At 43.4% G+C, this 47,215-nt stretch carries 34 protein-coding genes and 2 pseudogenes; 30 read left to right on the top strand and 6 right to left on the bottom strand.

The annotated features are described in order from the left end of the window. The 4 genes from J2Z65_RS11075 to J2Z65_RS11060 form a co-directional block, all read left to right on the top strand. The coding region (locus J2Z65_RS11075; protein WP_244999146.1) for a reverse transcriptase domain-containing protein at window positions 1–718 on the top strand (718 nt) is incomplete at its 5' end. A gap of 200 nt (window positions 719–918) precedes the next feature. Next, the gene (locus J2Z65_RS11070; protein WP_167065583.1) at window positions 919–1,605 is read left to right on the top strand and encodes a leucine-rich repeat domain-containing protein; all 687 of its coding nucleotides are present in this window, start codon (window positions 919–921) and stop codon (window positions 1,603–1,605) included. Between the two features lie 246 nt (window positions 1,606–1,851). Further along, window positions 1,852–2,658, top strand: coding sequence for a MerR family transcriptional regulator (locus tag J2Z65_RS11065; RefSeq protein ID WP_167065580.1), 807 nt, complete (start codon window positions 1,852–1,854; stop codon window positions 2,656–2,658). A 250-nt stretch (window positions 2,659–2,908) separates the two neighbouring features. Beyond that, complete coding sequence (locus J2Z65_RS11060) at window positions 2,909–3,496, top strand: stalk domain-containing protein (RefSeq protein ID WP_167065577.1); 588 nt, start codon at window positions 2,909–2,911, stop codon at window positions 3,494–3,496. Between the two features lie 451 nt (window positions 3,497–3,947). On the opposite strand, the gene J2Z65_RS11055 is transcribed toward J2Z65_RS11060, so the two are convergent. Then, window positions 3,948–5,213 (bottom strand): IS110 family RNA-guided transposase, encoded by a 1,266-nt coding sequence (locus J2Z65_RS11055; protein WP_167065574.1) that lies wholly within the window; start codon window positions 5,211–5,213, stop codon window positions 3,948–3,950. A 162-nt stretch (window positions 5,214–5,375) separates the two neighbouring features. Here J2Z65_RS11055 and J2Z65_RS11050 point away from each other — a divergent pair, with 162 nt between their 5' ends. Beyond that, on the top strand, window positions 5,376–5,705 hold the full coding sequence (locus tag J2Z65_RS11050) for a hypothetical protein (protein WP_167065571.1): 330 nt from the start codon (window positions 5,376–5,378) through the stop codon (window positions 5,703–5,705). A gap of 108 nt (window positions 5,706–5,813) precedes the next feature. Here J2Z65_RS11050 and J2Z65_RS11045 read toward each other — a convergent pair whose 3' ends face one another. The 3 genes and pseudogenes from J2Z65_RS11045 to J2Z65_RS11035 all read right to left on the bottom strand — a co-directional run. Then, window positions 5,814–6,536: an ATP-binding cassette domain-containing protein gene (locus tag J2Z65_RS11045; protein WP_167065568.1), complete on the bottom strand. Its 723-nt coding sequence runs from the start codon at window positions 6,534–6,536 to the stop codon at window positions 5,814–5,816. Further along, window positions 6,523–7,983 (bottom strand): ABC transporter permease subunit, encoded by a 1,461-nt coding sequence (locus tag J2Z65_RS11040; protein WP_167065565.1) that lies wholly within the window; start codon window positions 7,981–7,983, stop codon window positions 6,523–6,525. The genes J2Z65_RS11045 and J2Z65_RS11040 overlap by 14 nt, the downstream gene beginning before the upstream one ends. 185 nt (window positions 7,984–8,168) lie before the next feature. After that, window positions 8,169–8,637: pseudogene (locus tag J2Z65_RS11035) on the bottom strand (IS6 family transposase); the annotation flags it as partial. Window positions 8,638–9,100: 463 nt separating this feature from the next. Here J2Z65_RS11035 and J2Z65_RS11030 point away from each other — a divergent pair. From J2Z65_RS11030 to J2Z65_RS10915, 24 genes are all read left to right on the top strand, one after another. After that, window positions 9,101–10,867, top strand: coding sequence for a glycoside hydrolase family 35 protein (locus J2Z65_RS11030; RefSeq protein ID WP_167065562.1), 1,767 nt, complete (start codon window positions 9,101–9,103; stop codon window positions 10,865–10,867). 308 nt (window positions 10,868–11,175) lie between these two features. Further along, window positions 11,176–12,117 carry an ABC transporter permease gene (locus tag J2Z65_RS11025; RefSeq protein ID WP_167065559.1) on the top strand — a complete coding sequence of 314 codons (942 nt, stop codon included), beginning with the start codon at window positions 11,176–11,178 and terminating at the stop codon, window positions 12,115–12,117. Window positions 12,118–12,121: 4 nt separating this feature from the next. Further along, entirely contained in the window at window positions 12,122–13,015 is an 894-nt protein-coding gene (locus tag J2Z65_RS11020; RefSeq protein WP_167065556.1) for a carbohydrate ABC transporter permease, read from the top strand. Window positions 13,016–13,052: 37 nt separating this feature from the next. Continuing rightward, window positions 13,053–14,663, top strand: coding sequence for an extracellular solute-binding protein (locus J2Z65_RS11015; RefSeq protein ID WP_167065553.1), 1,611 nt, complete (start codon window positions 13,053–13,055; stop codon window positions 14,661–14,663). Between the two features lie 162 nt (window positions 14,664–14,825). After that, window positions 14,826–17,225, top strand: a complete 2,400-nt coding sequence (locus tag J2Z65_RS11010) for a glycoside hydrolase family 95 protein (RefSeq protein WP_167065550.1) — start codon at window positions 14,826–14,828, stop codon at window positions 17,223–17,225. A 150-nt stretch (window positions 17,226–17,375) separates the two neighbouring features. Further along, window positions 17,376–18,647 (top strand): Gfo/Idh/MocA family protein, encoded by a 1,272-nt coding sequence (locus tag J2Z65_RS11005; RefSeq protein WP_167065547.1) that lies wholly within the window; start codon window positions 17,376–17,378, stop codon window positions 18,645–18,647. Beyond that, a complete protein-coding gene (locus J2Z65_RS11000; RefSeq protein ID WP_167065543.1) occupies window positions 18,644–20,932 on the top strand; it encodes a family 43 glycosylhydrolase in 2,289 nt (762 codons plus the stop codon). The genes J2Z65_RS11005 and J2Z65_RS11000 overlap by 4 nt, the downstream gene beginning before the upstream one ends. Window positions 20,933–21,063: 131 nt before the next feature. Continuing rightward, on the top strand, window positions 21,064–24,249 hold the full coding sequence (locus tag J2Z65_RS10995; protein WP_167065540.1) for a discoidin domain-containing protein: 3,186 nt from the start codon (window positions 21,064–21,066) through the stop codon (window positions 24,247–24,249). A 176-nt stretch (window positions 24,250–24,425) separates the two neighbouring features. Beyond that, window positions 24,426–25,340 carry an ABC transporter permease gene (locus J2Z65_RS10990; RefSeq protein ID WP_167065661.1) on the top strand — a complete coding sequence of 305 codons (915 nt, stop codon included), beginning with the start codon at window positions 24,426–24,428 and terminating at the stop codon, window positions 25,338–25,340. A 25-nt stretch (window positions 25,341–25,365) separates the two neighbouring features. Then, window positions 25,366–26,259: a carbohydrate ABC transporter permease gene (locus J2Z65_RS10985; protein ID WP_167065537.1), complete on the top strand. Its 894-nt coding sequence runs from the start codon at window positions 25,366–25,368 to the stop codon at window positions 26,257–26,259. A 67-nt stretch (window positions 26,260–26,326) separates the two neighbouring features. Then, window positions 26,327–27,949, top strand: coding sequence for an extracellular solute-binding protein (locus tag J2Z65_RS10980; RefSeq protein WP_167065534.1), 1,623 nt, complete (start codon window positions 26,327–26,329; stop codon window positions 27,947–27,949). Window positions 27,950–28,027: 78 nt separating this feature from the next. Continuing rightward, complete coding sequence (locus J2Z65_RS10975; RefSeq protein WP_167065531.1) at window positions 28,028–29,602, top strand: response regulator; 1,575 nt, start codon at window positions 28,028–28,030, stop codon at window positions 29,600–29,602. Between the two features lie 10 nt (window positions 29,603–29,612). After that, entirely contained in the window at window positions 29,613–31,379 is a 1,767-nt protein-coding gene (locus tag J2Z65_RS10970) for a sensor histidine kinase (RefSeq protein ID WP_167065528.1), read from the top strand. Window positions 31,380–31,497: 118 nt separating this feature from the next. Next, the gene (locus J2Z65_RS10965) at window positions 31,498–32,130 is read left to right on the top strand and encodes a LysE family translocator (RefSeq protein WP_167065525.1); all 633 of its coding nucleotides are present in this window, start codon (window positions 31,498–31,500) and stop codon (window positions 32,128–32,130) included. 500 nt (window positions 32,131–32,630) lie between these two features. After that, window positions 32,631–34,382 (top strand): sensor histidine kinase, encoded by a 1,752-nt coding sequence (locus J2Z65_RS10960; protein WP_167065522.1) that lies wholly within the window; start codon window positions 32,631–32,633, stop codon window positions 34,380–34,382. Then, complete coding sequence (locus J2Z65_RS10955; protein ID WP_193581090.1) at window positions 34,382–36,007, top strand: response regulator transcription factor; 1,626 nt, start codon at window positions 34,382–34,384, stop codon at window positions 36,005–36,007. The genes J2Z65_RS10960 and J2Z65_RS10955 overlap by 1 nt, the downstream gene beginning before the upstream one ends. A 64-nt stretch (window positions 36,008–36,071) precedes the next feature. Further along, window positions 36,072–37,571 (top strand): ABC transporter substrate-binding protein, encoded by a 1,500-nt coding sequence (locus J2Z65_RS10950; RefSeq protein WP_167065519.1) that lies wholly within the window; start codon window positions 36,072–36,074, stop codon window positions 37,569–37,571. A 27-nt stretch (window positions 37,572–37,598) separates the two neighbouring features. Beyond that, window positions 37,599–38,384, top strand: a complete 786-nt coding sequence (locus J2Z65_RS10945; RefSeq protein ID WP_167065516.1) for a tyrosine-protein phosphatase — start codon at window positions 37,599–37,601, stop codon at window positions 38,382–38,384. A 192-nt stretch (window positions 38,385–38,576) separates the two neighbouring features. Beyond that, window positions 38,577–40,286, top strand: a complete 1,710-nt coding sequence (locus tag J2Z65_RS10940) for a glycoside hydrolase family 3 N-terminal domain-containing protein (protein WP_167065514.1) — start codon at window positions 38,577–38,579, stop codon at window positions 40,284–40,286. A 444-nt stretch (window positions 40,287–40,730) separates the two neighbouring features. Beyond that, window positions 40,731–41,678 carry an ABC transporter permease gene (locus J2Z65_RS10935; RefSeq protein WP_167065512.1) on the top strand — a complete coding sequence of 316 codons (948 nt, stop codon included), beginning with the start codon at window positions 40,731–40,733 and terminating at the stop codon, window positions 41,676–41,678. Window positions 41,679–41,693: 15 nt separating this feature from the next. Further along, complete coding sequence (locus J2Z65_RS10930; RefSeq protein WP_209855845.1) at window positions 41,694–42,581, top strand: carbohydrate ABC transporter permease; 888 nt, start codon at window positions 41,694–41,696, stop codon at window positions 42,579–42,581. 416 nt (window positions 42,582–42,997) lie between these two features. Then, the gene (locus J2Z65_RS10925) at window positions 42,998–43,441 is read left to right on the top strand and encodes a MarR family winged helix-turn-helix transcriptional regulator (protein WP_167065510.1); all 444 of its coding nucleotides are present in this window, start codon (window positions 42,998–43,000) and stop codon (window positions 43,439–43,441) included. A gap of 30 nt (window positions 43,442–43,471) precedes the next feature. Further along, window positions 43,472–44,077 carry a pentapeptide repeat-containing protein gene (locus J2Z65_RS10920; protein WP_167065508.1) on the top strand — a complete coding sequence of 202 codons (606 nt, stop codon included), beginning with the start codon at window positions 43,472–43,474 and terminating at the stop codon, window positions 44,075–44,077. A gap of 413 nt (window positions 44,078–44,490) precedes the next feature. After that, window positions 44,491–44,898, top strand: a complete 408-nt coding sequence (locus J2Z65_RS10915; RefSeq protein WP_193581088.1) for a hypothetical protein — start codon at window positions 44,491–44,493, stop codon at window positions 44,896–44,898. A 331-nt stretch (window positions 44,899–45,229) separates the two neighbouring features. Here J2Z65_RS10915 and J2Z65_RS10910 read toward each other — a convergent pair whose 3' ends face one another. After that, the gene (locus tag J2Z65_RS10910; protein ID WP_127455727.1) at window positions 45,230–45,331 is read right to left on the bottom strand and encodes a sporulation protein YjcZ; all 102 of its coding nucleotides are present in this window, start codon (window positions 45,329–45,331) and stop codon (window positions 45,230–45,232) included. Window positions 45,332–45,511: 180 nt separating this feature from the next. Next, window positions 45,512–46,028, bottom strand: a pseudogene (locus tag J2Z65_RS10905) (GbsR/MarR family transcriptional regulator). Between the two features lie 529 nt (window positions 46,029–46,557). Between J2Z65_RS10905 and J2Z65_RS10900 the strand changes: the two are divergent. Then, complete coding sequence (locus J2Z65_RS10900; RefSeq protein WP_338111784.1) at window positions 46,558–47,208, top strand: HAD family hydrolase; 651 nt, start codon at window positions 46,558–46,560, stop codon at window positions 47,206–47,208. Window positions 47,209–47,215: the final 7 nt, after the last annotated feature.

Raw genomic sequence — 47,215 nt, 5'->3', positions numbered from 1 at the left:
CCTCCAAATAACGAATCTATATTTCTATTATATTCTATTAATAGATATATTTGGGGTTAAATTAGCATTGATAACTGACTTTTTCGGAGGTCTCCAAGGCGGTGTTATTTCACCGTTACTTGCGAACATTTATCTAAACTACTTCGACCAAATGTGGGAGAAACATGGAAAAGGAGTAGGCGAACTAACAAGGTATGCGGACGACATGGTTGTCGTTTGCAAAACGAAGAAAGAAGCAGACCACGCCTACAAACTCATCCTCACGATTATGGAGCGTTTAGAACTCACCTTACACCCAACCAAAACACGCATAGTGGGCATGTGGACAGGAGACGAAGGATTCGAATTTCTAGGCATGCACCATCGGAAAACAAAAGCAGAAACATCCCAAAGCAGAGTATATTTCACCACACAACAGTGGCTAACGAAAAAGGCAGAAGAACGCATACGAGAAGTGGTAAAAGAAAGACTTGCACCACCAAGTTCGCGCTCACGATCGTTAGAGGAACAGGTAGAATGGCTCAATCCAAAAATTCAAGGATGGAAAAATTACTACTACACGAACTACAGCCAGCGGAGATTAGCGAAGCTGGACTGGTATATTATGCAGAGATTGACTCGATGGTACGCTAAGAAAAGACAACGCAGAAAATGGATGGGGTCATCTCAGGAAGTTAAGTATATTGCCAAACAAATTGGACTTAAAACGTTACTGTAATTCCGCATGCTCATGACTGACGAACATCGGAAAGCCGTATGAGGGAAAACCTCACGTACGGTTTGATGAGGAGGGGCTGATGATTTCAGCCCTTTACTCTAGTAACGGGCAGGATAGCGTGGTCATTTTGCGAATACCTTAAGGTATGGCGAATAATGGATTTTACGAAGATGAACTAGCCCAAGTGCGAGGTGCATAAAATGAAAAAAGCTGAGTTGATTAAACAAACACAGAGTGAATTTGATGCAATGTTATTAGACAAATCCATCGAAACTCTGAAGATATGGAATTGTAAAATTAAGGACTTTTCAAAACTAAACACTCTGACCAACCTACGGGAATTAGCGATTTTTTCATTTGAAACTGGAACATTAAATAATCTCAAGGAATTGAAAAACTTAGAGAAGCTTAGAATAATCCATCTGCCTCAAATTCATTCACTTGAAGAACTGACTAACTTGGAGAGTTTAACCGAATTATCACTCGAATCTTTACCTAGTTGGGATTCATCAGGAAAGACTTTAATTTTTGATAACTTGAATTCTTTAAGTTCACTGACAAATCTAAAGAAACTTGTATTAATGAAAGCTAAAGTGCTTAATCACGGATTATCTCCACTTGAAAAACTAAATAAATTAGAAGTCTTTGAGACTGACAATACATTTTCAGTTAGGGACTTTGCAAAATTGTCACTGAAATTACCGAAAGTAAAATGTGCATATTTTAAGGCATATCATTCAGTAAATTATTCAAAGTGTAAGAAGTGTGATTCATTTAAAGTGAAATTAACAGGAATAGAGAATAATAAAATGCTGTGCCCGATTTGTAATATAGATAAGTTAAAAAAATATGAAATTGAATTTGAGAAACTAAAGAATGAAGGATAGTTCGAGAAGCGACCCATTAAGTTAACGGGAGAACATATAACTAATAACTGAGCCGCGGTATTCGCGGTTCTTTTTGCTTTAATGATATATGTACTTGTCTAAAGTAAGGACAAAATAAGATACATACTTGTAAGCAGAAAGTAAAATGTAAGGGATGGGAATAAACGCGATGCGGAAAAAATATTAAAAAAGCTTGAGTACGACGCAACGTCATACTTTAAATTGATGGAGAAAGGAGGATGTCGCTTGAAGCAACGATATTACCATACGAACGAATTTGCCAAAAAAACATCCGTAACTGTACGTACGCTTCAATATTATGATAAGAAAGGTGTTATTTCCCCTTCGGAGCATACGCAAGCTGGATATCGATTGTACTCGAACGAGGATCTGGTCAAGATGCAACACATTCTGGCTCTGAAGTATCTCGGTTTCTCACTCAGCCAAATTAAGATCCTGATTCAAACGGGACCGAAGGAATTTTCTGCCGCTTTGCAAACACAAAAAGACATGCTGCTGGAAAAACGCGCGCAGCTCGATTCCATCCTACTCACAATCGAGGAAACGGAGAAGATGGAGAAGGGCGGCGTGGTCGACTATAACTCAATCGTGAAAATAATGGAGGTTATGCAGATGGAATTAAAACCGGAATGGGTCAATAAATATTTGAGCCCCGACGAACGAAAGATGATGCGCAATCTGGCTGTAAATTCATATTCGCAGGAAGCGCTGAAGAAGCTAGCGGGACAGGAGTTCGTCGAAGAATCGCATTTCCAATATACCCAGTTTCGAGATGAGCTCAAACGGCTTGTAGCAGCTAATGCCGATCCGGGTAGCCCGGAAGCTCAGAACCTAGCACGGTCCCTGACAGAACTAAACGCGCGCCGATCGCAGGGAGACCCAGAAATCATTAAAGGAATGGAAAAGGCTTGGCTTAGCTTCAACGCGATGCCCGGCAATATGAAGCCGCAGATATACACACTGTCCATGAAAGAGCGGGAATTCATCAAACAAGCGTGTATCATAATGTACAAGCCATCCGCCGAATATTGATAGCAACTGCAACCTAAGGACAGAATCTTTAGCCGACTAAACTAACGGATACGTTAGCGTAATCACTACATGATGGCATCTGGCAGTGAAGTGACCCATAATGTAAAACAACTTTATGCAGCCCTCTAAGGCATGATCTTGGTAATTTACCAGGCTTATGCCTTTTTTAGTGAGGCACTTTTTTATTCTATGGCAGCAACAAAACGGAAATTAAAACGTCTAATAAAGCAAAATATTTGAATGGGAGAATTTGTTAAATGAAAAAAATATCATAGGTGCTGTATTGGGAATCTCCATTTCTGCTTCAAGCATTGCTTTCGCTTCTGAATCGATTCAAGCTTTGTTATTCGCTGTTAAATTTCAGTTTAATGTGCAAGGTGTTGAAATAGGAGAGGAATATAAGGTGCTGAATTACGACGGACATGCGTATGTTCCGATTCGATTTGTAGCTGAAAATATTGGCGCTGCGATTGATTATGATACTGACAATGAAACAATTGTTATAAAAAATGGTCCATTAGATGTAATGGATCCAAATTACAAGGGGATCTCAGTAGGGAATCTCATATTAACGAGAGTTGGAGAGAATACAAAAGTAACTGGGCAATTGAAGATGGAAAATATGGCAAATGAAAAAAATATGGTAGGAGCGAATTTATCTTTTTACAATGAAAGAGATGAGAAAATTGGAGAAATCGCAATAACAAGACATGATTTCGGCAATGTAGCCAAAACTTTCGAAGCTATTGGTGTAGGTGATTTTAGAGCATATTCCGCTTTAAAACTGCATATTGGTACGGTGAATGGACGTATAACCGGGGGACCTATTAATAATTGAGTTCCGAAAGAAAATAATTTATGTTTATTTAGTCAGAGGCAAACAATTGAAACCTCCGGTACCGCGTTACGCTCCCTCGAAATGATTTAATTTCCTCACGCAAGCTCGTGTATTCGCAGGATTTCATCCCTTTAGATTCGGTAGAAATATGAAGAGAGTCGGTGTTGGCAATATTGAGCCGTTAGAAGGCGTGCGGGAATAGAGGTGGGGGAAGCCCCGCCCAATTAATTCCATATACTGTACGTATACTCCACATAGCCCTTAGGGATTTTCGCTCCCACGTCTCAACGGGTCATAAGCCCTATCATTCCTTCGTTACACCTATCTAAGGGGTGGAGGTCGGTTTTTCTAACGGAATGGGTCTGAGCCCTTTTGCGTAACGTATCCCGATACTCCGTACTTTCTTTCTCATCCTGCGAATATACCAACTTGCGTGAGTAGTGTGTTGTTTTTAAGCTGCTAGAACAAAGACTTTATCTGGCTTGTAGGCTTGATTGTTACGTGCCAGACCTACTAGTATCCGAGCTAATTTTCCACATAACTTCATAATTGATTTCATTCTTTTCAGCTTCTTGACCTGAACATTATGTTGATGCAAAGCCTTAAATTCTTTGTTCGTCATAACCATGCACATCGTGATTAGGTAGAGAAAGTGTCGCAGGCGTGGTCGTCCTCGTTTACTGAGCGTCATCTGGCCCTTCCATTTCCCAGAGCTTGCTTCGGTCAGATTAAGGCCTGCGTGGCGGAGTAGTGTGTTTCCGTGGATAAAACCGCTGAGATCACCCGACTCCCCTAAAACGCCAGCTAAAGCAATTGCACTTATGCCAGTAATGGCAAGGATTTTGCTTGTATAGGGAATTCGTTTAAGTACACTTTTGGCTTCATCTTCGATTCTCCGCAGCTGTGTGCTAGCTAAGTCATATTCCTCAAGAAGATGCTCAAGATGGAGTTTGTAAGCGTGTGTTGCTTGGGTTGAACCAACGGATCTTTTGGCAAGATCGATGAGCAACTTAGCTCTACGGGCACCTGAGTGTCGTTTCATGAACGTTTTCCATCCCGCGATCACATCGGTAGATTCTAATTTACATAGATCGGCGGGGAGAGGGAACAACCGAAGAGTCACCAATGCACCTTTGCAAGTTAAGATTTTAAAGACTTGTCTTAGTTCAGGAAACACAATGTCGACCCAGCGGTGGATTTGATTCACTGCGCTTACAAGGCGTTTAACAACGGTCTCTCGATTTGCCATAAGGACTCGCAGCTCTTCGTATTCTACGGTATGAAAACGGACAGGTGAATAGTAGCCGTCTTTCACCATGTCTGCGATGACAAGCGCATCCTTTTTGTCACTTTTAGATCGAGTATTGTCGCGGTTTTCTTTGTTCTTTTTGACGAGGTGAGGATTTACGAGTACAGCTTCAATTTCGGTATCTTTAAGCCAATGTGCAAGGCTAAGCCAGTAATGTCCTGTTGGCTCCATGCCGACGATAATTTGGTTTAGCTTGTACGAAGCTAGCAAGTCTTGGATCCAGCGATGAAGAGTGCGGAAGCCGACTTCATCATTACTAAATTCCAGTAGATGACCCAAAGCAATTCCACGGAAATTAACAGCTCTAGCAACGTGGAACTCCTGAGCGATATCTACACCGACAACAAGGTGATTAGCGGTAATGTTTTCAATGAGTTGATTTTGTTTATCTTGTGCTTTAAACTTCATAGTAGAGCGACCTCCTGATGTGGGATTTTAAGGGCTGTAGACCCGTTTCGTACTCCCATCGTACAGAGGCGCTCTTTTTTATTCAAATTCCAAATTATTCGTTCCACAGGAATTCTAACGGGATACGATAGCTTCAATAAAAAAGACACTGGAGTTGAATTTATGACTATCAGTAAAAAGGGGACAAGAAAGATTACTGTCGGGCAAGAATCGTACAGATGGGTAATCACTCCTTCAGCAAAGGGCATTCTCACCTTAACCGTTCAGCATAATGAAGTTAACGGCCAATTACTCAGGGTTAATATAGAATCAGACATTAATGAGTTCTGGGTGGAGTTTCCGTATGCTGAGACACTCAATAACAAAGTTGTAATGCCTGCTGAAGTGGCCATAATAATTCCTGAAGCAATTAATCAGGGATGGAAACCTAGGGAAAAAGGTGCCTTATTAAGCTTCAAACTGTCTGGAAGAAAGCTCGAATCGTTAAACTAAATGGATAGGTTTATGCAGGTACTCAAACAAAAGAGCCTCAGAGAACAGTGTCTCTGAGGCAAATCTTTTTACTCTACATAATATTTAGTATCTAAAGAAATACCTATCCTATAGAACTTTCGCCAAAAAATCTTTCGTGCGGGTGTTAGACGGGTTTCCAAACACTTGATCAGGAGTCCCTTCCTCCACGATCACACCTTTATCCATGAACACAATTCTGTCGCCTACTTCACGGGCAAATCCCATCTCATGGGTCACGATAATCATCGTCATGCCACCTTTAGCCAACTTCTTCATAACATCCAGCACCTCTCCTACCATTTCTGGATCAAGTGCCGAGGTCGGCTCGTCAAATAGCATCACATGCGGCTCCATCGCCAAGGCGCGTGCAATGGCAATCCGCTGCTTTTGTCCGCCGGAGAGTTGGGAAGGGTAGCAATCCTTCTTATCTGCCAGTCCAACAGTGTGCAGCAGCTTCAACGCAGTTTTCTCCGCTTCAACGGTTGACAGGCCTTTCACCTTGGTAGGTGCAAGGGTCAGATTTTGCATAATGGTCTTATGCGGAAACAAGTTGAAATGCTGGAACACCATGCCCATTTTCTCCCGGGTGGCGTTAATGTTGTGCCCACGGGCGGTAATGGACTCGTTTTCAAACAGGATTTCCCCGCCGCTGGGCTGCTCCAGAAGGTTGATGCAGCGCAGAAAGGTGCTTTTCCCCGAGCCACTCGGCCCGATGACAACGACGACCTCACCGCCTTCGATGCTGATATCTATTCCTTTGAGAACTTCTGCTTCTCCATATGATTTGCGTAAATCTTTAACGGTGATCACTAGCTCCCATCCTCCGTTCCCATGCGCCAAGCAGCTTGGACAGCGTGAAAGTCAATACAAAATAAATCGCGGCTGAAATAATGAGCGGGCTAAGTCCCTTGTACGTGATATTCTTCACGACTCCAGCCTGGTACATAATATCTGCCATTCCGATCACGGATATAATGGACGATTCTTTGATAATCGTAATAAACTCATTTCCGATCGCGGGAAGGACTGACTTAAACGCCTGCGGCAAAATAACATGACGCATCGCCAGCCACCTGCTCATTCCAAGCGAACGGGCTGCTTCCATCTGCCCGCGATCCACGCCTTGAATACCCGCACGGAAAATTTCCGCCAAATAAGCCGAACTGTTCAGGGACAGCGTGATAATACCTGACTGCAACGGGGTAAAGTTGATCCCCAGAGTGAGCGCCAGCCCATAGTGGATAATCAAAAGCTGCGCCAACATAGGTGTACCGCGCAAAATCTCAACATACGTTGTACTCAGCAAGGTTATCGCCCGGATACCTGACATTCGCAGCAGACTGATGGTCAAGCCAATAATGAAGCCAAACAAGACGCCAAGCGCAGACAACAGCAGTGTATAACCGAGGCCAAGCGCATAATAGCTGCGGTATTCCCAAAATATTGTAAATATATTTCCAGGTGATTGCGGCTTATCTACAGACAGCATACTCGCTTGTTTAACAATCTCTGTAATACGGTTCTCGCTCTTCAGATGGGCGATCGTCGAATTGACTTTTGTCAGCAGCTCTGTGTTGCCTTTGCGGATGCCGATAGCCGCTTGAACAGGTGCATCGTCCGGAACGGCTTCCGCAAGTGTAACCGCACTGTTCTGCAGGTAACCGACGGCAACGGTGTCTTCCAGAATGACGGCATTTATTCGTTTTGTCTGCAGCTGCAGAACAAGGTCCGGTATGCGGTCCAGAGATGTAATAACAGCCTCCGGAATGGACCGCGCAATCTCCTCTTGAACGGAGCCTTTTTGTGCGCCGATCTTTTCCCCCTTCATGCTGTCCATACTCTTATAGCGTTCTTTGTCTTCTGTACGAACCATTAATACCTGCTTGGATTGGTAATAGTTGTCGGAGAAGTCGATACTTTTCCTGCGTTCATCAGTTGGTGTCATGCCTGATATTACCAGATCAACCCGGCCGCTTTGCAAAGCGGGCAGCAAGGCGTCAAAGCTCATATCCTCAATAATAAGCTTTGCTCCCATGTCCTTGGCGATTTCATCAGCAATATCAATATCAAAGCCCACTATCTGATCTTTTCCATTTATCGTTTTATGAAATTCATAGGGCGCAAAGTCGGCGCTGGTACCCAGCACAAGGGTGTTCTCCGACTGGCTGCCTGCCCCATAAGCGGCCTGAACGGGAAAGCCAGTCAGCAGCACCAGCATCAACAATAAAAGCGCCGTATAACGGTAATGCTTTTTCACTCTACTTCTCTCCTAACTTGTAGTATGAACATGAACAACGTGTAATTATAAAGAAGTATGAATGATTATGCAACTGCCTGCTCGACTCGATGCGGACGATCACACACAGAGATTTCCATACCGTGCTTAGGGTAACCTAAAAAACGCTGTAAAAGGAACAACTTATTTTACTAATTGTACCAAGGAGATTGAACTCCGGCTTTCATCGCTGTTATTTTCTTTATGAACCGATGGTCTTGTTCGATAATGTTGTTGAGGTACTTTGTTTGTCTGATTATGGTTTCTTTCGACAGATCTTTCTCATCTTTTAACTGATCTATTGCAGCTGGGTATGAAGGGTTCTTATCTACCGTAATCACACGTGGGGATTGATTGTGTGGCGATGTCAATGCCTTCTTGAAAAAGCGTTTCGCCGCATGAATATCACGATTTTCAGACAACATGAAATCTATCGAGCTTCCCTCAGAATCGACTGCCCGATATAGATACTTCCACTTCCCTTTAACTTTGATGTAAGTTTCATCGACCTTATATGATTCGTTAGTCGGTGATCGTAGTATGAGAAATATTCAATCCTCGCTCTTTCATCATTTCTGCGACATCTCTATAACTCAAACAATATTTTAAATACCATCTAACGGTTAATAGGATCATATGAGCTTTTTTCACATGGGAGCAGTTGTCGTTGCAACTGCTTATTTTTGTGCGCACAGCATGGGCTACCATAGCCCAAAGATATTTCGATATTCGTCAAGGTTGGCGAACCGCATGCTAGCTAACCGCCCATATTACTTGATCTTTTGCCAGGCATACAATCATGATCGTTGCTGGAGTATACATTTCGTTGATTCAAGCAGTATTTTTCCAACCCTTTAGAAAGTAACATTAAGGTAAGGGAGGATGTAATACATGACGTTAAGGAATCAATCCAGAAAAAATTTTGAACTTCAATAAAAACTGGATATTTATTCGCGAGGACATCACTGGTGCCCAGCGACAATTTGGCACATTTGGTATAGAAAATACTCATTTTGGAGATTGAAGTTCCGGTCTATTTTCAGCGATGATAGGAATAGACAAGATTAATTACTAGCATTCTTATGCCGGAGGGATTAGCATGGCCATTTTACAAGCCGAAAACAAGCAGTTTCATTTAGACGGAAAACCATTTCAAATCATATCCGGGGCTATACATTATTTTCGGGTCGTGCCCGAGTATTGGGAAGACCGGTTGCTTAAACTGAAGGCTTGCGGGTTCAATACGGTAGAAACCTACGTAGCCTGGAATTTGCATGAGCCTAAGGAGAATGAATTCAACTTTGAAGGAATTGCGGACGTGGAACGTTTTATCAAGCTGGCCGGGGATATTGGGCTGCATGTGATCGTGCGTCCGAGCCCTTACATTTGTGCAGAGTGGGAGTTCGGCGGGTTTCCGGCGTGGCTGCTGCAATACCCGGACATCCGGCTTCGCTGCATGGACAACACATATCTGGAAAAAGTAGACCGTTATTATGACGCTTTGATCCCTCGCTTCACTCCGCTGCTCAGCACGAACGGCGGGCCGATCATCGCCATGCAAATCGAGAACGAGTATGGCAGCTATGGCAATGACAAGAACTACTTAGCCCATTTGCGCGACGGCCTTGTAAATCGTGGCGTGGATGTGCTGCTGTTTACTTCCGATGGTCCCGGAGACTTTATGCTGCAAGGAGGAACGCTACCGGATACGCTTGCAACGGTCAATTTCGGTTCAAGACCGGAAGAAGCGTTCGAGAAGTTCCGCGAGTATCGTGCCGATGAGCCGCTCGTATGTATGGAGTATTGGAACGGCTGGTTCGACCACTGGCTGAAGCCGCATCATACGCGCGATGCGGGCGATGTCGCCGACGTATTCGACCGCATGCTGCGGGCGGGAGCGTCCGTTAACTTTTACATGTTCCACGGCGGGACGAACTTCGGATTCTACAATGGAGCTAACTGTAGCAATGATGTTGATTATGGTGCGACGATCACCAGCTACGACTATGATTCACCGCTGTCCGAATGCGGCGATGTAACGGAGAAATACCGCGCTGTACGGAACATCATTGGGAACTATCTGGGCACAGATGTGAGTGAATTCCCGGAACTGCCTGCGCCGATTGCCAAGAAGAGCTACGGCCGCGTTGCCATGAGCGAAAAAGCGGACCTGCTCGATCATTTGCAGCAGCTTTCCGAGCCTGTGAAAAGCGTCTGTCCGGAGCCGATGGAAAAGTTCGGACAAAGCTACGGCTTTATCGTCTATTCGACGCATGTTTCCGGACCGCGAACCGGCGATCAGCTGCATTTGCAGGATGTTCACGACCGTGCGCAAATATTCCTGGACGGCGTCTATCTAGGCACTGTTGAGCGTTGGAACCAACAGCCGCTGCCGCTTGAAATTCCGGCCGGTGGGGCAAGGCTCGACATCGTTGTCGAGAACATGGGCCGCGTCAACTACGGGCCTCGATTGAAAGATTTTAAAGGCATCACTGAAGGGGTTCGGATGAGTAACCAGTTTTTGTTCGACTGGACCATCTACCCGCTTCCGCTTGACAATACGGCTTCGGTTCCATTCGGGCGCATCCCGGAGAGCAATCCAAGACAAGACCGTCCGGCATTTTACCGCGGCGAGTTTACGGCGGATTCTTTAGGCGATACATTCGTTCGATTGGACGGCTGGTCGAAGGGCGTAGTCTGGATCAACGGTTTCAACCTGGGGCGTTATTGGGAACAAGGACCTCAGAAGACCTTATACTTGCCGGCGCCTCTGCTTCGCGAAGGAAAGAACGAAATCGTCATTCTGGAATTGCATCATACGGAAAATGCGGTCATCGAGTTGACCGACAAGCCGGATTTAGGATAACCGGCCGAACCGAAAGGACAGTACGAGCGATCATGACTCGTCTGTCCTTTTTTCGGTTGTGGTGCAAACCACAACCCTTTACAGTGATAAAGTAGCCTTGTTTTGAGGGTCTTAAGAAGCAGGGGGTGTTCTTAGTGACACTCCTGCTTTTTTCGTGTGCGGTACAAGTTCGTTGATATAGTACACTTTTCGTTGGTTTGATAACTAGAAACATCTCCCACTCCTTTATTACAATTTATATATCGGCTGCTTGCCGAAAAGCTGTTTCGAAATTGCGCGTAAACAAAATAAGGAAAAGAGGGGAGCTCTTGTCGGCGAATATCAAAAAAATATCTAAAACTTCAATCGTTTCTAAGTTTAATTATGATTGGAAATGTAACCGCTTTATTTTGCTAATGTCGTTGCCAGGGTTAATCATGATTGCTTTGTTTGCTTATTATCCCATGGTCGGTATCGTAACTGCTTTTCAAAATTACAGTTTGTTTTTAGGGATCAGTGGCTCTGAATGGATTGGATTTGATAACTTTATCCGTTTTTTTAATGATCCAAACTTTTTTAGAATTATTAAAAACACGTTTTTTCTTGGCCTTGTTAACTTGTTATGGTCTTTTCCCGCACCGATTATTCTGGCTTTGTTGATTAACGAAGTGGTACATCCCAAAATTAAGAAATTTGTTCAAACCGCTACGTATTTACCTTATTTTATTTCGGTTGTTGTCATTGTGGGCATTATGAAATCCATTTTTGGTAGTACTGGTATTGTAAATGACTTGTTAGCAAATTTCGGTGTTACCCCGATCCAATTTTTTAACGAGTCCGGTTTCTTTAGAAGCTTGTATGTTGGCTCAGGTATTTGGCATGGAGTTGGCTATTCCAGCATCCTCTACTTGGCGGCCATTGTAGGGATTGACACAGAAATGTATGATGCGGCCAAGATCGATGGCTGTTCTAAGTTTAAACAGATTATTCACATCACCCTGCCCAGCATCCGCCCTACCATCATTACTTTGTTTATTTTATCCATTGGCGGTATTATCAGCGTCGGATTCGATAAAATTCTGTTAATGTACAGCCCTGCCACTTATGATGTTGCCGATGTTATTTCTACCTATGTTTACCGTAAAGGTATATTGGACCAAGATTATGGATTTTCAAGTGCTATTGGGTTGTTTAACAGTTTGGTTTCCATTGTTTTTTTATTAGGAGCAAACTATGTTTCCAGAAAGCTCCTAAAAGAAAGTTTATGGTGATGTCATGAAAAAGAATTCTTACAAAATCAAAGCACCAATAGGAGATCGGGTCTTTCTTTCCGTTGTGTACATCATATTGGCTATTGTTGTACTGGTTATGCTCTATCCCTTTGCGTACGCTGTGTCTGTGTCTATTAGCGATCCAGCAGAAGTCATTGCGGGGAAAGTTACTTTTTATCCTAAAGGTTTTGACCTAGGTTCATTCAAAATCATGATCAACCATCCTATTTTTTTCACGGCATATAAAAACACGATTTTGTATACTGTCCTGGGAACGTTCTTCACCTTATTTTTCACAGCCCTAACCGCATATCCGCTTTCCAAAGATAAGTTTCAAATGCGTTCATTTATCTCCAAAGTGTACATTATAACCATGTTTTTTGAGGGCGGAATGATTCCAACCTATTTGGCTTATAAGTCCCTGCATATGATAGACACCATTTGGGTTATGGTTCTTCCGGGGGCGTTGTCCGCATGGAACATTATCCTCATGAGAACCTTCTATAGGAATATACCGGAAAGCCTAACTGAATCCGCATACATTGATGGGGCCACTGATCTTCAAATATTAGTAAAAATCATTCTGCCGCTTTCCAAGCCCATCATGGCAACTATCGGCTTATTTACAGCTGTTGGCATTTGGAATGGATATTTCAATGCGCTGCTTTATTTAAATGACACCATGAAGTATCCTTTGCAGATGATTTTAAGAGGTATTTTGGTTGCTGCAGCCTTTGATCCAAGTGAAAAAGGCGCTTATGCTGAATTAACTCACTCAGCAACGGAATCTTTAAAAATGGCATCCATTATCATCACAACCCTTCCTGTTATGTGTATTTATCCTTTTATACAAAAGTACTTTGTCAAGGGTACTATGGTTGGCTCAATAAAAGGATAATCAATAAAATTTATTAAAAAGGAGAGAGAGAATTATCATGAAAAAATTATTGGTCTTATCTGTAATTACTTCTGTTCTGTTTGTTGCAGGGTGCAGTAGCAACTCAAGCGAATCTCCCAGAAATACAGAGCCGGCATCAACCTCTGCGGCTTCTGCTAAACCACAGACATCCGCAGACCCAAATGCCATCGCGCCGGAAAAAATTAGCGCAAAACCAATTGAAGTTACCTGGTTTCTTTCGTCTGCTAACACATACACGGGTGATGAAGAAATTTTTAAGACCATTCAAAAGTATACAAATATTAAAATCAAACCCACTGTCGTAGCCCGTGCAGACTATACACAAAAATTGAATACTTTGATAGCATCTGGATCATTACCGGATTTGATTACGCTTACATCCGATAATGCGGACCGTTATGGTCCACAAGGAGCATTCTTAGATTTAACGCCTTATATGAAAGCAGGGAAGCTTGATGCTTACAAAGCAATGTTGGATAAATATCCGCCTGCTACGAAACTAACTCGTTCGCCTGACGGTAAATATTATGGCGCCTCAAGAATGTATGATGTGCCAGCTCGTGCCGACGAAGTGATGCTCGGCAGAACTGATATTTTTGCAAAAAACAACCTATCCACGAAGTTCGAATCGTTCGACGATTTATACAAGACCTTAGTTCAACTGAAGAAACTTTACCCGGATTCTTACCCATATTTCGTAAGATGGGGGGCGTCTCACTTACTTAGTAACCAAGCTTATTATAGAGGATCGTCTAACACTTTCTATCTTGACGATACTAAGCACAAATATGAATACGGTCCAGAAAGCCAAGCCTACAAGGATACGTTGGTTTACTTGAATAAATTGTATTCCGAAGGCTTGCTGAATCCAAACTTTGCTACGATTACAGATGATGAATGGAATGAACTCTTAGCCACAAACAAAGGCTTTGTGACCTTTGACTACCCGCAAGTTGGCGACGAGATTGTTCAACAAATGGGAAGCAAAATTCCACAGGGCTTTGAATTTACGGCGATGCTTCAACCGGCTTACAACAATAATAGAATGGGTACCGGTGTTATAAGCGGCTATTTCGGAAGTTACAAAGTGATCTCAAATCAATCTAAATACAAAGATGAATTGGTTAATTTCCTAAACTGGATGTACAGCCCACAAGGCATCAATGCCATGCAATTTGGTATCGAAGGCGAATCTTATCATAAGACTTCCAATGATGTTGTGAAATTTTTAAAGGATTTTCAAACTCCTGCTACTCCAAACGGTACCATCAAGGGTTCGGGGCTAAACGAACAAAACCTTTTCAGTGTTGTAAATCAAGAGGCTATCAATACTTATGAGTTAAATGGAGCTGCCATGAAAAAATCGGTATCATTTTTGCAAGAAAACAAAGCCTTTGGCAAGGCAACCTTTGATGCAAAATTTAGTGATGCTAAAGCGAAAAAAGAATATAACGACCTCAAAACTGCTATTGATACCTACGTAGAGGAAGCTTCGGTAAATGTGATTATCGGTAAGCAAAGCATTGATACCTGGGATTCGAAAGTTATTCCACAGGTTAAAAAACTTGGCTCTGACCGCGCTCTGGAGCTACTCAATAAAGCTTATGACGAGACTTTTAATAAATAATGGTTATAACTTGAGTTGAACGTAGGAGCGTGATGCTATCACGCTTCTTATTGTTAATTGGAGGAAAGTAGGTTCCACCTACGGTTTACAACGAGAAATATTCCAAAAAATAATTAATTGGATTCCGAGCTTGATCCCCGGAGTTTATTAGGAGGCTTGTAAATGAAACGTTTGACTTATCAAAAGGCTGCGGTGCAATGGACGGAGGCGCTGCCACTTGGCAACGGAAGGATAGGAGCCATGCATTATGGCGGTGTCGAGCGAGATCTGTTCCAGCTGAACGAGGATACGTTATGGTCCGGTCCCCCGAATCGGGACCGGTCTTATGATGACAGAGAGTCGCTGCGTAAGGTGAGGCAGCTCATCGACGAGCAGAAATATGGCGAGGCGTCGGACGAAACGAAAAACATGTTCGGCCCCTATGCGCAAGGATATATGCCTCTCGGCGATTTGACGATTCACCATTTTCAAGGAAATGACTGCCGAGGTTACGAGCGGATGTTAGACATCGAAGAAGCGATCTCATCGGTATCGTATACGATTGGCCAAGTCCAATTCACGCGGGAAGCGTTTATTTCGTATCCCCATCAGGTGTTGGTCATTCGGCTCACAAGCTCTGTTCCAAAGCGGTTAACCTTCACGGTGGGACTGGACAGCCATCTCAAAGCTGAAACGCTGCAGGACGGTCAGGCTTTGATAATGCGGGGGGTTTGTCCGGAATATTGCGCGCCGCACTATTATGCAGAAGACGAATTGCCGTTTGTGTATGGGGAATTTGGGGAATCGAAAGCGATCCATTTCGAGGGAAGAGTGCGTGCTTCATCAAAGGACGGCCAAATCACGTATAGGCATGGCAAGCTTTGGGTTCAAGGGGCGACGGAGGCGGTACTTTACTTTGCTGCCGCAACTTCCTTCAACGGCTATGACCAACTGCCCGGCAGGGATTTCGGCGAGCTGGCCCATCGTAATGAGTCGACTCTATCGAAGGCCATGGCTATCTCCTATGATCAATTGAAAGAAGAGCATATCCGGGATTATCGCAAGCTGTTTGGACGGGTCGAGTTTACGCTTGGCGAAGCCACAGAGGCAGATGAGGAGCTTGATACGGACCAACGGCTGCAAACCTGCGGCGCGGACGATCCGGCCATGGTTGCCTTACTATTCCATTTTGGACGTTACCTGCTGATAGCTTCCTCCCGTGAAGGGACGCAGCCGGCCAATTTAACAGGAATTTGGAACGAAATCACGCGCGCGCCTTGGACAAGCAATTATACGCTTAATATTAATACGGAAATGAATTACTGGCCCGCGGAAGTGACGAATCTGTCCGAATGCCATCGTCCGCTGCTTAAGGCAGCCAAGGAGATTGCTGCAACCGGCGAGAAAATGGTTAAAGAGCGGTATGGATTGAACGGGTGGACGGCGCATCACAATTCGGATTTATGGAGACATGCGCATCCTGTAGGCGCCGAGCGCCACGGAGACCCGGCATGGGCATTTTGGCCGATGGCTGGTCCCTGGCTATGCCGACACTTATGGGAGCATTACGAATATACGCAGGATCAACAATTTCTTGCCGAAGAGGCATTCCCGCTCATGAAAGGGGCGGCTCTGTTTTGTCTGGACTGGCTGGTGGAGGATGAAGAAGGATACTTGATTACATCACCGTCAACATCGCCGGAGCATCATTTCTATACGGAGGATGGCCAGCGTGGGGAAATCACAAAAGGGGCGACGATGGATCTTCAACTTATCGGAGATTTGTTCGCCAATTGCTTGAGCATGACCGCGATCCTTGGCGTGAAGGAGGAATGGGTCCAGCGGGTGAGAGCCGCCAAGAAGCGTTTGCATCCGATGCAGACCGGCAAATTCGGCCAGCTGCAGGAATGGCTTCTTGATTATGAGGATGAAGATGCGCACCATCGACATGTCTCGCATCTATACGGCGTTTATCCGGGAAATCAGCTTACGGAGGGCCCGCAATTGGACGCCGTCCGGCAAACCTTGAACAGGCGTGGAGATGCGGGATCGGGGTGGAGCGTCGGATGGAAGGTCTGTCTGTGGGCGCGATTGAAGGACGGGGAGCGGTGCAAGGAGCTTCTTCGCCGGTTTTTTAACGTCGTAAGAGAGCGTTCGGGAGTATTCGGTTCCAACGGAGGCGTTTTTCCGAATCTGATGGGAGCCCATCCTCCATTTCAAATCGACGGCAATTTCGGCTATACGGCAGGCATAGCGGAGATGCTCGTTCAATCCCACAAAGGCTATGTCGAATTATTGCCTGCTCTTCCTTTAGCATGGCAGAGCGGGACGTTATCCGGCATACGCGTTCGTGGAGGGTTCGAAATATCGCTTTCCTGGGAGCGTCAGCAAGCAAGTAGACTGGATGTCTCATGTATCATCGACAACATGTTTATTTTGAGGTCCGAAAAAGCGGTTGTTGTTCGTGAGGCAGGAAAAGAAGACCTGTTGGTCGAGCCGGTTGAAGGATATCTTACTTTTGAAGTTAGAAAAAAGTATTCGGTTTCTTTACTATTTCAGTTGAACTTTTCGAAATCTTTATAAATTCGTTGATATTGTACACTTTTCGTTGGTTTGATAACTAGCACTATCTCCCCCTCCCTTAATACAATTTGTAGGAGGGCTGCTTGCCGAAAAGCAGTCTCGAAATGGAGATTTCCGATACGCTTTGACACATAAAGGAGATGGATGAAAATGACTCAATTAACCGCTATATTGATCGGCGCAGGCGCCAGAGGCGCTCAAAGTTACGCACCTTATGCACTTGATTATCCGCATGAACTGAAATTTGTCGCCGTTGCCGAAGCCAGTGAAAGCCGAAGAAATAAATTCGCAGAGCAACATCATATATCGTCTGATTGTTGTTTTGAATCTTGGGAGCAGCTGTTGGATCGACCGCAAATGGCCGATATCGCAGTCATTTGCACACAGGACCAAATGCATTACAAACCGACTGTACAGGCATTGGCGAAAAAATATCATGTTTTGCTGGAGAAGCCGATGTCGCCATCTCCGATGGAGTGTATCGAAATGGAGCTAGTGGCAAAGGAAAACGAACGTCTATTAACGATTTGCCATGTGCTTCGCTATACGCCTTTCTGGTCTGCAATAAAACGAGTTATTTCCGATGGCAAAATAGGACAAGTTGTGTCGATCCAATTAAACGAAAATGTAGGGTATTGGCATATCGCCCATAGCTTTGTTCGAGGCAATTGGAACAACTCGGAGACGTCGAGTCCGATGATATTGGCCAAATCGTGCCACGATATGGACGTTTTATCCTGGCTGATGGATCAGCCGTGCAGCCGCGTCAGCTCATACGGTTCACTGATGCATTTCCGTTCGGAGAATGCGCCCGAGGGAGCTGCCGACTATTGTCTCAGCGGATGCGCTGTCGAGTCTAAATGCACATATTCCGCTCCCCGGTTTTATCTCGGGGAAGGCAAGGGCTGGGCACGCCACTTCGTCGATGAGCTGACCAAAGAAAATATCGTCAAGGGTCTTCAAGAGTCAAACTACGGGCGCTGTGTTTATAAAAGCGATAATAACGTGGTCGATCATCAAGTGGTCAATATGGAATTTGCGAACGGCGCTACCGCCATGTTCAGTATGTGCGGCTTTACAAGGCACCAGGAGCGGAGAATTCAAATCATGGGAACGGGTGGCGAAATCCGAGCTGAGGACAGTAAAATCGTGGTGCGCGATTTCTTGACCCATGAGGAAACCGTCATTGTAATTCCGGAGCAAGCAAGCGGTCACGGCGGAGGGGACAGCGGCATTGTACGGAGTTTCTTAAGCGAGATCCGAAACTTTGCAGGCGGAGAAAGCCTTACCTCGGCCTCCGCTTCCGTAAGAAGCCATATGATGGCCTTTGCTGCCGAGCATTCGAGACTTCATAATGGCAAGTCGGTAGAGCTGGACGAATTTTATAAAAGCATCATGAACACAGAGGTCTATGAACAATGAGAAGAAATATTACAGAAACTGCAAATGGATGGATTGCTGACAATGGAAACGGCACCTATACAAATCCAATTATGTGGGGAGACTATCCGGATAATGATGTGATAAGAGTTGGCGATACGTACTATATGTCTTCAACGAGTATGCATTTATTTCCAAGTACTCCTATTATGAGCTCTAAGGACTTGGTGAATTGGGAATATGAAAGTTATGCTGTAGATCGGATGGAAGGTGATCAATACGACCTTATCAATGGCGAAGTTTATGATGAGGGTACATGGGCAACGAGTTTAAGGTATCATAACGGAAAATTTTATCTTATGTTTAATATCAATAAAGATGCTGCCTATGTAAGTATTGCAGATCAAGCTAAGGGACCTTGGACACTCTATAAACTTGAGGACGAGCTTTATGATCCGGGTTTATTTTTTGACGATGATGGTAAAGTTTATGTTGTGCATGGGCAAGGAGAACTCTATTTAAGCGAGTTAGAGATCGTAGATGAAGAGACAGGCCGATTATCGATCCGATCCAAGAGAGAACCTGGCTCCACAAAAAACGGCAAGAAGATTTACTCTTATCCATGTCCCGGTCATCGTTACCATGGGTATAATGAGGGTTCTCATGTATATAAAATCAATGGCTTTTACTATATTTTAACGACGCCGATTTGGAAGCATGGCTCCAAAAAAGAAGTTGCCATTCGAACCAAGGATTTAGCCCATGGACCTTATGAAGCCCAGGATATTATGGCAAGCTTTATGAATTTCTGGGGCAATGGCATTCATCAAGGAGGGATTGTCGATGTTCCTCAAGAGGATGGTTCATTAGAATGGTGGGCGATCATTTTCCAAGATCGGTCGAAGATTGGCAGGGTGCCTACTTTGCAGCCGGTAACATGGAAGAACGGTTGGCCGTACATGGGGGAGGTCGACGGAGAAAAAGCTGTCGTTACGTATAGAAAGCCTAACATCCCGAATTTAGGACATGTTGAACCGAAGGCACTTCCAACTTCGGATGATTTTAATGCGAATGTGTTAGGGCTGCAGTGGCAATGGAATCACAATCCAGATAACAGCAAATGGAGTCTTGAAGAAAGACCAGGATTTATAAGACTTAAAACATCAAGCGTAACAGACAACTTGACCTATGCAAGAAATACGCTTACACAGCGGGTTGTTGGTCCGGATTGTGCAGGGATTGTGGAGTTGGATGTGAGTCATATGGCCGATGGCGATACGGCAGGTCTATGTATCATGCAAAGAGAATTTACCTTTATCGGGATAAAAAATGAAGCGGGTCATAAATCCATTGTCATTAATGATAATAGGACCGAACATGTATCTGTTGATGTATCTTCAGATATTCAAAACGTATGGTTCAGAGCCGAGATTCCACGACATGAATATCGAATGGAGTTTTCCTATAGTGTAGACGGTATCCATTTTACACGTCTTGGCGGAAGATACGAGATGCGTTATGGAACCTACGTTGGAATGAGATTTGGCATTTTCAACTATGCATCAATGAAGCTTGGCGGGTATGTAGATGCAAATTCCTTTGAACTGACAACGACAGAAAATCAAGGCAATCTGTTTGGAATAAATAAGAGAATCGATGCTGCGCGCTACGATGATCAAAAGTTTGTTTCAGATAAGGAACTCCAAATAAACCCAAAAACCGAATGGATATATGCTGATCCAAACCGTGAATACGATCTATCCATATCGAATCTAAAAGATGGAGATTGGCTGCAATATGATCAAGTCGATTTTGGCGCCGGCGATGCTGCCTGGTTTAATGCAAGAGTAGCAAGTTCATTCACCGGGGGTACGATTGAGGTAAGAATCGATCACATGGGCGGCGATTTGATAAGCACACTTTCTATTCCAAATACAGGCGATATAAATCAGTATGTAAATGTGAAGAGTGACCTTGCAAAAAAAGTGACTGGAAAGCAAAAGTTATTTCTTGTGTTTCATGGCGCGAGTCAAAATATGTGCAAACTGAACTGGTTCATGTTCGGTTCTGGAGAATTTCCTCAAATACCGCCTATTCCGGAAAAATTGACGGTTGTGCGTAATAACAAATCCATTGTCAATATGAACTGGGACGATTCGCCTGGAGCACTGCAATACGACATTATGTTTGATGACAAAGTCATAAGCAATGTGACTAGCGAATTCACGCAAACAGGTCTGGAACCACACTCTAGCCATACTGTAAAAGTAAGAGCTGGCAATTTTGCAGGCTATAGTGAATGGAGCGATGAAGTTAAATTGTTATAGATGATCTTTTTCACAGGGGGAGCAGTTGCCGCGGCAGCTGCTCCATTTTAGCTTGCTACCCCTGAAAAAATCGGGGATGTTTCATTCTAATATTGATATAAAAACTTTGAAGCAAATGAGGTTTCTATCCTATGAAGAAAATGAATGGGACAGATGAAAGAAACATATTGAACTTTAACAATGATTGGGGATTTTATCGAGGCGATCTGGAAGGCGCAGAAGCAATTGCCTTCAACGATAGCGCTTTTGCCCAGATTACACTTCCGCATACCATGAGACTTGAAAAAAAACATGCAAATGGAGGGGACTCTGTTTACCAAGGGATCGGCTGGTACAGACGTTATTTCACGGTTGATGAGCAGTACAGAGGAAAATCGATCAATATTGATTTTGATGGTGTCATGACGGATAGTGAAGTTTACTTGAACGGCGAGAAGATTTACACTCGCAATGGCGGATATGTAGGTTTTTCAACAGACATAACAAGTAAGGTGAAGTATGGCGAGAGCAATGTTATGGCGGTAAAGGTATACAGCTATGACAGTCCCGATACGCCGCCGGGAAAACCTCTTGCGAATCTTGACTTCCATTACTTTGGCGGCATATATCGGAATGTAAAAATGAGAATAACGAACCATTTGCACATTTCCGATGCCTTACAGACCGATCAAACAGCTAGCGGCGGTATATTTGCAACCTACCCTGAGGTAACAAATTTAAGAGCAACGGTTCATGTGAAAACTCATGTTGTGAATAAAAATAATGTTTCCGTACAAGCCAAAGTAATCAGCAAGCTCGTGAATAAGGACGGAACTATTACTGCACAAGGCGAAACCGATTCAATAAGATTAGAAGCAAGCGGAGATCACCAATTCAATCAAAACTTAACTGTAATAAATCCCAATTTGTGGAGTCCTGATACTCCGTACTTATATTCTCTGGTAAGCGAGGTTTATAACGCAACCGATTTAGTCGATTCAATCACGACCAAAGTAGGCATCCGAACTATACAGTACAAACCGGATGGTCTATATCTCAATGGACAGAGGATATTCGTACGTGGAGCAAATCGCCATCAAGCCTTTCAAAATGTCGGGGATGCTGCTCCTGGCTCCATGCAATATCGTGATGCATTGCAAATGAAAGAAAATGGATTCAATGCGGTACGCGCTACTCATTATCCGAATGATCCTTCATTTCTGGATGCAACCGATGAAATTGGTTTGTTGGTCATTGAGTGTCAGCCTGGATGGCAAAATTTTACAATTAGCTCTAAATTTTATGATCTAACATTAAGGGATATACGCGAAATGATAAGGCGTGATCGAAACAGGCCTTCAGTCGTCTTATGGGAAACATCGTTGAATGAAACGAGGTATTCGGCAGAATGGGCGCAAGAAGCCGTTCAAATTGCTCATTTGGAATATCCGGGTAACCAGATGTATACAGCGGCAGACTACGGGCTTCAAGGTTCATTTTATGACGTGAATTACAAGGTAGTTGATACCGGATGGAATGCGGATCCAAGTAATTGGACGGATTTTGATCCCGATAAACCGTTCTTTACTCGTGAATGGGGAGATTTTGAGGAGCCGAGCAAAGCTTTGAGAAAAGAAGGCGAAGCTGCGATGAACACCCAAATTGTTACGCGTCAGAGATATCTGAATGGAGATGGTTACTCCGACTGGGGCGGGCTTGATGCCAATCATCGAATAGGCGGTTATTTCCTGTGGAGTTGGAATGATTATGCCCGCGGGTCAACGACTCAGACATTAGGCAGCGGAACGGTTGATATAGACAGATATGAAAAATATAATTACTACTGGTTTCAGTCCATGCAGTCTGCGAAAGATCCTGAATATGGGCCGGTGGTATTTATCGCAAGCACCTATTCACCTACATCAAGTCTTAATGTAAATGTATTCAGCAATTGTGATGCTGTTAAGCTATATCAAAACAATGAATTGGTGAAAGAAATTACAAGAGAAGAGGCTTCAAGCGCTGTTCCTCATATCGTAAGAAAGGGCGGCAGCCCGATATTCACTTTTGAATTGAACCGGTTTGACTCGGGAGAACTGAGAGCAGAGGCTATTCTGGATGGAAAAGTGGTAAAAACCCACACGGTGAAGACACCTGGCCAGGCCAAGCGGATAGAAATGGAAGTACGTATTAGAGGAATAGAACCTGTAGCGAATGGTTACGATTTAATTCCTGTATATTTTAAGGTTGTTGATGAAAACGGAACTATAGTGCCAACTAATCATCGTACCATTAAAATCTCTGTAACGGGTGAGGGGCAGCTTGTAGGTAAAGATATTCCAAGAATTGGCGTTGAAGAACAGCATGTAGAAGGAGGAATAGGCTTCGCATTTGTAAGAACTTCTAACATAAGCGGGACTATACAAATTGCGGCAGCTTCAGAAGGCCTGATTTCTGCGGTAGAAAGCGTAAGTACATTACCTTACCTCGGACAGTATGTGCCGGATGGAAACAGCACTCCATGGGTTGGCGGCGTTGAGAAGCTGGAATCTGACGAAGGATTGTATCGAAACATTGCCGCCGGAAAACCTGTTACTGTATCATCCGAGCAGCAAGGAAACCTTTGGTTGATGGTTGATTTAGAGGCGAGTTTTTCAATATTAGGCTTCCAGATTCAATGGGAAAAATCAAAAAATGTAAATAAATATTACATTGAAATTTCGAAGAATGGAGTCAATTGGTCTAAGGTTATCGATCGATCAGCCCATACGTCTCCTAATGGGAGTGAAGAGACAGTTTTGGTTAACACTAGAGGCAGATATGTAAGGTTAACCATGGTTGACAGCATGACGAAGGGAGACTGGGGATCCCTAGTAGAATTTAAGGTTATACCTTCAAACGTTCAAGAGCCAGGCGATGTTATTGATAATGATGCCATTGAAAGTATAGAAGCATCATCGGAAAGTGAAGATGGGCGAGGCACGGATAAGTTGAGGGATGGAATTACAACAATAGGAACCGGCTGGCTCGCAAAATCAACGACATTGCCGCAGTCCGTTACCGTTAAGTTCAAGAAGTCTCAAACGGTATCGGGGAGCCGTATCTTCTGGGAAAAGGATAGCAACTGGTACAGCTATGATTTAGAAGTTTCAACCGATGGCGATGTATGGCAAAAAGCGCTTATTAACCACCTTGTAGGGGGGCAACACTTCACAGCGGAAGCTTTTGTTACTCCATATAAGAATATCAATTATGTTCGGATAACGATAAATAATATAACGGCCGGCGGTGGATATAGAGTAGGTATGGCTGAACTGATCTTGTATAGCCAAGAGTAACTTTTCAAAAAAAGTCTGAGAAATCAGGCTTTTTATTTTTTAAACTGTCAAGCATATAAATGCAACAAACTTTGTTGATAAAGTGCAGGTTTAGTTGATAGCGTCAGTATTATTCATTTTGGATAACCGCTAGAATTAGATTAGATACAGCAAGAAGGAATAATGAGGTGAGCATGATGGCAAAACGATTTCTACAGCAATGGGATTTGCAAATTATGGTGATTCCGGCCATTCTCCTGATCTTCATCTTCTCCTATATTCCGATGTGGGGGGTGCTGACGGCCTTTCAGGACTACAGTCCGGCAAAAGGATTTCTAGGGAGCAGTTGGGTTGGCTTTAAACATTTCCGGATGTTTTTCAATGCTCCTGAATTTTGGCTAATTATGCGCAATACGGTCGTGATCAGTTTGCTTAAGCTTCTTGTGGCGTTTCCCGCGCCAATTGTTCTCGCTTTAATGTTGAACGAGATCAAAAATGGAGTTTTTAAGCGCGTCGTCCAGACGATCAGTTATTTGCCGCATTTTATATCCTGGGTTATCGTCTCGGGGTTCGTCATCTCGATGCTATCCGTCGATAACGGAAGCCTGAACATGGTGCTGCAAAATTTCGACTTGATCAAGGAACCGGTCAACTGGCTGTCGATTCCCGAATATTTCTGGACGATCTTGATTGCCTCCGGCGTATGGAAAGATATCGGGTTCGGCGCGATCGTCTATTTAGCGGCTATCGCAGGGGTCGATCCCCACTTGTACGAGGCGGCCTCGATCGACGGCGCTGGACGTTTAAGAAAGTTATTTTCGATTACGATTCCGTCGATCGCCCCGGTTATTATCATTTTCTTGATTTTGCAGGTGAGCCAAATTTTAAATGCGGGATTTGAAGAGATTTTACTGCTGACGAACCAGGGAACGAACGTTGTCTTGAGACCTGTATCGGAAATCATCGATACGTATGTATATCGCGTAGGTATTGAAAATTACCGTTATTCGTATGCGACGGCCGCCGGATTATTCAAGGGCGTCATCAGTGTCGGACTGCTCGTTATCGCCAACTGGGTAGCCAGAAGGCTGGGCAGGACGAGTTTATGGTAAGCGCGTTCAGAAAGGAGGAGACAGCTTGAAGCGCTCAACGGAAGACTATGTAGTTGATATTGTGATTTATTCTTGTTTAATTATTCTTGCTTTCTTAACCTTATATCCGTTCTGGAATTCCCTTGTTATTTCGTTTAACGACGGCAATGACACTGCGTTGGGAGGCATCACCTTCTGGCCGCGGGAATTTACGTTGGAAAATTACCGGTACGTTTTCAAGGATAACCGAATGATTCATGCCTTTTGGGTCACCGTCGCGAGAACGGTTGTAGGCACATTTCTATCCATCTTTTTTACTTCCATGTTCGCGTATGCGATGTCCAAACGGGATTTGATCGGCAAAAAGTTTTACATGATCGTTTGCGTAATCACGATGTATTTTGGCGGAGGACTCATTCCGACCTATTTGTTGATCAAAGATCTGCATTTGATGAATACGTTTTGGGTGCTTGTCATACCCGGTATAATCAGCGTCTGGAATATGATTATATTCCGCACGTTTTTCCAGGGGATTCCCGATGGGCTTGAAGAATCGGCTAAGATAGACGGCTGTAACTATCTCGGGATCTTTTTCCGGATCATTCTTCCGGTATCCGGGCCTGTCATCGCCACCTTATCGCTGTTCACGGCTGTAGGCCATTGGAACGCCTGGTTTGACGCTTCGATTTATATTACGAATCAGAAGCTGCTTCCCATTCAGGTGCTTCTGAACCAAACGCTCCGCTCGATTCTTTCCGTCGAGTCTTCCACGCAAGTAAGTGCAACGAAGCAGGAGTTTTTACTCGGCATGCAGAGCGTTACGCACAAATCGATAGTGATGTCCACCACGATGGTGGCGACGATCCCGATTATGCTCGTCTATCCGTTTGTGCAAAAGTACTTCGTCAAAGGTGTGCTTGTCGGTTCGCTGAAAGAATAATGCTTGTTGTTGGATGCCGGCGACGGCTTTAACATAAACTGTGATTACGAAAGGGGATAGTATCACCATGAGAAACAAAACGTGGTTCGCCGGTTCATTAGCCGCTGTGCTAATGGTTGGCACGCTGCTTACAGGATGCGGCACCTCCAAATCGTCAGATGGGAAAGAAGCCGCATCGACCGCTGCGGCAACGAAGGAAGATAAGCTGCTTTCCTTTAGCTTTTACAACTTCGATGATGACTGGCAGCCGGCTCCTTGGGGAGAAACGGTCACAACCAAATGGATTCAGGAAAACAAAAAAGTATCGATTAACTACGTGCCTACGAACGGCAATGCCAAGCAAAAGTTTAACGCCATGTATGCCAGCGGCGATTTGCCGGACGTAATATCGCTCGGTGCGGGCCCCGAGCTGGACCGCCTGATCAGCGAAGGCCAAGTGGTTCCGCTTGATCAATATCTCGACAAATATTCGAATCTGAAAAAGTCGGCCGGCGATAAAATCATCAACATCAATCGCTCGAGCGACGGCAAGCTGTATCTCATTCCGGATTGGTACGTGGGCGGCGATCATTTGAATGGCAACGGCGGTTATGCCGTCAACCGGAAAATGTATAAAGAACTCGGTTCTCCGAAGCTGGAAACATTAGCCGATTTGGAAAGCTACTTGCGCACGGTCAAAGAGAAATACCCGAACGTCATACCGCTTGAAGTCGGCAATCCTAGTGCGATCAAAATGATGTATTCGGCATTCAAAGAAAACAATCCGCCTTACTTTGTAAACAATATGTTCTATCCGGAAGGAAATACAATAAAGCCGATTACGGAAGATCCGGCCTTCAAAGATTTCATGCTCTTCACGAGCAAGTTGTTCCGCGACAAGTTAATGACGCAGGACGTCTTTACCCAAAAGACCGATCAAATGATCGAAAAGCTCAGCCAAGGCAAAGTGGCTGTCGCAATCGAACCGAATCTTGCCAGCAGGGCCCGCGTTCCGGACTCTAAGCTCAAAGCACAGGATCCTGAGAGCGGTTACGAATTTATTTGGCCGGTGCATAAGGATGGGCTCGATAAAAACAAAATTTTTATTAACTCTACGGGAAGAGAAGGCGGCGGCAAAATCGTCATCACGAAGAAAGCGAAAGATCCGGAACGCATATTCGCTTTCCTCGATTGGGCGACCAGCGATGAAGGGCAATCCGTTCTTTGGTTCGGCCCTCCGGGATTCCTATGGGACAAAACAGATGAGAACGGTATTCCGATTCCGAACGACAAATATAAAACAATGGACAAAGCAGAGCTTGACAAACTGCACATTTCCGATAATATGATGGCTGGTAACGCTACATGGGTTGATTTGTCCAAAGTAGCCAGAGACAAACTGCTCCCTGAGTCCCAAAGGGATTTCACAACGACACAGCAGGTCAACATTACCTGGAAAACGGCCATGGATACTACCACCTTTGCCAATACGAAGCCGCAGGGCGACTCTGAAGAAGGCATTGCCTTGCAGGCCGTGAAAGATATTTTCGATCAGGGATTCTCTAAAATGATTTACGCGAAGAGCGACGACGAAGTCCTATCGGTTTTGGCAAAAACGAACGACGATATGAAAAAAGCCGGGTTTCCAAAGGCTATCGACTTTATTCAGAAGCAATGGCAGGATAACCTGAAGAAAATTGGCGGCAAATAAATTATTTGTTCGACGCACCATCAGGAGGGTATACTTTAAAAGTATACTCTCCATATTCAATTTATAGGGATGATAATCATGTACAACGTGCTGCTGGTAGACGATGAACAATTGGACCTGGAAGTGCTGCAGCGGTTTATACCTTGGGAGAAGCTGGATATGACGATCGTCGGAGTGGCGAACAGCGGATTTGCCGCGATGAATGTGCTGCAGGAACACAAGGTGGACGTCCTGATCACCGACATCAAGATGCCGATCATGACCGGACTTGAGCTTGCGGAACAGGCTAGAAGCTTATCTCCAGAGTTGAAAATTATTTTTATAAGCGGACACGATGAGTTCCAATTTGCCCAAAAGGCAATAAAGATGAATGCCAGCTCGTATATTCTGAAGCCGGTAGACGATCTGGAACTGCTCAATACGCTGCAGCTGGTCAAAGAACAATTGAACTACGAACGTGAACGGCAAAAGAAAGAATCGCAAATCGAGGAATCCATCCCGCTGCTGCAAAACGAAATGCTGCTTCAGTGGCTGAAGGGAGCCATCGATTTTCAAAAGCTTGACTATCTTTACGACGGGCGCCGTATGCGCCTGCAGACCGGGCAAGGCTGCGTCGGAATCATAGAAATCGACGATCGAGCGTGGAAGCTGAAGCAGTTTTCCGACGATCAGAAATCGTACGCAATCGAACATGTTCTTCGCTTGGTCGCCGATTTTATTCACATGCATCAGCTTGGGTTTTATTGCAATACGGATGATGACAAAATTGTGCTAGTCTTATCCGGTGCTGATATCGATCCGGTAACATCAATGCAGTCTCTGGTCGATCATGTGCGAACGCATTCGAGCCAGACCATTACGGTCGGACTGGGCTCGCCGGTATCGGACATCCAGGACATGCCGCGCTCTTACCGGCAGGCCGGGGATGCGCTCGCCACTAAAATGTTTATTGGTAAATGCCGGGTCATTACGTTGGCGAATACGGAGGTGGAGATTGTTAAATCGACCTCCGACCTTGAACAAATCATGGAAGCGATGCTCGCGGCTACCGCCAATTATGAGCTTGTCCGTATTTACGATTGCTTGGAGCAGCTGTTCAATCTGGTCCACAGCTTGAAGGATAAGCTCACCGTCTATAACTTTGCTTTGTACGTGATTTCTAAGATCGATTTTTTCCTGCGGTCGCTGAATGCTAATTTATACGATTTGTTAAGCATAGAGCTGAATAGCTTGAATGCGCTTTATGAATTTGAAACGATCGACGATATCAAAGCCTGGCTGCGCCGGCGGCTGTTCGAAGTTTCCGAGCATCTGCATTTGAAAAAGAAAAATCCGAATCGGAAGCTGATCATCGAAATCGAGCAATACGTCGCGGAGCATCTTGAGAATTCGCTGCAGCTGAGAGATGTCGCGAAGCAATTCGGTTTCTCACCTAATTACCTTGGTTACGTGTTTAAAGAGGCAACGAATGAATCATTTGGCGATTTCGTGACAAGGAAACGGATGGAGAGTGCGAAAGAGCTTTTGCACGATCCGAAAATAAAAATATACGAAGCTGCAAACCGGGTTGGTTACCAGAATCTTACCTTATTTAGCCGGCATTTCAAGATGACCTTTGGTCTTGCCCCTGTAGACTACCGTAAACAAAGTTAGGTGTAAAAGGATGAAACGGTTTCCCAATATTACGGTTTCGTTTGGATATAAACTGATGATTTCTTATTTCCTGCTGGTGATGATTCCTGTCGTCTTGATCGGTTATTATGCGTATACGACTTCCGTCCAGTACGTAAAAAAGCAGACGATTCAAAACGTAACCGGAACGTTGAAGCAGGTTCGTGACAACATCCAGGAGAAGATGAAAGTGGTGGAACGTGTCGACCAGCAAGTCTACCTGGATCAATCGCTCCAGCAGGTATTAATTAAAAGGGTGGAACCTTACGACAGCTATCAGATAACCTCCAACAATGTAGTTCCGCGATTGGAGGCCGCTTTAAATTTGACATCGAACCATATCGCATTGGATTTGTTTTTGCATAACGATACGCTCCCTGAGATTTTTTTGGGTAACACTGAACAAGACCCGTTGTCGAAAGGAAAGAAATACGAGCTGTTTCATTTTGAGCGATTCGAAGGCCTCGATTGGATCCGCATGTTCAGTGCTTTGAAGACGGATTCATTGTGGGAACAAGTGGATACGGACGCCAAATTCGGCAACGTTTCGCTCCTTAGAAAAATGATGGATTTTCATACAGTCTCCCCAATAGGCTTCATGCGCATTACGGTCAAAATGGATGATCTGTTTGAAAACTTGAACTACGGCAACAGCAATACGGGTGTCCCGAGCTACTTGGCCGTAACGGATGAACGGAATACCCCTATTTATCAAAGTATTCAGAATCCTTTGCCCCATGACTGGACCACGAAGCCCGAGCGTTATTTGCAAATTCGAGAGCCGCTTGAGGGATTGAATTGGGAGGTTATGGCACTTGTCCCGCTCCATGAGCTGGAGAAAGGGGCCAATAAGGTTAGAAACGTTACATTGCTTGTATGTTTGCTCAGCCTTACGATTTTTTTGGCGCTTGGCGCGCTTATATCCACCTACTTCACCAAGCATATCCGAAAAATCGTCCAGTCGCTTCAATCATTTCAAGAAGGCAATTTTTCCAAACGCATCCGTTTTACCGGCACGGACGAGTTTGCCCGGATCGCGGGCGCGTTCAATGAGATGGCTGAAAATATCGAGGGACTGATTCAAGAGGTATACGTCAGCAACATTCGGAAAAAAGAAGCGGAGCTTGAGGCGCTGCAGGCCCAGATAAAACCGCATTTTCTTTACAACACATTATCATCGATCAGCAGGCTGGGCCGTTTGGGTGAAGCGGAAAAACTGCACAGGATGGTGAGCGGACTGGCGACTTTTTATCGGCTAACCTTGAATCAAGGCAGATCGATCATCCCGATTCGCGAGGAAATCCGTCAGGTTCAATCTTATATTGATATTCAAAAAATTAAGCATGTCGACCGGCTGGATGTCAGCTATGATATTCATTTTTCCGTTTTGGAGTACGACACGGTGAAGTTGATCTTGCAGCCATTCGTTGAGAATGCGCTCGAGCATGCCATGTTCGAGGATCGTTTGCATATCCGTATTGTTGCATATTTGGAGAATGGAAATATTGTGTTCAAAGTGATCGATAATGGAATCGGGATGAGCCCGGAAACCGTTCGTAAAGTATTTGCTGACAAAGACCAAAGCATCGGCTACGGAATTCGGAACGTCAACGAGCGGATCAAGCTGCAATTCGGAGAATCGTTCGGCGTCACGCTTCACAGCGGTTTGGGGATCGGTACGACAGTTCGTATCGTCATACCGGTATACAAAGAGGAATATCGTCAGCCAAATAACGGGCAGAATGACGGAATGACATAACAAAAAAATTGTGCTTGTAAATCATAATTATAGATTGTTTTGAGATTGACAAGGAGCCATTTTTTCAATTATTATTATTCCTTTGTGTGATAATAATTGAGAGGTGGTATTGTCAAAAATGTATGGAATAATCAATTATGAAGTGTTTCTGCTTACGGGGATTTTATTAAATCTAATTCCAGGTGCAGATACAATGTACATTGTAGGAAGAAGCATTTCACAAGGAAGAAAAGCTGGTGTGTATTCTGTTTTCGGAATCATAAGCGGTTCTTTAATACATACTTTATTAGTTGCTTTCGGTTTATCGATTATACTTACAAAATCAATCATGGTATTCAATATCATTAAAATAGTTGGGGTCATTTATCTAGTCTATCTAGGAATTAGAATGCTACTTGATAAAACAAATGCAAGTTTGAGTGCATCTGAATCAAATCAACAAAATATCAGGAAAATATATATACAAGGAATGTTGACAAGTCTTACGAATCCCAAAGTCTCTATGTTTTTTATTGCCTTTTTACCACAATTTATTGATGCAAAGGCGAATGGTCCAATCCCATTCCTTATTTTAGGTTTTACATTTTCGTTAACTGGGTTGTTATGGTGCCTGTTTATTGCCTACTTTTCAGCATATGTTACAAGTAAAATGAAAGGTAACCAAAGGTTGGGTATCTATTTAAATAAAATAACAGGGATAATATTTATCGGATTAGGATTAAAGCTACTTCGTACAAAGGCTCCGCATTGAATGTGCCTTGAGAGTAGTTCGCTACGCTAACGCGGAACGATAGTTTAAAAAAAGTGTGAAATTCCATAATTAATTAGAATTGTTCCATAATTCGTTAGACGAATTGTTTAATAAATGATTAGTAAATGGCATTTATGCTATAAAGTGAATATTATATCAAGGTCAGTCGATGTTATGTCGTCTGACCTTGTTTTTTTATAGAAATTAGTTGAAGTTAAAGACCTATGCTTAAATCAAAGACTATCAAGGATATACATACCACTCACCCCTGTAAGCAGATCATCGCTTTTAAGTTTGTTCGTTTATTGGCAGCATTTTGCATTGCACTGGTCGAAATCGTACAAGCAGGAAGTCAAATATGGAGTAGTGATTCTGTGGCCCAGTCACTATAATAAATAAATGATTCTAGTTAAAAATGAGAAGCCAGCAGACTGCTGGCTTTTTATTTCGTACATTCAGTCAATAATGATTAGAGAAGAAAATAAAAAGGGGGAGCAATCATGACAGGCCGATTTTTTCGAATTCCTTTCAATTCCATTCGTTTCAAGCTGATTGTCGGCGTGGTGCTGATCACAGTGCCGTTAAGCTTGCTGCTCATTTATACCAATTACTATGCGATCGGCGTTGTTCGGAGCCAAGTGGCCGATTCCAACAAAAAAATGATGTCTTTGTATATGGGACAAATCGATGAACAATTACGGTTCGCGGAATCGTATTTAATGGGCTTGACTATCGCCGAAGCCGACTTTACCGGCATTGAGAACAAAGTTTCGGAGAGTGAACGCATCTTCGCATTAAGCAGACTATCGAACCGAATTACCGAAAATATGTTGAATTTCAAATCGGTGGACGGCTTTTTTATTTATTCGGTTCCCAATCAATATTACTTGAATGCATTTCGGGAAGTTACGAATTATGCTGAACGAGAATCGGTCAGAAACTTTATTGAGGATGAAACCGGAAAGGCAACGCCTAATTTACCGATCAATCGTTGGTATGTGCAGGAAATCGGAGAAAAATATTACTTGCTACGTACGATCAAAGTGAGCGATACGTATGTCGGTACATGGATTTTATTTGACAATTTAATGATGCCGCTAAATCTTATCGGACTCGGTGAAAATGGGGAGGCCTTATTTACAACGAATAACGGCGTGCCTTTGGTGAATGCGGAAATTGTCAGAGATAACCGGCTCGATGTCAATAAAAATCTTCAACACTATTATTTAAGTGGGGACGCTCATCGTTATTTGGTTGTCGGTGAAAAGTCGGCTGTAGGGAATTTCAATCTGATTGCGCTCATACCGGATGAACAAATATTAAGAAATCTTCCGATCCTCCGAAATATTGTCAATTGCATTCTCATTGGAGTTCTCATCCTATTACCTGTCTGTTTGCTGCTTCTCCGAAAAACAGTGCTCCTTCCGATCAATCGCCTGATATTAGCGATGAAACGAATTAAGGACGGTAATTTGGACATGCGGATTCAATCGTTTAGGACATCTGATGAGTTTCAACTCGTTTATGAAACCTTTAATAACATGATGTCACAAATTCAAGAATTACGGATCCATGTTTATGAAGAGCAGATGAACAAGCAAAAGGCGGAGCTCCAGCATTTGCAGCTGCAAATCAATCCGCACTTTTATTTAAATTCGCTTAATATTATGCACACGCTTGCGCGTGCCAAAAATTATGCGTTGATTGAAGAGATGGCGCAATGTTTGGTCGGCTATTTCCGCTATATGTTCCGAAGCAATTTGACCTTTGTCTCTGTGCAAGAAGAATTACAGCACGTTCGAAATTATTTGCGCATTCAGGAGCTGCGATTCCCGAATCATTTACAGTGTACGATTCATGTTCCTGACTATTTGCTGCGTACCCCGATCCCGCCGCTTGTCGTTCAAACGTTTGTGGAAAATGCGATCAAGCATGCGGTAACGATGGATGAACCGGTTCTTTTGACGATCGATATGGAACTTGATGATGCGGCCGTGGCCCCTACGCTCAAAATAACCATTCAAGATACAGGACCGGGTTTTCCGGAGGACGTGCTGGAAGGATTTCGCAGCGGAACACAGATGACGAGTACGCAAGGCGAACATATCGGAATTTGGAATGTTCAACAAAGGCTGTTGCTGTTGTACCAGAGCCGTGCTGAAATCTCATTTGCCAATAGTGCTTCTGGAGGTGCAGTCATTGTCATTACGCTGCCATTACAACCGGATATGGAAAAAGGAGAGCGATTATAATGCAAATGCTCATTGTAGATGATGAAATTCTGTTCGTGGAAGGACTCAAATCCGATTTGCACTCGGAGACGTTTGGGGTTTCAACCGTCCATACGGCTTATAATATTAGGCAAGCGAAGGAGATTTTTGAGGCGCATCCCATCGATATCATGCTATGTGACATTGAAATGCCGCAAGGCAGCGGCCTAGAACTCTTGACATGGGTCCGGGAGCGTTATCCGAAAACGGAATCGATTTTCTTAACGTGTCATGCCGATTTCAAATTTGCGCAGCAAGCCATTCAGCTTGGCTGCTTTGATTATTTATTGAAGCCGGTGGCTCTTTCTCAGCTGGAAGAGGTAATTGTGAAAGCAGGGGCAAAGATCAATAAAGAGAGTGAACTTCAGCAATATAGCCGTTACGGCCAATTTTGGGTCCAGCACCAGCCGCTCCTGATTGAGCGATTTTGGCTTGATATTTTGCATGAAACCATTCCGTCCAATTTGGAAGCTATTCGAGCGTCTGCCGCGGATCGTAATATCCCTTTTTCAGAGGAAATGAGGTTTTTGCCTGTTCTGATCAGCGTGCAGCGCTTTTATAAAGAGATGAGTTTACGCGATGAGAAGATTATGGAGTATGCCATTCAAAATAGCGCCGAAGAAATGATCGTTGAACAGAAAGAGAAGGGACAAGTGCTGCTGCTGGGCAGCCAAAAGCTGCTTGGGATCGTGTCCTGGGATCAAGAAGCGGAACCAGAGATGGAGCGATTGAAACAAAAGTGCGAAGCCTTTATCTCGTCCTGCAGACAATTTTTCTATTGCGATATTTCCTGCTACATCGGGAATCGAGCGTTCGTACACGAATTGCCATCGATGGTTCATGCGCTGTCTCATCTCGAGAAAAACAATGTTGCTTATAATAATACAGTGTTCATGCTATCAGGAAAAAAACAATCCTCTAAGCCCGTTACATTGCCGGATTTGCCTGTGTGGTCGGTCATGTTGAAAGAAGGTTCAATGACGAAGGTGTTGTCGGAGGTTGAACAATATTTGGAGAGCACGATGCATACAGGGGAACTAGATGCGAGGGCATTGCATCAGTTTCATCACGATTTTCTGCAAATGCTGTATCACGTCATCATGCTGAAAGGCATTCAGGCACGCGAGCTGTTAAGTGATGCCGTATCGATGGAGCTTGCCCCGCGTGCTACGCGTTCTGTAACGGATACGATTGCATGGATCAAGCACATCATGGAGAGATCTCTTCAATACGTGAATACGGTTGAACAAACGCAATCCGTCGCGGAGCGTGTCAGAAATCATATTGCGCTTCACTTGAATGAACAAGAGCTGTCACGCGAGGAAATTGCTAATCATGTCTATTTGAATCCGGATTATTTGGATCGCATCTTCAAGAAAGAAACCGGAATGTCGGTTACTGAATATTTGGTTCAGGAGCGTATGGGGATGGCTAAGGAGCTGTTGTCTAAAAGCGGTATGTCGGTCAGCAGCATCGCCGCGCATGTCGGGTACTCGAATCTTGCGCATTTTTCCAAACGATTCAAAAGCGTGACTGGTATGAACCCGAACGATTATCGACAGCAGCATGGTCGGAATGGTACAAGCGGAAAGTCGAAAACGGAGTAGTGACGGTTCTGTCGGGTACTTATAATGAAAATGTGTCGGATAGAACAAATAAAAGGAGATAACCATGAAGAAAAGATTGGGTTTCTTAAGTTCAATTGTTGCATTGACGGTTATGGTTTCAGCTTGCGGTTCCGAAAATGGTGCAGAAAGCTCCAAGAAGCAGGACGAAAAGAAGACCGAAGCGCCAGTTGAGCTCACGGTAGCATTTCCTGTTAAAGGCGCAATTCCAAAAGACATGCAGTTGGTAAATGACGAGATTAACAGAATTTCCAAAGAGAAAATCAACGCCACCGTTAAGTTTCTGCCCATCAGTTACAGTGCTTATGTGAATCAAGTCAATTTGATGATGACTAGCGCCGAGAAGCTCGATTTAATGGTGGAGTGGGGACCGTATTACTCCAGCTATGTCGCAAAAGGACAAATGCTTGCGCTTGATGATCTGCTTAGCAAGTACGGCAAAGATGTTTCACAATCGTTAGGGCCTGTATTTCTAAATGCTCCGAAAGTGAAAGGTAAACTTTACGGCGTACCGACCATTCGTGATTTAGCGATGGATTACGGCTTTAGTATGAGAAAAGACTTGGTAACCAAATACAACATTGATTTGAGTAATGTGAAAAAATTGGACGATCTTGAAAGTGTACTAAAGACAATCAAAGAAAACGAGCCAAGCATGGCTCCTATGACGAATAAGACTTCCTTATACGGAACGTTTAGCACTAGAGATTCTTTGGGCGACGATTTAGGCGTGCTTCTGAATAATGGACAAGGCGAGCTGAAAGTCGTGAACTGGTACGAGACTCCTGAATACGCCAACGTGGTGAAGCTCATGAGAAAATGGAATCAGGCGGGATATGCGATTAAAGATGTCGTGACAAACAAAGAAAGTGAAAATACCATTATTAAAGCAGGCAAAGCAGCAGGAAATCTTACACACATGAAACCGGGTTTTGCTGAACAACAAACAAAAATAATCGGAACTGAAATGATCGCGATCAAACTTGCGCCAGCAGTTGTGAATACAAGTACGGTAAATGGCGTGATGTGGGGAATTCCCCAAGGTTCAAAAAATCCGGATAAAGCTATGCAGTTCCTTAATCTCATGTACGCTGACAAAGATATTGTCAACTTATTCAATTGGGGTATTGAAGGCAAGCATTATGTTAAAAAGCAGGATGGTTTTGTAGGCTACCCTGCAGGAGTGAATGAGAATAATACAGGTTACGATTTGAACCAAGGGTTTATGTTCGGTAATTCATTCCTTGCCGATGTATGGGAAGGTAATGACAAGAATATATGGCAAGAAATGAAGAAGTTCAACGAGAGTGCTACCCGGTCGAAGGCGCTTGGGTTTACGTATGACAACACTTCGGTGAAGACGGAAGTTGCCGCGGTTACCAACGTCGTGAATCAGTACCGATTGGGGCTGGAGGACGGAGCCTTCGATCCGGATAAAGAACTGCCTAAGTTCATTTCGGAGTTGAAAGCTGCCGGAATCGACAAAATTATTGCCGAAAAGCAAAAACAGTTGGATGCATGGGCTAAAGAAAATAACGTGAAATAAGTGGCATATCGGATTCAGGAGGGGAATATGGAAACGACATACAAGCAAAGAGTAGAGGAACTAGAGCAAAGAACCAACTTGCGTAATTTCGGTGGATATCGCACGTCAGATGGAAGGACAATCAAGCCTAATCTATTGTTCCGTTCTGCAGAGTTAGCGGTGATGAATGAAGAGGATATTGCTTATTTGCAAGAAAACGGTTTGCGGTATATTTGTGATTTTCGTTCGGAAGGTGAACAAAAGGCAAAGCCGAACCCAGTCGTCGATGGTGCGGAAAACATCCCTATTTCCGTATTTGGTGGCGTTGTCAATGCTCAGGAAATGATTACCTGGATTAAGAACATGGACATAGCCGAGCTTAATAGAGATTTGCTTGGAAATGCCTATGTACAGTTTGTCACTGATCCAATTGCTCAAGCTGCTTATCGTCGATTTTTTGATCTGGTGCTGCAGGCAGAAGGCAGTCCGCTGCTCTGGCACTGTGCAGCAGGGAAAGACCGAACGGGATTTGCTGGAGCCATCTTGCTTCTTGCACTAGAAGTGCCGATGGAAACCGTTATGGAGGATTTCCTAAGAAGCAATAACAACCGGAAAGAAGCGATTGAGCACCTGCTTAGCTCGATTCAAGAGAAGCTAGGAGATGACAACAAGCTTGCAAAGGTTAGAGAAATGATGGCAGTAAAACAAGAATACTTGACTACGGCACTGCATGCAATCATAGAGAATTATGGGACCATGGAAACTTATATGGAAGAAGTGCTCGGATTGACATTCGAGGCGCGAGAAAAACTGAAAAGCATTTATTTAGAGTAAAGGTAAAACTCCAAATAGTCATAAGAGGGACGATGTATGGTTGATTTGAAAGCTAAACCTTTTCACCTAGAAGATGAGGGGATTGCGTGGGTTAGTCGTACGACTGAATTTCAGAATGCTGTGAAAGTATAATAAGAGCTGCAGATGCGGAACTGTGTTAAAAATAGAACTATACAAATCGGGGGAGTAAATGTGATTAATTTAAGAGAAAATCCTTTCTATCTGACAGATCAAGATATTGAATGGGTAAATAAAACCTTATCCTCTATGACTACTGAAGAAAAAGTCGGTCAACTGTTCTGTCTGCACGTTATGCATAAGGATGAAAAGATACTGAAAGAAATATTAGAGAAATTTAAGCCTGGTGGGTTTATGTTTAGGCCAGACAAAGGAAAGACAATTCAAGAGGTTCATCGTTTTTTACAAGAGCAATCCTCTATTCCTCTACTTCTTGCAGCAAACCTAGAAAGCGGAGGAAAAGGCATTGCATTGGACGGGACAGCCGTTGCTAATCCTATGCAGGCAGCAGCAACAGGAAACACAGAAATAGCACACAAGTTAGGGGAGATTGCATCTAAAGAAGGAGGAGCGGTAGGCTGTAACTGGTCTTTTGCACCTGTAGTAGATATTGATATGAACTTTCGAAATCCCATTACCAACATTCGTACCTTTGGATCAGATATTTCCGCCGTTACAAAAATGGGAAAAGCGTATGTACAAGCCTTGCAAGAAAAAGGACTAGCGGCAACCGCCAAACATTTTCCGGGAGACGGTGTGGATGAAAGAGATCAGCATCTAGTGACTGCTGTTAATTCTCTCTCTGTTGAGGAGTGGGATCGTACCTTTGGTATTGTTTATAAGGAATTAATTGAGGCAGGTACAAAAACTATTATGGCCGGACATATTATGCTCCCTCATTATTCCAGAAAGCTTCGTCCTGATATTAAGGAAGAAGAAATTATGCCGGCTACTCTTTCTAAAGAATTGTTACAGAATTTACTAAGAGAACAACTGCAATTTAATGGGGTCATCGTCACTGATTCTACAATGATGGCTGGGTTCTCAATGGCGAAAAATCGAGAAGAGGCAATTCCTTTAACAATCGCAGCGGGCTGTGATGTGCTGCTCTTTAACCGAGATGTACAAGAAGACTTTGAATTTATGATGAAGGGCCTTGAAAACGGACTGCTGACTATGGAAAGAGTAGAGGAAGCAGCCACGAGGGTGTTGGCCTTAAAAGCATCTCTTGGTCTTCATAAAAAAGAACCCGCTGCGTTAATTCCGAGACAAGAGGAGCTCGAGGTACTCGGCTGTCAAGAACATAAGCAGTGGGCATCCATTGCGGCAGATGAATCCATTACCCTAGTAAAAGATACAAAACAATTACTGCCTATATCTGCTGATCTATATCGGAGAGTTTTGTTAATTCCTGTAGAGGACATAAATTCTCAGTTAAAAGGAGAGGGCTTCTACACAGAATCCTACACTGAGAGATTTGCAGATAAGCTGCAAACAAATGGGTTTGAGGTGGTTCTCTTTGAACCAAAAAAATTTGGAGCGTCATTTACGGAGCCTTCGTACACAATAAAAGAACAATTTGACCTTGTTATTTATTTGGCGAACATTCCTTCTGCTAACTTAAAGCCGACTTTAAGGCTGCAGTGGTCGCCATTGTTTGCGGGCGACATACCATGGTTCATTCAGGAAGTGCCTACTATCTTCATTTCTTTGGCTAATCCGTATCATTTATTCGATATTCCGAGAGTCCCTGTCATGATCAACTGCTATCATGCAAACGAAAATACTATTGATTATCTCTATAAGAAGTTAACGGGGGAATCCGAATTTAAAGGAAAGAGTCCGGTAGATCCGTTTTGTGGATGTTGGGATACACGGTTTTAATTAGTGATGTGTTATTAGTAATGAAAGTTGCTTCACTTAGTTTGTGCCTTTCCGCTAAATGTATACGCTACTCCTAGAGATAAATGCTATTGCGTATTACATGATTTAGTTCCATTGCTACACAGACCCCAAATTTATCCGCCTGTGCAACTTGTGACAGGCGGTTTTTTCAGGTTCAGTTGTATAGACAGGCTTGTCCGACCAGACTCTTCGGTAGTGCTCGAGAGCGCTGCTGCTTGAGCCACACCGAATAAGCCTCCAGGATCGGAAGGCTGATTATTGCAAAAGGGTACAAAATGAACAGCGTTCATATTAAAGAGCTGAACGGCAGGTCGGAATCGTACAAACGGGAAGTCGAAAACGGAGTAGTGAGTGACTCGCCTAGTTCCTATAATGAATGTGTAAGCAAACAATAGATGCCATGAAGTGGAGGAAGTGAGTATTATGACACAGGCAATAACGAATAAATCCTCAACGAGTAAAAGGCTTAGCAGGTGGAAAAATTATTTTCCGCTTTACCTTTTGATGATCCCAGGCGTGCTTTACTTGTTCATTAACAATTATGTACCGATGTTCGGTGCTATCATCGCATTTAAAGATATCAATTATCAGGCAGGTATTCTCGGCAGCGATTGGATCGGCTTTAAAAATTTTGAATACTTATTCAAGACGAAAGATGCCTTAATCATTACACGCAATACGATTCTGTACAATTCGCTTTTTATCGTTGTACACACAGTAATAGCTATATTTGTGGCAATTTTGCTGAATGAAGTGAAGAAGAAATTTTTATCCCGTTTTTATCAAAGTGTCATTCTGCTTCCATATCTGATTTCTATGGTCATTGTCAGCTATCTCGTCTATTCCATGTTAAGTGTCGAATCAGGCTTGATGAACAAGGCCATTCTTCCGCTGTTCGGAATTGACAGCATTTCTTGGTATTCAGAAGCGAAGTACTGGCCGTACATTTTGACACTGGTGCATGTTTGGAAAGGTGTCGGATTCCTATGCGTCGTTTATTTAGCATCCATCATCAGCATCGACACGGAGTATTACGAGGCAGCGACACTGGATGGCGCTTCAAGATGGTATCAGATTCGCTCCATTACCATTCCTTTGATCATGCCTGTCATTATTATGATGACCATGATGGCGATCGGACGCATTTTTTATTCGGATTTCGGCCTTTTTTATCAAGTGCCAATGGACTCGGGCGCGTTGTCCAAAACGACAAATGTTATTGACACTTACGTGTATAGAGGTCTGATGAACCTCGGGGATATCGGGATGTCATCGGCAGCCGGTGTTTACCAATCGCTTGTCGGATTCGTGTTGGTTATCGTAGCTAACTACGCGGTGCGCAAATTCAGCAAAGACAATGCATTATTTTAGAGGGGGAAAAGATTCATGGCACAAGATAGTAAAGCGCTGCAGTGGACTACTCACATCGTTCTGATCGCATTATCCGCTGCAAGCCTTCTGCCTTTTTTACTGCTTATCATGTCCTCCATTTCAAGTGAGACAAGCATTCTTCAACATGGATACTCTCTTTTTCCGCAAGAATTTAGTTCCAAAGCGTATGTGTATTTACTGGATCACTGGCAAGAGTTGAGCCGAGCGTATGGGATTACCGTGTTCATTACGGTAGTGGGTACCACTGCCTCCTTGGCTATCACGACGATGTTGGCGTATCCGATTTCCCGCCAAGATCTGCCGTGGAAGAAATTTTGGGCATTCTTCGTTTTCTTTACACTTTTATTTAATGGGGGCCTTGTCCCTACGTACTTGATTTATACGCAGGTTTTACATGTGAAAAATACGATTTGGGCGCTGCTGATTCCTGGACTGCTCATGAACGGATTTAACGTCTTGCTAGTCCGTACCTTCTTCATGACGTCGATTCCACCAGCGCTTATCGAAGCGGCCAAAATCGACGGGGCGGGTGAGATTAAAACGTTCTACAAAATCGTTCTCCCGCTGTCGGTTCCGATCATGGCGACCATCGGTCTTTTCGAGGCCATCTTGTATTGGAATGACTGGTTTAATGGATTGACATACGTGACCAACCCGAAGCTGTTTAGCATTCAAAATATTTTGAATCGGCTCATTCAAGATGTCCAATTTTTGAACAGCAACTCTGACATGGCTTCGGGCGCTGGCGCAAAGGTCGCAGAGCTTCCGAGCACTTCGGTACGAATGGCGATTGCGGTCGTCGGCGTACTTCCGATTCTGGTGGCCTATCCGTTCTTCCAGAAGTACTTCATCAAAGGGATTACAATTGGTTCTGTGAAATAGTGGGTATGAAGGGAGGAGGAAGCTATGAGAGCAGTCATGAAGGATGCAGGACAAAAACCTAACTTCTTGTGGATTACATTGGAGGATATGAGCCCGAGTGTGGGCTGCTACGGAGATCCTAATTCTATATAAAAGTATGAAACAGTGTTTAACTTTGGATAAGTTAAACACTGTTTTTTTGCATTTGTTGGATGTACAAGTTCAAGTCAACACAAGAATAAACTCAATAGGTCGCTATACATTTTTTTGCATAAAACATGCATATTTCTATATTGGGATATTCTCATCAATTAACGGGGAACGATAGCTTAATACTTAACTTCAGTTGGACAAGACGATCGCCTGAACTTAATAACACTGTTTTAGTTGACATATCAACTACTTTGCTATATTCTTTCATGGGATGTGATTACAAAATGGATTTACTCGATAATATTGCTGTCTTAATTCATGATGCCAAATTAGATATAGCTATGCACATGACTAAAAGTTTAGCTCCGTATGATATTACGCCTGAACAAGCTTTTATTATTGTTTTGCTCAATGAACGGGATGGGTTGTCTCAAGGTGAGATTGCTTACGCTTTAAGAAAAGATAAATCAAGCATCACTCGGATGATAGTGAGCCTTGAAACTAAAGGTATAATGCACAGAATTACTAATAGTTATGATCGTCGTTACTTTAAAGTATCATTAACAGATAAAGGTAAGAGCTTAGCTACAAATGTAATACCTTGTATTTCAGGAACTATTGATGTACTTGAAACAGGTTTTTCACTTGAAGAAATGAATGAATTACGCAGGCTTCTAATTAAGATGCGAGATAATATGAAAAATGATTTGCGTACACCCAATAGTTGATATATCAACTATTGGAAAAGGAGGAGTATCATGTTTGAGCATATCAATCAAAATTATGAAGGAATAGACTTTTGTAATCAAGATTTGAGGTATGGCGAGCTAATAAGTTGCACTTTTCATCGTTGCACATTTGCTAACGGATCGTTAGAGGAGATTACAACGAGGAACAGTCGTTTCGTTGAATGTAATTTTCGGGGTGCCTCGCTAAATAGCTCCGTTCATAAAGAATCTGCGTTTGAGAATTGTAACTTTGCCGAAGCCAATCTATTTGTTTCGAAGTTTGAAAACTGCAAAATGACGGGTTCAGATTTTTCCAGTGCCAATATGGATGGAATCACCATATTCCAAGGGGATTGGTCTTATACAAATTTGAGAAATGCAAGACTGGTTAAGCAAGATTTGCGTGGAATTAAATTTTATGAATCTGACTTAACCGAAGCAAATTTAGAAAAAGCTGACTTAAGAAATTGTGATCTTACGAGAACAATGCTAGCTAGAGCGAAATTACAGGGAGCCGATGTAAGGGGAGCTAAAATGGATGGTGTGGATTTCAAAACCCTCACACTCAAGGGGTTACGAATGGATACAGAGCAAGCAGTGTTGTTTACACTTTCGCATGGTGCAAAAATGAATTAAATGACTATCGGTCTCATCCTTCGTTGAACTAACGAGGAACGATAGTTATTGTAGATGAAAGCTCTTCAATGTCAAAATGGTATGGAAAAATAAGCAATACTAAGGTTAAAGATTTATCCGATGTTGGAATACACTGAAATTAGAGATGAGGTTTTGCTACTATTAATTGAGCTTGATAATTACAAGCTAGTCTTTTTGGAAGAGGAAGAAGAGGAAATAGATGTTGAGCGAAAGAATAATGATTTCAAAAAATTAATTAGTGATCTGAAAAGCACAATTTCTAAAGTATAGACTTAGAGAATCAAATTCAGGATTCATAAAATTTCCAATCGCAATATACTGTCCGTCCAAAGCTATAAATTGTTCAAGAAATAGCGGAATATCTATTACATAAGAATTGCAAGGGTTGAACTATGATTAATTCGGCTGAAGAATTTGTAAGGTTAAGGCTTAGTGATAACATTGAGGAATACCTGAAGGCTGCATGGGATGAAGCACCTTTAGATGTTTGGTTAGAAGTCATTGGAACGTATCCTGAAATGCGTGAATGGGTAGCACATAATAAATCAATTCCTGTTGAGATTATGGAAATTCTAGCAGACGATGCAGATGAAAGGATTAGATTTAATGTTGCTACAAAAAATCGACTACCTGAAAACTTACAATTAAAACTGGCAAAAGATTTAGATAGCTCGGTTAGACAACGAATTGTCTATAACAAAAAAGTGACTCTACGAGTATTAAAGATGTTATTAAAAGATGAGGATGAAGGTATAAGTGTAAAGGCTAAGAACAGGATTGATGAAGGACGATACAGGTAAGCGTTTCGCTAACGCAGAACGATAGTTCAATCACGACATGACGGCAGCCGGCACACGATCGGCTGCCATTTGTCCGTTGAAGTAAACGGGAGTAGTGCGAAGATAGTTGTCCAGTTCAGCCTGATCCGTCTTGGCGAGTTGTTGGAAGGAATAGCGCGGAGCGAAATGGGTATCGAAGGGGGAATAGACCTAGTACGGAACCATCCATTTGACCATATATTGATATTGCCAGCCAAACTCAAAACTCATTCATCACCCTCAGTTAAACAACGAGGAAAAACGGTCTGTATTCGCATCTATTTCGCGATAAGACCGTTTTTGTGATGTTGGTTTAAATTGCAAAAGTCATTAAGATAATAACCAAAAGAATAAAAAGAACCAAAACAGCTGCTGCGTTGTTAACACCATATCCTGCACAACTTGCACCACTCATGTTTACTCATTCCTCTCAAGTGAATTTGTAACTACGGAATAATCATACGCTGGGTACATAGTTATTGATTGGGCATAAGTCAGGTGTCTGATGAAAATAATGTGATAAACTCGAAAAATAAAGTTCTAGACTGGCAGCGGCGGCGTTAAACTAAACGGGCAGTAGAACGGTTAGATAAAACTATTGTAAATCCTCAAAATACTTCCCGCACTTCAACGCGTCTACGAATTGCTGGAGCCATGCATAATATTTTTGTCCGTGCCGGAGCTTAAGCAAATCTTGCAAGGACAGCTTTCTTTCCTCATCAGAGACATGCTCATCGAGAATGAGCTCTCTCAGCTCAGGCAGCGCTTTGTTAATCGCTTCTGCCATCACATCAATTTCATGCTGCAGCTTACTGGTGAAGAAGTTCTGAAAAGCAAGAAAGAAATCAGTCTCCGCCACATATAGCTCTTTTCGGGCCTGCTTCTCCTCGAGCTTCTTGACCATCTGCGATTCTAACAGTGATCGGAGCGCATAGCTCATATTGCTCGATTTTCATTTCATCGAGTGTCATGGGACGATTTTCAAAGAACATAATGCCGTAAAGCTGCCCCGATGAATGCGTAGCCCCGTATAAATCCATGGTTTGGGCCATGGCTTCAAATATACTTTTTCTTATTTCAATCAGTTTCTCTGAGCTTTGATCCCGAGTCACGTATCTGTTCAAATCCTATTACCACATAGTATAGCAGTCTGTTCAATTTTTCTTGTACTATTTTAAACTTATTATAGCAAAAAGATCGATCGCCTTTCGAGTACGAAATCAGGGAGATTTACAAAACCTTTAAATGAACTTAACAGACAATTGACACATTAGCCACCGGACGAGTGTACAATATTTTTTGTACGAATTGCGTTTTAGAAGTTATAAGGAATTGGGGAAATATTGAATTAAGAAAAAATTGAATTTTGAAGCAGGTTTTAATTTTGACCTACATGTAATCCAAACTATTTCGCCACAGGCGTATGAAGGAGATTTGACGATGACAATCAACTAGAAATCGAAATGAATGGCAGTTATGTTGGTGGTGACAGGATTATTAACGGGTTGCGCCACAGACAAAACCCCGGCAGACGCACCCGAGCGCGGCACCATCAGCAGCATCCAGCAAAGCAACTGAAAACACGGTATACTCCGCAATGGAAAAGGAGCAAATTAAAACAACCCTTTTACTGTACAAGGCATACTTTTCGATAAAGATGGCACACTGCTGAATTTTATTGGTTTATGGGGTAGCTGGAGTGAATACTTTTACCGTCATTACAAGGAAACGTTAACAGGCAAGGGCATAAAAGGGGAGATGGCTTCCTATGCTGAACTTTGGGGGAACACCCATGATGAAACGGGGGAAATCGTTGCGTATAGCCGCAATGGTCCCTTGGCAATGGGATTGACCGGGGATCTGCTCTCGATTATCGCGTGGCAAGGCTATCGGCTCGGACTTCCTTGGAGCGAAGCGATCCGATTGGCGAGAGAAAGTCAACAGCTGGCGAATGAGGAAATGGAGCGGCTGTGCGCAGCCCACCCGCTGCCAGGCGTAATCGAATTTATTAAAAAATGCGATCAACATAATGTGCTGCTCGTCATTGTAACGGCGGACGAAACATCAGAAGCATTGAAGCATTTGGCATGGATGGGGATTCGCAGATATTTTAAGGTGATCATCGGTCATGACCGAGTGGCGCAAGGAAAGCCATTTCCGGAAATGGTACATAAAGCTTGCTTTGAGCTAGCGTTGCAGCCAGACCAGGTGGCTCTAATTGGTGATACGAATAGCGATATGCAGATGGGAAATTCCGCCGGTGTGGGCGGTATCCATTGGGCTCATGAATGAAGAAGCT

It is taken from the genome of Paenibacillus aceris, from assembly GCF_017874035.1.
GTDB classification, from domain to species: Bacteria; Bacillota; Bacilli; order Paenibacillales; family NBRC-103111; genus Paenibacillus_E; species Paenibacillus_E aceris.
This window is presented reverse-complemented; position numbering and strand designations above follow the sequence as displayed.

Excerpts from the sequence above, each read along its gene's own strand:
- J2Z65_RS10965 (WP_167065525.1), top strand. The coding sequence starts at position 31,498 with ATGTATGGAATAATCAATTATGAAGTGTTTCTGCTTACGGGGATTTTA.
- J2Z65_RS11030 (WP_167065562.1), top strand. The coding sequence starts at position 9,101 with ATGGCCATTTTACAAGCCGAAAACAAGCAGTTTCATTTAGACGGAAAA.
- J2Z65_RS11005 (WP_167065547.1), top strand. The coding sequence starts at position 17,376 with ATGACTCAATTAACCGCTATATTGATCGGCGCAGGCGCCAGAGGCGCT.
- J2Z65_RS10980 (WP_167065534.1), top strand. The coding sequence starts at position 26,327 with ATGAGAAACAAAACGTGGTTCGCCGGTTCATTAGCCGCTGTGCTAATG.
- J2Z65_RS11010 (WP_167065550.1), top strand. The coding sequence starts at position 14,826 with ATGAAACGTTTGACTTATCAAAAGGCTGCGGTGCAATGGACGGAGGCG.
- J2Z65_RS11015 (WP_167065553.1), top strand. The coding sequence starts at position 13,053 with ATGAAAAAATTATTGGTCTTATCTGTAATTACTTCTGTTCTGTTTGTT.
- J2Z65_RS10990 (WP_167065661.1), top strand. The coding sequence starts at position 24,426 with ATGGCAAAACGATTTCTACAGCAATGGGATTTGCAAATTATGGTGATT.
- J2Z65_RS10975 (WP_167065531.1), top strand. The coding sequence starts at position 28,028 with ATGTACAACGTGCTGCTGGTAGACGATGAACAATTGGACCTGGAAGTG.
- J2Z65_RS10930 (WP_209855845.1), top strand. The coding sequence starts at position 41,694 with ATGGCACAAGATAGTAAAGCGCTGCAGTGGACTACTCACATCGTTCTG.
- J2Z65_RS11055 (WP_167065574.1), bottom strand. The coding sequence starts at position 5,213 with ATGAAGTTTAAAGCACAAGATAAACAAAATCAACTCATTGAAAACATT.
- J2Z65_RS11020 (WP_167065556.1), top strand. The coding sequence starts at position 12,122 with ATGAAAAAGAATTCTTACAAAATCAAAGCACCAATAGGAGATCGGGTC.
- J2Z65_RS11070 (WP_167065583.1), top strand. The coding sequence starts at position 919 with ATGAAAAAAGCTGAGTTGATTAAACAAACACAGAGTGAATTTGATGCA.
- J2Z65_RS10955 (WP_193581090.1), top strand. The coding sequence starts at position 34,382 with ATGCAAATGCTCATTGTAGATGATGAAATTCTGTTCGTGGAAGGACTC.
- J2Z65_RS10925 (WP_167065510.1), top strand. The coding sequence starts at position 42,998 with ATGGATTTACTCGATAATATTGCTGTCTTAATTCATGATGCCAAATTA.
- J2Z65_RS11050 (WP_167065571.1), top strand. The coding sequence starts at position 5,376 with ATGACTATCAGTAAAAAGGGGACAAGAAAGATTACTGTCGGGCAAGAA.
- J2Z65_RS10970 (WP_167065528.1), top strand. The coding sequence starts at position 29,613 with ATGAAACGGTTTCCCAATATTACGGTTTCGTTTGGATATAAACTGATG.
- J2Z65_RS10945 (WP_167065516.1), top strand. The coding sequence starts at position 37,599 with ATGGAAACGACATACAAGCAAAGAGTAGAGGAACTAGAGCAAAGAACC.
- J2Z65_RS10935 (WP_167065512.1), top strand. The coding sequence starts at position 40,731 with ATGACACAGGCAATAACGAATAAATCCTCAACGAGTAAAAGGCTTAGC.
- J2Z65_RS10920 (WP_167065508.1), top strand. The coding sequence starts at position 43,472 with ATGTTTGAGCATATCAATCAAAATTATGAAGGAATAGACTTTTGTAAT.
- J2Z65_RS10915 (WP_193581088.1), top strand. The coding sequence starts at position 44,491 with ATGATTAATTCGGCTGAAGAATTTGTAAGGTTAAGGCTTAGTGATAAC.
- J2Z65_RS10995 (WP_167065540.1), top strand. The coding sequence starts at position 21,064 with ATGAAGAAAATGAATGGGACAGATGAAAGAAACATATTGAACTTTAAC.
- J2Z65_RS10950 (WP_167065519.1), top strand. The coding sequence starts at position 36,072 with ATGAAGAAAAGATTGGGTTTCTTAAGTTCAATTGTTGCATTGACGGTT.
- J2Z65_RS11000 (WP_167065543.1), top strand. The coding sequence starts at position 18,644 with ATGAGAAGAAATATTACAGAAACTGCAAATGGATGGATTGCTGACAAT.
- J2Z65_RS10960 (WP_167065522.1), top strand. The coding sequence starts at position 32,631 with ATGACAGGCCGATTTTTTCGAATTCCTTTCAATTCCATTCGTTTCAAG.
- J2Z65_RS10910 (WP_127455727.1), bottom strand. The coding sequence starts at position 45,331 with ATGAGTGGTGCAAGTTGTGCAGGATATGGTGTTAACAACGCAGCAGCT.